General features: G+C 40.8%; 55 protein-coding genes (2 of these 55 running past the window's edge). 26 read left to right on the forward strand and 29 right to left on the reverse strand.

Going from position 1 to position 57,671, the window contains the following annotated elements:
* Window positions 1–1,226: the 5' portion of a pre-peptidase C-terminal domain-containing protein gene (locus L3Q70_RS18515; RefSeq protein WP_237115693.1), read on the reverse strand. It extends 964 nt beyond the left edge of the window; 1,226 of the gene's 2,190 nt are visible here — the first part of the coding sequence; the start codon lies at window positions 1,224–1,226; its stop codon lies off the left edge, out of view.
* 382 nt (window positions 1,227–1,608) lie between these two features.
* Between L3Q70_RS18515 and L3Q70_RS18520 the strand changes: the two genes are divergently transcribed.
* Together L3Q70_RS18520 and L3Q70_RS18525 are read left to right on the forward strand one after the other, a co-directional pair.
* Complete coding sequence (locus L3Q70_RS18520; RefSeq protein WP_237115694.1) at window positions 1,609–2,688, forward strand: mechanosensitive ion channel family protein; 1,080 nt, start codon at window positions 1,609–1,611, stop codon at window positions 2,686–2,688.
* 226 nt (window positions 2,689–2,914) lie between these two features.
* On the forward strand, window positions 2,915–4,198 hold the full coding sequence (locus L3Q70_RS18525; RefSeq protein WP_062568087.1) for a sodium:proton antiporter: 1,284 nt from the start codon (window positions 2,915–2,917) through the stop codon (window positions 4,196–4,198).
* A 118-nt stretch (window positions 4,199–4,316) separates the two neighbouring features.
* On the opposite strand, the gene L3Q70_RS18530 is transcribed toward L3Q70_RS18525, so the two are convergent.
* Entirely contained in the window at window positions 4,317–4,550 is a 234-nt protein-coding gene (locus L3Q70_RS18530) for a hypothetical protein (RefSeq protein ID WP_062568088.1), read from the reverse strand.
* A gap of 356 nt (window positions 4,551–4,906) precedes the next feature.
* Here L3Q70_RS18530 and hisG point away from each other — a divergent pair, with 356 nt between their 5' ends.
* The 8 genes from hisG to hisIE are packed head-to-tail and all read left to right on the forward strand — an operon-like array spanning window position 4,907 to window position 11,974.
* Window positions 4,907–5,806 carry an ATP phosphoribosyltransferase gene (hisG, locus tag L3Q70_RS18535; protein WP_237115695.1) on the forward strand — a complete coding sequence of 300 codons (900 nt, stop codon included), beginning with the start codon at window positions 4,907–4,909 and terminating at the stop codon, window positions 5,804–5,806.
* A gap of 6 nt (window positions 5,807–5,812) precedes the next feature.
* Window positions 5,813–7,114, forward strand: a complete 1,302-nt coding sequence (gene hisD, locus L3Q70_RS18540; RefSeq protein ID WP_237115696.1) for a histidinol dehydrogenase — start codon at window positions 5,813–5,815, stop codon at window positions 7,112–7,114.
* Complete coding sequence (hisC, locus tag L3Q70_RS18545; protein WP_062568090.1) at window positions 7,104–8,201, forward strand: histidinol-phosphate transaminase; 1,098 nt, start codon at window positions 7,104–7,106, stop codon at window positions 8,199–8,201. Before hisD ends, hisC begins: the two co-directional genes overlap by 11 nt.
* Window positions 8,198–9,259 (forward strand): bifunctional histidinol-phosphatase/imidazoleglycerol-phosphate dehydratase HisB, encoded by a 1,062-nt coding sequence (gene hisB, locus L3Q70_RS18550; protein WP_062568091.1) that lies wholly within the window; start codon window positions 8,198–8,200, stop codon window positions 9,257–9,259. Before hisC ends, hisB begins: the two co-directional genes overlap by 4 nt.
* Window positions 9,256–9,846 (forward strand): imidazole glycerol phosphate synthase subunit HisH, encoded by a 591-nt coding sequence (hisH, locus tag L3Q70_RS18555; RefSeq protein ID WP_237115697.1) that lies wholly within the window; start codon window positions 9,256–9,258, stop codon window positions 9,844–9,846. Before hisB ends, hisH begins: the two co-directional genes overlap by 4 nt.
* Before the next feature lie 27 nt (window positions 9,847–9,873).
* Window positions 9,874–10,608 (forward strand): 1-(5-phosphoribosyl)-5-[(5-phosphoribosylamino)methylideneamino] imidazole-4-carboxamide isomerase, encoded by a 735-nt coding sequence (locus L3Q70_RS18560; RefSeq protein WP_237115287.1) that lies wholly within the window; start codon window positions 9,874–9,876, stop codon window positions 10,606–10,608.
* Window positions 10,590–11,369: an imidazole glycerol phosphate synthase subunit HisF gene (gene hisF / locus L3Q70_RS18565; protein ID WP_237115288.1), complete on the forward strand. Its 780-nt coding sequence runs from the start codon at window positions 10,590–10,592 to the stop codon at window positions 11,367–11,369. The genes L3Q70_RS18560 and hisF overlap by 19 nt, the downstream gene beginning before the upstream one ends.
* Window positions 11,360–11,974 carry a bifunctional phosphoribosyl-AMP cyclohydrolase/phosphoribosyl-ATP diphosphatase HisIE gene (hisIE, locus tag L3Q70_RS18570; protein WP_237115289.1) on the forward strand — a complete coding sequence of 205 codons (615 nt, stop codon included), beginning with the start codon at window positions 11,360–11,362 and terminating at the stop codon, window positions 11,972–11,974. The genes hisF and hisIE overlap by 10 nt, the downstream gene beginning before the upstream one ends.
* 43 nt (window positions 11,975–12,017) lie before the next feature.
* On the opposite strand, the gene L3Q70_RS18575 is transcribed toward hisIE, so the two are convergent.
* A complete protein-coding gene (locus tag L3Q70_RS18575; protein ID WP_237115290.1) occupies window positions 12,018–13,397 on the reverse strand; it encodes a serine hydrolase in 1,380 nt (459 codons plus the stop codon).
* Window positions 13,398–13,613: 216 nt separating this feature from the next.
* Here L3Q70_RS18575 and L3Q70_RS18580 point away from each other — a divergent pair, with 216 nt between their 5' ends.
* Window positions 13,614–14,351 carry a hypothetical protein gene (locus L3Q70_RS18580; RefSeq protein ID WP_237115291.1) on the forward strand — a complete coding sequence of 246 codons (738 nt, stop codon included), beginning with the start codon at window positions 13,614–13,616 and terminating at the stop codon, window positions 14,349–14,351.
* Window positions 14,352–14,413: 62 nt separating this feature from the next.
* Here L3Q70_RS18580 and L3Q70_RS18585 read toward each other — a convergent pair whose 3' ends face one another.
* Both L3Q70_RS18585 and L3Q70_RS18590 read right to left on the reverse strand, forming a co-directional pair.
* Window positions 14,414–14,818, reverse strand: coding sequence for a hypothetical protein (locus L3Q70_RS18585; RefSeq protein ID WP_062568098.1), 405 nt, complete (start codon window positions 14,816–14,818; stop codon window positions 14,414–14,416).
* Window positions 14,811–15,095, reverse strand: a complete 285-nt coding sequence (locus tag L3Q70_RS18590; RefSeq protein WP_062568099.1) for a hypothetical protein — start codon at window positions 15,093–15,095, stop codon at window positions 14,811–14,813. Before L3Q70_RS18590 ends, L3Q70_RS18585 begins: the two co-directional genes overlap by 8 nt.
* A 202-nt stretch (window positions 15,096–15,297) precedes the next feature.
* Here L3Q70_RS18590 and L3Q70_RS18595 point away from each other — a divergent pair, with 202 nt between their 5' ends.
* From L3Q70_RS18595 to L3Q70_RS18605, 3 genes are all read left to right on the forward strand, one after another.
* Window positions 15,298–15,810 (forward strand): hypothetical protein, encoded by a 513-nt coding sequence (locus L3Q70_RS18595; protein ID WP_062568100.1) that lies wholly within the window; start codon window positions 15,298–15,300, stop codon window positions 15,808–15,810.
* Window positions 15,811–15,893: 83 nt separating this feature from the next.
* Entirely contained in the window at window positions 15,894–16,079 is a 186-nt protein-coding gene (locus tag L3Q70_RS18600) for a DUF1289 domain-containing protein (RefSeq protein ID WP_062568101.1), read from the forward strand.
* Window positions 16,080–16,143: 64 nt separating this feature from the next.
* The gene (locus L3Q70_RS18605) at window positions 16,144–16,938 is read left to right on the forward strand and encodes a glycosyltransferase family 25 protein (RefSeq protein WP_237115292.1); all 795 of its coding nucleotides are present in this window, start codon (window positions 16,144–16,146) and stop codon (window positions 16,936–16,938) included.
* 15 nt (window positions 16,939–16,953) lie between these two features.
* On the opposite strand, the gene L3Q70_RS18610 is transcribed toward L3Q70_RS18605, so the two are convergent.
* The gene (locus tag L3Q70_RS18610; RefSeq protein WP_062568103.1) at window positions 16,954–18,735 is read right to left on the reverse strand and encodes a PDZ domain-containing protein; all 1,782 of its coding nucleotides are present in this window, start codon (window positions 18,733–18,735) and stop codon (window positions 16,954–16,956) included.
* A 202-nt stretch (window positions 18,736–18,937) separates the two neighbouring features.
* On the opposite strand from L3Q70_RS18610, the gene L3Q70_RS18615 reads away from it, so the two are divergent.
* The 8 genes from L3Q70_RS18615 to ilvN all read left to right on the forward strand — a co-directional run bounded on the left by L3Q70_RS18615 (window position 18,938) and on the right by ilvN (window position 28,833).
* Complete coding sequence (locus L3Q70_RS18615; RefSeq protein ID WP_338053560.1) at window positions 18,938–20,473, forward strand: diguanylate cyclase; 1,536 nt, start codon at window positions 18,938–18,940, stop codon at window positions 20,471–20,473.
* Window positions 20,474–20,608: 135 nt separating this feature from the next.
* Window positions 20,609–21,952: a nucleotide 5'-monophosphate nucleosidase PpnN gene (gene ppnN, locus L3Q70_RS18620; RefSeq protein ID WP_237115293.1), complete on the forward strand. Its 1,344-nt coding sequence runs from the start codon at window positions 20,609–20,611 to the stop codon at window positions 21,950–21,952.
* A 12-nt stretch (window positions 21,953–21,964) separates the two neighbouring features.
* Entirely contained in the window at window positions 21,965–22,738 is a 774-nt protein-coding gene (gene xni, locus L3Q70_RS18625; RefSeq protein ID WP_237115294.1) for a flap endonuclease Xni, read from the forward strand.
* Between the two features lie 70 nt (window positions 22,739–22,808).
* A complete protein-coding gene (locus L3Q70_RS18630) occupies window positions 22,809–23,192 on the forward strand; it encodes a DUF3192 domain-containing protein (RefSeq protein WP_062568106.1) in 384 nt (127 codons plus the stop codon).
* A gap of 6 nt (window positions 23,193–23,198) precedes the next feature.
* On the forward strand, window positions 23,199–24,896 hold the full coding sequence (locus L3Q70_RS18635; RefSeq protein WP_237115295.1) for a hypothetical protein: 1,698 nt from the start codon (window positions 23,199–23,201) through the stop codon (window positions 24,894–24,896).
* Between the two features lie 215 nt (window positions 24,897–25,111).
* Window positions 25,112–26,119, forward strand: a complete 1,008-nt coding sequence (locus tag L3Q70_RS18640) for an isocitrate dehydrogenase (protein ID WP_062568108.1) — start codon at window positions 25,112–25,114, stop codon at window positions 26,117–26,119.
* Between the two features lie 492 nt (window positions 26,120–26,611).
* On the forward strand, window positions 26,612–28,336 hold the full coding sequence (locus tag L3Q70_RS18645) for an acetolactate synthase 3 large subunit (protein WP_062568109.1): 1,725 nt from the start codon (window positions 26,612–26,614) through the stop codon (window positions 28,334–28,336).
* Complete coding sequence (gene ilvN, locus L3Q70_RS18650; RefSeq protein ID WP_036972002.1) at window positions 28,336–28,833, forward strand: acetolactate synthase small subunit; 498 nt, start codon at window positions 28,336–28,338, stop codon at window positions 28,831–28,833. The genes L3Q70_RS18645 and ilvN overlap by 1 nt, the downstream gene beginning before the upstream one ends.
* Window positions 28,834–28,909: 76 nt before the next feature.
* Here ilvN and L3Q70_RS18655 read toward each other — a convergent pair whose 3' ends face one another.
* The 15 genes from L3Q70_RS18655 to L3Q70_RS18725 all read right to left on the reverse strand — a co-directional run bounded on the left by L3Q70_RS18655 (window position 28,910) and on the right by L3Q70_RS18725 (window position 40,101).
* Complete coding sequence (locus L3Q70_RS18655; RefSeq protein WP_036972004.1) at window positions 28,910–29,185, reverse strand: HU family DNA-binding protein; 276 nt, start codon at window positions 29,183–29,185, stop codon at window positions 28,910–28,912.
* A gap of 202 nt (window positions 29,186–29,387) precedes the next feature.
* Window positions 29,388–29,924 carry a DUF3833 domain-containing protein gene (locus tag L3Q70_RS18660; RefSeq protein ID WP_062568110.1) on the reverse strand — a complete coding sequence of 179 codons (537 nt, stop codon included), beginning with the start codon at window positions 29,922–29,924 and terminating at the stop codon, window positions 29,388–29,390.
* Entirely contained in the window at window positions 29,917–30,414 is a 498-nt protein-coding gene (locus L3Q70_RS18665; protein WP_237115296.1) for a chalcone isomerase family protein, read from the reverse strand. Before L3Q70_RS18665 ends, L3Q70_RS18660 begins: the two co-directional genes overlap by 8 nt.
* A 54-nt stretch (window positions 30,415–30,468) precedes the next feature.
* Complete coding sequence (locus L3Q70_RS18670) at window positions 30,469–30,963, reverse strand: DUF2878 domain-containing protein (RefSeq protein ID WP_062568112.1); 495 nt, start codon at window positions 30,961–30,963, stop codon at window positions 30,469–30,471.
* Window positions 30,941–32,203: a cyclopropane-fatty-acyl-phospholipid synthase family protein gene (locus tag L3Q70_RS18675; protein WP_062568113.1), complete on the reverse strand. Its 1,263-nt coding sequence runs from the start codon at window positions 32,201–32,203 to the stop codon at window positions 30,941–30,943. The genes L3Q70_RS18670 and L3Q70_RS18675 overlap by 23 nt, the downstream gene beginning before the upstream one ends.
* A gap of 4 nt (window positions 32,204–32,207) precedes the next feature.
* Window positions 32,208–32,957 (reverse strand): DUF1365 domain-containing protein, encoded by a 750-nt coding sequence (locus tag L3Q70_RS18680; protein WP_237115710.1) that lies wholly within the window; start codon window positions 32,955–32,957, stop codon window positions 32,208–32,210.
* Window positions 32,950–34,206: an FAD-dependent oxidoreductase gene (locus L3Q70_RS18685; RefSeq protein ID WP_062568115.1), complete on the reverse strand. Its 1,257-nt coding sequence runs from the start codon at window positions 34,204–34,206 to the stop codon at window positions 32,950–32,952. Before L3Q70_RS18685 ends, L3Q70_RS18680 begins: the two co-directional genes overlap by 8 nt.
* Window positions 34,203–34,913, reverse strand: a complete 711-nt coding sequence (locus tag L3Q70_RS18690; RefSeq protein ID WP_062568116.1) for an SDR family NAD(P)-dependent oxidoreductase — start codon at window positions 34,911–34,913, stop codon at window positions 34,203–34,205. Before L3Q70_RS18690 ends, L3Q70_RS18685 begins: the two co-directional genes overlap by 4 nt.
* On the reverse strand, window positions 34,913–35,341 hold the full coding sequence (locus tag L3Q70_RS18695) for a nuclear transport factor 2 family protein (RefSeq protein WP_237115297.1): 429 nt from the start codon (window positions 35,339–35,341) through the stop codon (window positions 34,913–34,915). The genes L3Q70_RS18690 and L3Q70_RS18695 overlap by 1 nt, the downstream gene beginning before the upstream one ends.
* 1 nt (window position 35,342) lies before the next feature.
* Complete coding sequence (gene phrB / locus L3Q70_RS18700; protein WP_237115298.1) at window positions 35,343–36,734, reverse strand: deoxyribodipyrimidine photo-lyase; 1,392 nt, start codon at window positions 36,732–36,734, stop codon at window positions 35,343–35,345.
* The gene (locus tag L3Q70_RS18705) at window positions 36,734–37,687 is read right to left on the reverse strand and encodes a DUF523 and DUF1722 domain-containing protein (RefSeq protein ID WP_062568119.1); all 954 of its coding nucleotides are present in this window, start codon (window positions 37,685–37,687) and stop codon (window positions 36,734–36,736) included. Before L3Q70_RS18705 ends, phrB begins: the two co-directional genes overlap by 1 nt.
* A 7-nt stretch (window positions 37,688–37,694) precedes the next feature.
* Entirely contained in the window at window positions 37,695–38,345 is a 651-nt protein-coding gene (locus L3Q70_RS18710; RefSeq protein WP_237115299.1) for a ChrR family anti-sigma-E factor, read from the reverse strand.
* The gene (locus L3Q70_RS18715; RefSeq protein ID WP_062568121.1) at window positions 38,338–38,961 is read right to left on the reverse strand and encodes a sigma-70 family RNA polymerase sigma factor; all 624 of its coding nucleotides are present in this window, start codon (window positions 38,959–38,961) and stop codon (window positions 38,338–38,340) included. Before L3Q70_RS18715 ends, L3Q70_RS18710 begins: the two co-directional genes overlap by 8 nt.
* A gap of 62 nt (window positions 38,962–39,023) precedes the next feature.
* Window positions 39,024–39,602: an LON peptidase substrate-binding domain-containing protein gene (locus tag L3Q70_RS18720; protein WP_062568122.1), complete on the reverse strand. Its 579-nt coding sequence runs from the start codon at window positions 39,600–39,602 to the stop codon at window positions 39,024–39,026.
* Window positions 39,603–39,822: 220 nt separating this feature from the next.
* Entirely contained in the window at window positions 39,823–40,101 is a 279-nt protein-coding gene (locus L3Q70_RS18725) for a hypothetical protein (protein ID WP_237115300.1), read from the reverse strand.
* Window positions 40,102–40,356: 255 nt separating this feature from the next.
* Here L3Q70_RS18725 and L3Q70_RS18730 point away from each other — a divergent pair, with 255 nt between their 5' ends.
* On the forward strand, window positions 40,357–40,986 hold the full coding sequence (locus L3Q70_RS18730; protein WP_237115301.1) for a hemolysin III family protein: 630 nt from the start codon (window positions 40,357–40,359) through the stop codon (window positions 40,984–40,986).
* On the opposite strand, the gene L3Q70_RS18735 is transcribed toward L3Q70_RS18730, so the two are convergent.
* Both L3Q70_RS18735 and L3Q70_RS18740 read right to left on the reverse strand, forming a co-directional pair.
* The gene (locus L3Q70_RS18735) at window positions 40,983–41,291 is read right to left on the reverse strand and encodes an MGMT family protein (protein WP_062568125.1); all 309 of its coding nucleotides are present in this window, start codon (window positions 41,289–41,291) and stop codon (window positions 40,983–40,985) included. The genes L3Q70_RS18730 and L3Q70_RS18735 overlap by 4 nt on opposite strands.
* Window positions 41,275–42,186: a LysR family transcriptional regulator gene (locus L3Q70_RS18740; protein ID WP_062568126.1), complete on the reverse strand. Its 912-nt coding sequence runs from the start codon at window positions 42,184–42,186 to the stop codon at window positions 41,275–41,277. The genes L3Q70_RS18735 and L3Q70_RS18740 overlap by 17 nt, the downstream gene beginning before the upstream one ends.
* Before the next feature lie 117 nt (window positions 42,187–42,303).
* Between L3Q70_RS18740 and L3Q70_RS18745 the strand changes: the two genes are divergently transcribed.
* Both L3Q70_RS18745 and L3Q70_RS18750 read left to right on the forward strand, forming a co-directional pair.
* Window positions 42,304–43,389, forward strand: a complete 1,086-nt coding sequence (locus tag L3Q70_RS18745) for an efflux RND transporter periplasmic adaptor subunit (protein WP_062568127.1) — start codon at window positions 42,304–42,306, stop codon at window positions 43,387–43,389.
* Window positions 43,389–46,460, forward strand: a complete 3,072-nt coding sequence (locus tag L3Q70_RS18750; protein WP_237115302.1) for an efflux RND transporter permease subunit — start codon at window positions 43,389–43,391, stop codon at window positions 46,458–46,460. Before L3Q70_RS18745 ends, L3Q70_RS18750 begins: the two co-directional genes overlap by 1 nt.
* 55 nt (window positions 46,461–46,515) lie before the next feature.
* On the opposite strand, the gene L3Q70_RS18755 is transcribed toward L3Q70_RS18750, so the two are convergent.
* Window positions 46,516–48,117, reverse strand: coding sequence for an amidase (locus L3Q70_RS18755; protein WP_237115303.1), 1,602 nt, complete (start codon window positions 48,115–48,117; stop codon window positions 46,516–46,518).
* Between the two features lie 311 nt (window positions 48,118–48,428).
* Window positions 48,429–50,339, reverse strand: coding sequence for a methyl-accepting chemotaxis protein (locus tag L3Q70_RS18760; RefSeq protein ID WP_062568130.1), 1,911 nt, complete (start codon window positions 50,337–50,339; stop codon window positions 48,429–48,431).
* 452 nt (window positions 50,340–50,791) lie between these two features.
* On the opposite strand from L3Q70_RS18760, the gene L3Q70_RS18765 reads away from it, so the two are divergent.
* Window positions 50,792–54,007: a TonB-dependent receptor gene (locus L3Q70_RS18765; protein ID WP_237115304.1), complete on the forward strand. Its 3,216-nt coding sequence runs from the start codon at window positions 50,792–50,794 to the stop codon at window positions 54,005–54,007.
* Window positions 54,008–54,145: 138 nt separating this feature from the next.
* On the opposite strand, the gene rluF is transcribed toward L3Q70_RS18765, so the two are convergent.
* From rluF to L3Q70_RS18785, 4 genes are all read right to left on the reverse strand, one after another.
* Complete coding sequence (gene rluF / locus L3Q70_RS18770) at window positions 54,146–55,063, reverse strand: 23S rRNA pseudouridine(2604) synthase RluF (RefSeq protein WP_237115305.1); 918 nt, start codon at window positions 55,061–55,063, stop codon at window positions 54,146–54,148.
* A gap of 77 nt (window positions 55,064–55,140) precedes the next feature.
* On the reverse strand, window positions 55,141–56,244 hold the full coding sequence (locus tag L3Q70_RS18775; protein ID WP_237115306.1) for an ABC transporter substrate-binding protein: 1,104 nt from the start codon (window positions 56,242–56,244) through the stop codon (window positions 55,141–55,143).
* A 51-nt stretch (window positions 56,245–56,295) separates the two neighbouring features.
* Window positions 56,296–57,378, reverse strand: a complete 1,083-nt coding sequence (locus L3Q70_RS18780; protein ID WP_237115307.1) for a DUF418 domain-containing protein — start codon at window positions 57,376–57,378, stop codon at window positions 56,296–56,298.
* Between the two features lie 7 nt (window positions 57,379–57,385).
* Window positions 57,386–57,671, reverse strand: partial view of an HDOD domain-containing protein gene (locus tag L3Q70_RS18785; RefSeq protein WP_237115308.1) — the 3' portion only. The gene runs 929 nt beyond the window's last position; the window shows 286 of its 1,215 coding nt (coding positions 930–1,215); its start codon lies beyond the right edge, outside the window; its stop codon occupies window positions 57,386–57,388.

Here is a 57,671-nt window from a genome sequence, read left to right on the forward strand (position 1 = left end):
TTATTCATGTAGCGAAGTGCGCCATTACCTTTGAAGATTTCCTGACCAACTAACCAGTCGTTTGAGCCTTTCATGTAAAACTCAGCGGCTTCACCAGCCATATCAGAGAAAGCTTCGTTTAAACCACCCGATTTACCAGAATAAACAAGTCCTGAGTTTTGCTCAGTAAAGCCGTGGCTCACCTCATGAGCTGATACGTCTAGACTTACTAGAGGGTAAAACGTATTTTGGCCATCACCAAAGGTCATAGCACTGCCATCCCAAAATGCATTTTCGTAATTATTACCATAGTGAACACGCATTTTTAATTGGAAAGTTAAAGGTGCAGTACCTAACCAATCGTTATACATATTAAAGATAACGTTACCAAAATAATGTGCATCATTGAGTGGCGAATATGCACCATTAATTTCTTTAAAGGTATTTTCAGGGCAAGTAAACGAATAAGCCGTAGAACCACTCGTACCGCCATTGAGGTTAATCGTTCTTACGTTGGCGTTATTCATCGTACATGTGTTGCCCGACTGAGAAACATCAAGACTACTGAAGTCACTGCCATAGATGTACTTACCCGTTTTTAAATTGCCGCCAGGGCCTGTTGCACTTGCATGCTGGAGGTTATCCATACTAAAAAGTACTTCACCAGTATTGGCATCAATAATTTGATAAGGGCGAGACGGGTTTTCACCATAAGTAACGTATGACACTTCGTAAACCAAATGCGCAACGCTATTCTCATCAAGCCAAATAGCTAAACGAGACTGCTCATTATGTCTCTCTAGGCCTGACGATTTTTTTGCAGCGGCTGAATTAGCAAGGCCATGCGCTAACGCTTTTTGCTTTGGTAAAGCAGGTGAAACAGAACCGATATCTGAAGCAATATCATAGACCGCAGCACCATGTGCTGTTTTTAACTGTCCCGCATCATCAAAGGTAAGAATAACCGTATCGCCAATAACTGGAATATTCTTATACATTTGCTGGTAACGGCGGGTTGTCGTACCGTTATTGCTTTTTATTTCTTTTAAAACAGTTAGTTCATTTCCAGCTTCCAAACCAATTAAATGTTTCGGATTAGACATTAATACTGATGCAGCATTCGTCTGTAATGCTTTATTAATACCTGTTTGCTTGTTTAGGTATTTTTTATTTGCAGCTTCTGCATTTGTTGCTTGAGCTAATGCCAAAGCAGCAAGAGTAGCTATTGTGAGTTTTGATAAATTCACGTTTACGCTCCGTTAGATTGTTATTTAATATTTTCCTAATAATCGGGTTACACACCTTCCCGATTGCTGATCAGCCTAGCGCGATCAAAAAGAAAACAAAAATTAAACAATAAATTAACATTTAAAGTGGCGAGATTTTCCTAAAGCGCTTATTTTTTAGTAGGTTAAGAAAATAGCATGATAGATAAAGCTTAAAAATGGCGTGAAATTGTAAAAAAATAATTACAGATCATTAACAAATTTACTACATTAGTCCCTTTTTTATTGATTATTTCTTAGCGTTGTTTAATTAGCTCCCCATTCATCTCCTGTCCGTTGAGCACTTTAAAGCTGGGTACATAAATTGCAACGCCGACAAAGACTTTAGCTTATAGGATTAACTATGTTTAGCGAGCTGTCGCAGAGCGAATGGGTAAACAAACCATGGTTGCTAATAATTGGTGGCACAACCCTAGCTGCTATTATCTTGTATATAATAAGGTTTTTAATTGTTTACTGTTTAAAGAAGTGGACTAGACGAACAGACTTTGTATTCGACTCACTACTTGTTGACTCACTTATTACTCCGCTTACCTTGTGCACAATGATGGTGCTTGTGATCATATTTGGGCAGTTATTAAGCATCACCGGATTTATGACAGAACACCCCCTGCCTATTTCAGCCACTGCTAAAACAATATGCATTATTGCGTTTGTACTGTTTCTAGATCATTTTTTATTTGGCACAGTTGATTATTATAGTGCGCGTTCAGCAATGATATCGAATAGCCATAGCATTATTAAAGGACTCATACGCTGTGTGATTGTATGTGTTGGCCTGCTGGTTTTAATGGGTACTTTGGGTATATCAATCACACCTATAATTGCATCACTCGGTATTACGTCTCTTGCTGTTGCACTCGCTTTGCAGCCTACACTTGAAAACTTCTTCTCTGGCGTTCAATTGGTGATTGATAAACCGATTCGGGTGGGTGACTTTATAGAGCTTGAAAGTGGCGACCAAGGCTTTGTCGAGAAAATTGGTTGGCGCTCAACTTGGGTAAAAATGTTGCCAAATAACATGATAATCATCCCCAACAGTCAGCTGTCTAAATCACGCATCATTAATTACTTTTACCCCGAAAAAGAGCTCAGTGTAGCTGTTGAAGTGGGTGTTCATTATGGCTCAGATCTAGAAAAAGTTGAACAAGTGACACTGGATGTAGCAAGGCAGGTTTTAAAAAGTCACAAATGGGGCGTAGCTGACTATGATACATTTGTGGTATTTCATACCTTCGATCAATCAAGCATCAATTTTACCGTGATGCTAAGAGCAAAAGAATACTTCAATCGATTTTGGGTAAAATCTGCGTTTATTAAGGCACTGCACACGCGTTACGCTGAAGAAGGAATTGTAATCCCTTATCCGATAAGGGCTATTAATAAGAGTCAGGAATCGGCACAATTAAAAAAAGCGGATTGACCTAACTAAACTAATCCTCAGCGCACTTCTAGTCAGGTTTATTTTGTCTCTTTTGAGACATTTTTAACAGCAATTATACAATTGCAATCAGCCACCTGAATTTTTACTCTAAAATATCATAAAAATCGCATAAACACTGTGACATACATGAGATAGAGGCGTACCATATGCGGCCAGAAAGTGACAACTTTCTGCGTCTTGTTATACAAATATTTAAGGTCAAACAATGAATGCTTGGTACCTCATTTGTTTTCTTTCAGCATTAGCTATTTTTATTGCTTTTGCTAACCAATATATCCTCAAAATGCAAACCACAATTGCTATAACAACAGGCTCTGTTGTTATTTCTTTACTGCTTATACTTGCCGTTAAAATGCTCGGTGATAGCACCGCCCTCGAAATGACCCAAATAGTCTCTAGTATCAACTTTAATCAGTTGCTATTAAAAGGCATGCTCGGGTTTTTACTGTTCGCAGGTGCACTTGAAATCAACTTAGCAGCCCTTCGTAAACAACGTTGGGAAATAACCGCATTAGTGCTATTTTCAACCATTACCTCCACGGTCATTGTTGGCTACTTAAGTTACTACTTATTTGCTTTTGTTGGCTGGCCAGTGCCATTTATTTACTGCTTATTATTTGGTGCATTAATCAGCCCAACCGACCCAATTGCTGTATTAGCCATTATTAAACAAATGCGAGCCCCAGAAGGTATTTCTGTGCAAGTTGAAGGTGAGTCTTTGTTTAATGATGGTATTGGCTTGGTGATTTTCACTACCATATTTTCAGTTGCATTTTATGGTACCGAAGCTAATTTTACCGACATTGCTGAGCTATTCTTAGTCGATGCTATAGGTGGCATTGCATTTGGTTTAGTGATTGCTTTAGTTGGACATTTTTTAATTATTAATAGCCGCGATGTGAATATTCGCTTGTTATTAACGCTCACCATTCCAACCGCTGGCTTTGCTGCTGCAAATATTTGGGAAATCTCGGGCGCACTGGCGATGGTAACCAGTGGTATTTTACTTGGTAATATCACTCGCTCAAAAGCCACAGAGCGCACGGGTCCTGAAGATACTCGCTACGTAAAAGACTTCTGGCATGCCACCGATAGCTTTTTAAATGCCTTGCTGTTTCTGATCATCGGTATGCTCATTGTCACCATGCCTATCACACTTGAAGAGATTGGCCTTGGTTTACTTATGGTACCTGTGGTGCTATTGGCGCGCTTTGTAAGTGTGGGTGCACCGTTTGTGTTCTTTAAAAAATACCGTCAATACGACAAGCACTCGGTGAAAATCCTCACTTGGGGGGGCTTGAGGGGTGGTTTAGCGTTGGCGATGGCCGCAGCTATTCCACGTGATCAGGTGATGATTGCTGGCTCTGACTTGCACAATTTAATTGTAATTGTCACCTATGTGGTGGTGATCTTTTCGATTATCGTACAAGGCTTAACAATTTCACCATTGATTCAAAGTAGTATTCAATCAGCACAGGCAAAGTCTTAAACATTGCTTTAAAACCATAAAGGCTCGTTTATCGAGCCTTTTTTACGTTTCTTGCACATACAACCACAAGCAGCTAACTTTTTAGTTACTAAATAAGACCGCAGACGAGAAAAATTCGCTATGCCCACGTATCAAGATGCTGATTGCCTTCTTCATCTTCTTCGGTGGTGTTTTTATTATTTTTATCCGCTTTTTGGGCTGTTTTTTTTCGTAACTCAATCTCTCTTTTTTGTCGCTTTTCAAGCTCAATTCGCTGCACGTTCGCATCTTTTACCCCAGCAATATGAAACGCGCCTTTACTTTCAAGTTGTAGGCGAGTTATACGCCCTAAAAAGGGGATCATGATATCCATATGTGCCTCCAGCTGTACCTGCTACCTATCCATTATATATCGACCGTTATAAGATATACTTTAATTTCGCAAAAAAATGCTTGCCAAAGATTAGCAAAGCATGTTTATCTATATACGTAACTTATTTAAACAGATTTACGCACTGGTTTATACAAACGAGTGCAACACAGGAAAAATTATGCGCTTCAATCTGACAACTATCCATCATCACCATCATTCATCGGAATAGCCTGTCAGGTTTTTCGCTGAGAGGTTATTCCTAAAAGGAACCTCTGGCGAGCAATCAACCAAATTATTTATTTTCGCCCTGAGGTTCCCTCGGGGTTTTTAGTTTTTGAATTAAAGGAAAATGAATAATGAGCAATACCAATCGTTTACGAATCGCCATCCAAAAAGGCGGTCGCTTATCAAAAGACTGCCAAGAGTTACTAAAGCAACTTGGTGTTAAATTAAACCTTCGTGAACAACGTTTAATCGCCCACTCTACCAACATGCCAATTGATGTGCTTCGTGTACGCGATGACGATATTCCGGGTCTTGTCATGGACGGTGTGTGTGACTTAGGTATCGTTGGTGAAAACGTACTTGTTGAAGTACAAGCCGAACGCGAACGCCAAGGCGTGGCATTCGAAGTAAATAAGCTTTCTAAACTTGATTTTGGTTACTGCCGCTTGGCACTTGCATGGCCACAAGAACTTGGCCCTCAGGAAAAAAGCTGGTTCGAAGGTAAACGCATTGCCACTACTTACCCTGAAATCTTAAGCCAATACCTAAAACGCGAAGGTATTAACGCAAGCACGGTAATGTTAACGGGCTCTGTTGAAGTCGCACCGCGTGCAGGTCTTGCTGATGCTATTTGTGATTTAGTGTCTACTGGTGCAACGTTAGAAGCAAACGGCTTAATGCAAGGCGACACCATCTTAGAATCAAATGCATGTTTAATTCAGAATAAAGACCTCACTGATCAAAGTAAGCTTGATTTAATCAATACGCTAATGCCGCGTTTACGTGGTGTTCGTCAAGCTAAAGAAAGTAAATACATCATGCTACACGCACCAAAAGCAAAGCTTGATGAAGTGTGTGACTTACTACCGGGTACTGGCCAACCAACTTTACTATCGCTTGCAGGTAGCGACGATTATGTTGCATTGCACATGGTTAGCAGCGAAACCCTATTCTGGGAAACAATGGAACAGTTAAAAGCACTGGGTGCCAACTCAATTCTTGTTATGCCAATTGAAAAAATGATGGAGTAATTATCCATGTTTCGCTGGAATGAGGAAAATCAACAAGCACAGCAGGCGGTACTTACCCGCCCTGCTGTTACTGCCAGTAAAGAGGTTGAAGCAATTTGCATCGACATCTTAAATGCAGTCAAAACAGACGGTGACGCAGCGTTATTAAAGATGGCAAAAGAGTTTGATAAGCGCGAAACACCTCGCTTATTAGTGCCAATTGAAGAAATTAATCAAGCTGAGCAGTTATTATCAAACGAGTTAAAAGCCGCCATCGAAACGGCCTATGCCAATGTAAAACGCTTTCACCAAGCACAATTACCTAAAGACATTAAGTTAACCACGCAACCTGGCGTATTGTGTGAACTTAAATATCAAGTCATTGAAGCGGTGGGTATTTACGTGCCAGGTGGCAGTGCACCATTGCCATCGTCAGTGATCATGCAAGGGGTGCTTGCACAGTTAAGCGGTGCACAAACCGTTGTGCTTACTACACCTGTAAAAGCAGACGAAACAATCAACCCTGCCATTTTATATGCAGCAAAACTATGTGGTATTAAAACTATTGTAGAAAGCGGCGGCGCAGGTGCTATTGCAGCAATGGCATACGGCACAGAGTCAGTGCCTAAAGTGAACAAGATTTTTGGCCCAGGAAATAGTTTTGTCACCATGGCAAAACAACTCGTTGCGCAAACTATTCCGGGCATGGCGATTGATATGCCTGCTGGCCCCTCTGAAGTGTTAGTGATTGCTGATGAGCGTGCAAATCCAGAGTTTATTGCGGCAGATTTATTATCGCAAGCAGAGCACGGTGCAGATTCACAGGTTATTTTACTGTGTAATAGCGAACGCATCATTGAAAAAACACAGCAAGCATTAACTGAGCAGCTAGCAAAGTTAAGTCGTAAAGACACTGCCGAGCAAGCGCTTGCAAACTCAAGCTTGATATTAGTGGACTCGGTTGAGCAAGCCTTTGCAGTGTCTGCACAATATGGTCCTGAGCACCTTATTCTACAACTTGCTGATGCGCAACCTTATTTGAGCTTAGTAAAAAATGCCGGCTCAGTATTTGTCGGTGATTACACTCCGGAGTCTGCCGGTGACTATGCATCTGGCACGAACCACGTACTACCAACGTATGGTTACAGTGCGACCTATTCGAGCTTAAACTTACTGGACTTCTTTAGAACTTACACAGTACAAACCATCAGCAAAAATGGCTTACGTGAATTATCTAAAGCAATTTTACCTTTAGCTGCAGCAGAAGGGCTTGATGCTCACGCGAATGCTGTTTCAATTCGTCTTGAGGCTATGAACAATGAGCGATAATTCAAAAATAACGACACTGTTGCCAGATAACATTGCAGCGCTTACAGCCTACAGTTCGGCGAAAAGTGAAAAGCTGACAGGCACAACGTGGTTAAATGCCAATGAAAGCCCGTATTCACGTACGCCAAATATCAATTTAGCAGATTTAAATCGCTACCCAGATCCGCAGCCTCAGCAAGTGATCACTCGTTACGCTTGCTATGCTAATTTAGAGCCTGAGCAAGTACTAATGACTCGCGGCGCTGACGAAGGTATCGAACTATTAGTACGTACTTTTTGTAGCCCTGCTAAAGATAGCATTGCACTCTTTTTGCCAACTTACGGCATGTACAAAGTGACCGCTGATACCCACAACATTGCAATTAACGGTTTAACTCAAGAGCTGTTATTAAAAGGCACGGTTGATGAGATTGTCACTGCGGTTGCTGACTCAAAACTGGTATTTATTTGTAATCCAAATAACCCAACCGGCAGCATGACAAGCCAAGACAAAATCAGAAAAGTCACCCAACAACTTGCGGGTAAAGCGATTGTCGTGGTTGATGAGGCTTATATAGAATTTTGCCCAGAGCAAACTGCGGCAAGCCTGATCAACGAGTTTAGTAACCTTGTGGTACTAAGAACCTTATCAAAAGCATTTGCACTTGCAGGCTTAAGAACAGGCTTCACCTTAGCCAACAGTGAGCTGCTTGCGCCTATTCGTAAAGTGATTGCGCCTTATCCTGTATCAACGGTGGTTGCGAGCATTGCCGCAGATGCATTAAGTAGTGACAACATCGCTTCAATGCGCCGTCAGGTAACTATTTTAAATAGCTTAAAAGCCAAACTGAAAAGCTGGCTTGAGCAATCACCTGCTGTTATCAAAGTCCTGAGCGGTGAAGGTAACTTCGTCACCTTAAAACTAAAAGACAAACAATCATTTAATATCGCACTTGAGCAAGGACTCGTGATGCGTGCCTTCACTTTATATGGCGAAAATGATTGGTTACGAATTTCTATCGGTAACGAGCAAGAACTAGAACAAGTAAAAGTATGGTTAGATGGTTTATCACTGACCAGCAAAACAGTAGAACAGGAATTATCATGAGTAACCCGTATTTATTTATTGACCGCGATGGCACGATTATCGAAGAGCCTATCACCGACAAACAGGTTGATAGCCTCGAGAAATTAGTATTTTTGCCGAATGTGATCCCTGCTCTATTACAACTTCAAGCGGCAGGTTACCGCCTGGTGATGGTTTCAAACCAAGATGGTTTAGGCACAGATAGCTTCCCTACCGCTGATTTTGATATTGCTCAAGACAAGATGATGGATATCTTAAACAGCCAAGGGATTAAATTTGATGAAGTTCTGATTTGCCCTCACTTTGATGAGCAAAATTGTGACTGCCGTAAACCAAAAACCGGCTTACTTACAGAGCTTATGCGGTCAGGTAAAGTCGATTTAGCACGCTCATTTGTGATTGGCGACCGCCAAACAGATATTGGACTTGCCAATAACTTATGTTGTGAAGGTATTTTGTATGACGGCAGCTGGGATGCCATTGTCACTAAACTGACAACCGCGAACCGTGAAGGCCGTGTCACTCGCAACACCAAAGAAACACAAATCGATGTGCAAGTTAATTTAGACCAAACAAAAAATGGCGAAATTAGCACTGGCCTTGGCTTTTTCGATCACATGCTTGACCAAATTCGCACACACGCCAATATCGGACTTAATATTCAAGCCACTGGCGACTTACACATTGACGAACACCACCTAGTTGAAGATATCGGCATTGCGCTTGGCCTAGCCCTTAAACAAGCACTAGGTACAAAAACGCAAATTGGTCGCTATGGTTTTGCACTCCCTATGGATGAATGTAAAGCAGAAGCGCAAATTGATTTATCAGGCCGCGCCTCGTTTGTATTAAATGCCGATTTTAGCCGTGAACAAGTGGGCGACTTAGACGTACAAATGGTTGAGCACTTCTTTAAAAGTTTGAGTGATAATGCCGCCATGAGCCTAATTTTGTCGGTTAGCGATGGTAACTGTCATCACCAAGTTGAAGGCCTATTTAAAGCGTTTGCAAGAGCACTTCGCGCTGCGATTGCAAAAGATGCTTCGCAACAAACGGCTAGCTCTAAGGGGTGTTTATGATTGCTATAATTAATACCGGTTGTGCGAATATTAACTCTGTTCGTTTTGCCTTTGAACGCTTAGGTGAAACACCAGAGGTGATCACCTCACCTGAGCAACTAAAAGGCTTTGAACGTGCGATTTTACCCGGCGTAGGTCATGCTTCTGTTGCCATGAAACGCCTAAAAGACGGTGGCTGGCAGCAAGCAATTGATGAATATCAGCGCCCGCTGATGGGCATTTGTTTAGGCATGCAATTACTTTGCGACAGCACAGAAGAAGGCAACGTTGATTGCCTTGGCAAAATACCAGGTATTGTTAAGCACTTAGAAGTGGGCGCATTAACCTCACCACACATGGGCTGGAATGACCTAAGCGTGTTAAAAGAGCATGCCCTTACTAAGGGGTTATCAGCGCAAGATCAAGTGTACTTTGTGCATAGCTTTGCTCATACAGTGAACGATGCCACCCTTGTTAGCGGTGAATACGGACAGGCTTTTTCAGCAATTGTTGCCAAAGATAACTACGCAGGCATGCAGTTCCACCCAGAACGAAGCGCCAAAGTAGGCACCCGACTTTTACAAAACTTTTTAGATTGGCAGCTGTAAGCGCAGCAAAAAATAAGAGAAATAAACGTGATTATTCCAGCACTCGATGTATTACAAAACCAAATTGTGCGCTTATACCAAGGTAAGTATGATACCGCACAATTTTACCCTTACGAACTTGGCGCACGCTTACAAGAGTACGCAAACAGCGGCGCAGGCAAACTGCACCTAGTTGATTTAGAAGGCGCGCGCAATCCAAATAAAAAACAGTGGCAGCATATTCAAGCCGCAACTAAAGCGCTTAATGTCCCTTATCAAGTGGGCGGCGGTATTCGCTCAGAGCAAGATGTTGCTGACTGGCTTGAAGCCGGTGCTAACCAAGTCGTGATTGGCTCAATGGCCGTTGAAAAGCGTGAGCAAGTACAAGCATGGATTGAAAAATTTGGTGCAAAGCACTTCGTTATCGCACTGGATGTGAATAAAACTAACAACGGCTGGGCGCCAGCAACACATGGTTGGTTAAGTGAATCTGAGTTTGGTTTGTTCGAACTTGTTGATTTTTACGTGGCACTGGGTGTGGTTGATTTTCTGTGTACTGATATCAGTAAAGACGGCACCATGACCGGCCCTTCGTTTGCACTTTATGAAGATCTAACTAACCACAACAGCGAGATTAAAGTTCAAGCATCAGGCGGTGTAAGCTCACTTGATGATATTGCTAAGCTAAAAAAACTGGGCGTTGGCGGTGTTATCTTAGGTAAATCATTACTCGATGGTGCCTTTAATGTTGAGGAGGCGTTAGCATGTTATCAAAACGCATAATCCCTTGTTTAGATGTAAAAGATGGCCAAGTCGTTAAAGGTGTTAAATTTAAAGGCCATGAAGTGGTTGGTGATATTTTAACGCTTGCCAAGGCCTACAGCGATGCCGGTGCGGATGAACTAGTTTTTTATGAAATCAGTGCCAGCGTCGAAAAACGCCTACTTGATGTCAATTGGGTAGAGAACATTGCGCGCCATATTGATATTCCATTTTGTGTGGCGGGCGGCATTAAATCTGTTGCAGATGCCGCACGTGTTTTAGAACGTGGCGCAGATAAAATCAGTATTAACAGCCCCGCAATTGCTCGCCCAGAGCTTATCAAAGAGTTACACGATGAGTTTGGTAAACAATGCGTGGTTGTGGGGATTGATAGCTTTTATGATGAAAAAACTGGTGAGTATTTGGTGTACCAATTAACTGGCGACCCAAATGCATCAAGCCGTACTCGCTACAAAACCGAAGAATGGGTTAAGCGCGTGCAAGACCTAGGTGCTGGCGAAATCGTCCTTAATTGCATGAACCAAGATGGCGTGCGTAAAGGCTACGACAATGTTCAGCTATCAAAAATGCGTGCACTGTGCGATATTCCACTGATTGCTTCAGGTGGCGCAGGGACCATGCAAGACTTTGTTGATGTATTTGGGCAAAGCCACGTTGATGGTGCGCTTGCTGCCAGCGTATTTCACAAGAACGTCATTGATATTGGCGAACTAAAACAATTTTTAACTGATAATAATATAGCGGCAAGACTATGCAATTAACCAAAGACACTCTTTCTCAAGTCGACTTTGCCAAAAGCGAATTGATCCCAGCTATCGTGCAAGACGCACGCACTGGGGTGATTTTAATGCAAGGCTTTATGAATCAAGACGCATTAGCTGCCACTTTCGACAAACAAAAAGTAACTTTTTACTCGCGTTCTAAAGAGCGTTTATGGACCAAAGGCGAAACATCAGAAAACTACCTTGAAGTAGTTTCTGTGCACACCGACTGCGATTACGACTCACTATTAGTGCTAGCAAACCCACTTGGCCCAACATGTCACTTGGGTACACAAAGCTGTTTTGGCGATGATGCAAAACCTAGTTTGTCTTTTTTAGCAGAGCTTGAACAAGTGATTGTTTCACGTAAAGACGATGATCCAAGCAAAAGCTACACTGCGTCTTTGTTTGCAAAAGACTTAAGCCGTAGTTGCCAAAAAGTGGGTGAAGAAGGTGTCGAAGTTGCCCTTGCAGCCATGAAACATGATAACGATGAATTAACCAATGAATCGGCTGACTTACTGTATCACTTAACTGTGTTATTGCACCGCCAAGGCCTATCGCTGGCTGATGTGGTGAGCTGTTTACAAGGCCGTCATAAGTAAATGAAGTACATTAAGATGCACCTTTTCAGGTGCATCTTAAATCTTATTGCCTAAGTGCTTTTAAAACATCACGGGTAAAGTCATGTTCCTTAAAGCCTTTAAGACCCGCAAGATCATACCCTCGCCTAACAATAACTAGCTGCTCACTTGGAATAATTACCAAATATTGACCACGGTTGCCTCGCGCTGCGATGGTATCGTTTGGTAGTTCTGGGAAGCGCTCGTTATAAAGCCACCACTGCGCGCCGTATCCAGGTGCAGTTTCTGGGGGCTGAGCAGGGGCTGGTTTACTAATATAACTTAACCAATCTTTTGGTAATATTTGCTCACCTTGCCAACGACCATTATTTAGATGTAATAGCCCTAAACGAGCAAGATCTCGTGAGGTCGTCCACACTTGCGATGACAAAATAAAGTCACTTTGCCAGTCAGATTCTAAAAAAGTATGCTGCATGCCAATTTTATCGAGCAAGTTTTCATACGGATAACGTAAGTAACTCGCCTCATCGTTGAACGTTTCTCGTAAGGTCCGTAGCGCTAACATGGTGTCGTTATTGGCATATTTCCAGCGGCTGCCAGGCTTTACTTCAAGCGCAGTATGCGTTGCAGTATCAGACACTAAACCGCCCCCCATATACACACGATCCGTCCGGTTACCCGCTTTATTACTGTCTAAGCCTGATGCCATATGAAGCAAGTTTTCCAAGGTAATTTCACCTCGTGGGTCAAGCGGATGAGACCAATTTTTAAGTCCTGCTGGCTTAGTAACATCAAGTCGTTTTTGCTCTACCGCCACACCAATGATGCTCGCGCCAATACTTTTTGCAACGGACCAAGTACGCTGAGCAGTTTCTGGGGTAAAACCTGCCTTATATTGCTCTGCTAAAATCGCCTGAGGGCTCGCTATTAATATTGCTGAAGTACGTGCTCCTTCGCCATAATGACGTGTAAAAGCCTGAGCAATAACCCCATCAAGCGCCTCATTGCCCGTTGCTTTATTAACACCATTTAGCGTTTGCCAAGGCTTACCCTCATCCTTTTGGTAAGCTAAGTTTTCTTTAAACGGCGCTTGCACAAGTGATGCAGATTCTAGGCTAGCCCCTACCGGCAAATCAACACAGCCTAAACGAGGACGCCACACGGATATGCGCTGCTTATCTTTATCATAATCAACAGTGACTCGCTTATGCTCGGTATCAATGTTCGCTTGCAGTGTTTTTACCGTGGCTGCGATTAAAGGATAAATCCCCGTGAGTTCATCTGTAACGATTTGCTCAGTCGTTTTGCCAGCATTAAACGTGGCACTACAGGAAAAATTGGCGACGTACCCAGCAGCGTACGCGTTTAAGGTTGTTTCTGTTTCTTCACTACAAACAAAAAAGCTGGTGCACAGCAAAGCACTTAGGAAGGTTATTTTTTTCATTATTACTCCTTGGAGGCCAAAAAGTTTAAATTAGCAAAAGAAAAAAATAATGATATGTTTTTACGGCAGTATTAACGCTTTTAACGATAAGAAGCTGGATACTAACAAAATAAACAAAGCAGAATTATTTTTTAAAAAGTTTTTAAATTGTTTAAACCTTTTATACCAGCACCTGCGACTAAGCTAATAACACCATACATATGAAAGGGAAGAACCATGTTAAGTACAGTAAAAACACTCTCGCTAATTGCTGCAGGTTTATTGTCAGCACACACATTTGCTTGGGGTGAAATGCCTTTGCAAACAACTAAAAACCTCACCCTTGATGCAGCATCATTAACCGCATTAAAAGTACAAGCTGGCTCTGGTTTTTTACACATTACCGGCACTGACGGTGATGAAGTGAGCGTTAAAGCCGAGATTTATCAAGAAAAGCCTCATGATGAATATTGCCTAACGCTTGAAGCTAAAGATAAGAGTGCTGCGCTTAGTGCAGGTCAATGTGAATATCAAACCAACAAGCAAACTCGCATTGACTTAACCGTTGCGATCCCTCGCTCATTTAATGTCGATGTGCATGATGGCTCTGGTGAGATTATTATTAGCAAAGTCGCTGATACAGTGATCAACGATGGTTCTGGTTCAATTACAGCGAATGACATTGCAGGCAGATTAGAAATCAATGACGGTTCAGGCAGCATAGATGCGCGTAATATCAGCGGTGATATTAAAATTCATGACGGCTCAGGCAATATTGATGTTGTAAAAGCTCAAGGCAATATCGAAGTACACGATGGTTCGGGTGGAATTGATTTAAATGATATTTCAGGTGATGTAGTCGTTTCAGATGGCTCTGGTAGCATCCGCGTTGATACCGCAGCAAACTTTGAGTTATTAACTGATGGTTCTGGCTCAGTAAAAGTAACCAATATTACTGGTAAAACGAAGATTTAGCGCTGTATTACTATTACTTTAAAAAGCGGTGCTAATTTGCAGCACCGCGCTTACTATTTATTCTATCCCGCCAATTTTTTATAGTGGCTAATTATCTTTTTCCGGTCATCCTCAGCAAATATTTTCAGCGGGATCTTACGCGTGATCGTTTTTTCCTTTGCCGCAACTTCTAAGTGCAAAAAATCTTTTATTATTTCAGCGGAGTTTATATCTTTGTTTTTGATAAACCACCTTGGTCTTGCAATAGCTAACTTGACCTCTGAGTAGTCTTTATAAAACCTCACTGCCTCTAACTTACTATGAAAGAAAAATATGGCTATCATAAAAATACCCATGCCGATTAAATGTGGCACAATAAGTAGTCCTATTACCAATGCGGCAATGCCCATATATAACAAAATGTTTTTATGTTTATCAGCAACGCCAAATGTTTCAAGCGGCTCGGCTGTAGCATCATATTCACTCACTACGTAAACTCCTTAAGAAATCACGTTTAATTTCATTATCCATCTCACTTCTCAAAGCAAAAACCCCGAGTGCGCCAATAGGCACAAAAACAACACAACCTAGCATTCCTGTGTAAGCTAACCATTTATTTTTAAAAATAAAATACAACCCCCCAAATAAAGATAACAGGATAGCTGGAGCAAAAATCAGTGCTAATGTCTGATAGTTCGGATCTTGATATAAAATGATAATTGCAAAGGTTTGGATCAATATCGTGAGGGTATATAAGTACTTCATCTAATTCCTTTAGTTTGAAAGTATGCGTCCAGCAATAGGCGGCAATTCTATACACGTTAGTGAAAAAGTAAATATCTGTGTATTAGATCAAGCCTAATTAATTCAAAACTAATATTTTTATGTCTTTCATAGCATTTTTACAAGGGCTTAGGTATCCTTTATAAAACGTTTAAGGAACTGCTATTTAAAAGGATAGCCTGATATGAAAAAGCCACTCGCCGCTTTACTAACCAGCCTTGTTTTAACAGGTTGTACGGGACTGACAACTGAACAACAAGCTGCCATTGATAACTTAACCCCTTGCGAGAAAATTAACGCCCTATTAGGTGCTTACGACAACCGCTTTGAAGGCTTAAAACGTAGCCGTGTAAACACTAAATACATGGAAACATGGACAGCAAAATACAACCTTATTGCTGATAACTGTCAAATTACCGCGCTTGATAAAGACAATGTCACCTACCGCTGTGTAGGCAACTATGAGCAACAGCAGCAAGCTGTGGCCGATCACACTCGTGCGGTTAATTTTACTCAAGCGTGTTTAGCTGGTAATAATTGGCATCAAACACAAAAAGAGTCAGCTGAATCGTTGCGCACGACCTTTGTGCTTGACGAAAACAACCCTGTTATCTCAATTCATTCGGGTAAAACCTTATCACGTAAACAGCCTTGGTCTACCACTCTTGAAATTGGTAAACCCGTTGAAGGCAAATAAAATACCCTTGAAGGCAAATAAAATACCCTTGAAGGCTAATAAAATACCCTTGAAGGCTAATAGACAATAGCCTTCTCATCACTATGACAAATTCAAAAAAACCAACCAGCCAATTCAAAACAGATTGCATCGGCCAATGTCATCGCCTTAATGGCTATTGTACAGGCTGTGGTCGCAGCAATGATGAAATTTTTGATTGGATCATTTTATCCGAGCAAGAAAAACAAACAATTTTAAATACCCCTCGCCCTGACATAAAAAATAAATAGTACTGACATTCAAGCGTCATTGACGATTGCTAGCCTGCTTTAAACGGCTATTTAGGTGATTATCATGACCGCTATTTTTGTAATTAACTTAGCAAGCTCTACTGAACGATTAAACCGTGTTAGCCATGAGCTAAATGCACAAAATTTGGCATTTGAACGCCTTGATGCAATTGATGGAAGAGAGCTGTCTGATACAGAGATAGCTAAGCACTATAGTGCTGATTTAAACCTAAAAAAATACCATAAGCCATTGAGTAAAGGTGAAATTGGTTGTTACCTGAGCCACCGAAAAGCATGGCAAACAATAGTCGATAGACAACTCGACTACGCTATTATTTTAGAAGATGACTTTGTTCTTGACCGCTCCATTCACAGTGCAATTGAAAACATTAATAGGTTAAAGCAGCCTTGGCAGCTAATAAAATTGGCTGCTTACAAAGACCGTCAGCGCGACATTGCTTTTACCAAACTCCTGGCTGATGAGCAGCATTTAGTCATTCATAAAAAGCTGATGTCTGGCTGCTGTGCAACAGCTGTTAGCTTGGCCGGTGCAAAAGCGCTGTTAAAAGCCACTGCCACATTTGGCCGTCCCGTTGATTGCGATTTACAGTACGTTTGGGAAACAGGCGTTTATGGTTACTCTTTGCTGCCCTACCCGGTATCGCAACCTGAAAATTCACAAAGCGATATTAGGGATAGATCAGACAAAGTTAAAAAGTCATTTTGGCGACGTAAAAAGCAGCAACTCCACAGTGCATTATTAAACACAAAGTACACTAAGCAGTTTGTGAAAGCGCAGCAAACACCAAACAAAAAGAAAGGAGCCGCAGCTCCTCTCTTACCAGTCAAAAATCATTAAACATTAAATTGGCTGTTATTTTTCTTGGTTTGGGTGATCAACACCCATCCATGCTTTAAACAATGCCATTTGAGCGGGTGTTGCATCTTTTAATGCTTTTACCTTTTTCTCTTTATCAAAGTCTTCGCTCAGTGTCAGCGTCGTGCTTTGCAGGGCATCACGTCTAATGAAATCAACAGTCACGGTGTCGCCTGCTTTAAATGTTTCAAGGCTAGCTGTTAAATCTTTACCAACATGCTTTTTGTTGAATGCAACAATTTTGTCATCTGTCGTTAAACCCGCTTGCCAAGCAGCACCACCACGGCGAACGTGAGTCAAGGTAAGTAACTCACCACTGTTTTTAGCGAACGAATCAATACTCGGTACTGATTTTGCCCCTTCAGGGCGAATTAAACCTAAACCGACTTTTTCAAGTAATGCATCGAAGTCGATAGCTGCTGGTTCATCCACATTCGCTTGCCACCAAGCGCTGTAATCGCGACCTGTAAGCTCTTTTAAAATCGCTTTAACATCATCTGGCGTAAAACCATCTGGTAAACGGTGCTTGTTGTAAAGTGCACGGTGAACATCACGGTAGCTAATTTTGCCATCGCTTTTTTCAAGTAAATCAATATCAAGCGCCATTGAAATCAATGACCCTTCTAGATAGATATTAGTGCTGTAGTTGCGAGCGTGGTCGCCGCCTTGGTTGATCCACTTATCAAAACTGGTTTCGGTTGCGCTTTGTACTTCGCGACCCGGTGTTTGTAAGTGACGATTAATCGTTTTAGTTAGGGTGTCAAAAAACTCATCGGTTGTTTCAATACCCGAGCGCACCATTAAGTGATCTTCAAAGTAGCTGGTTGAGCCTTCTGCTATCCACAATGTTTTCGTGTAGTTAATATTTGTGTAATCATAAGGGGCAATCCCCTTTGGACGATACGCTTTAACATTCCACGTATGAATAAATTCGTGGGCAGCAGTGCTAATAAACGCGAGGTAATCTTTACGAGAACCAAAACGGTCACGTGGACGCTGGATAATGGTTGAGTTTAAATGCTCTGTTGCACCGCCTGCACCTGATGTGGCATGTACCATAAATACATAACGTTCATACGGGTAGCTATCCCAAATAACATTGCCAGTTGCCACTAGCTTTTTAAGATCGGTTAGCATTTGGTCTACGTCGTAGTTGCCATCACCCCAAATAACGAGTTCGTATTCACGACCATCAACAGTGAACTTGTGTAGCTCATTGATACCACTTTCAATTGGCGAATCTACTAAAATGTCGTAATCAGCGGCTTTGAAGCTATGTTTAGAACCCGCATTTTCCATACCTGACACTGAACGCCACGCTTTTGGTACGTTTAGATTTACAGTAACAGGGTCTTGGCGAAATGATTCACTGAACATGAAGAAGCCCGAGGCATCAATAAATGCATGGCTATCATCAATGTGACGAGCACGCTTACCAAGCTCATTGGCATAGACTTGGTAATCAACATTTACTTGCGTTGGCTCATTTAGGTGAACACGCCAAGTGCTGTGGTCAATTTTTTCCCACTTTAACGCTTTACCATCATCATCTTTTGCATCGAAAAAGCGTACGCCATTGGCAAGATTTAAAATTTCGTAACGACCTGTGCGCCAAGCGGGAAGTTTAATATCCAAATGTGCTTGTGCAGTTTCAGGAAACTCAACACGCACATTACCTAAATGGTGTTCAGGTTCAGTAATAGACAGTGAATAATTAACATCAGCAAATGCACTGCTTGAGCACGCCGCTAATATTGACATGGCCAACAACTTTTTCATAATAACTCTTTTTTCTTAGTATCAAAATTACAAGCTAGCCTACCAACTGAGTAAAAAAATGTGAATTAAAAACCGATAAAGTCCCAATGCAATAAGCTTGATAAACAAATTCGCTAAGTTTTTGACTTCGCGCCTACATTTCGCATTAATTTGTTGTAAACTTAGGGTATTGAAATTTGAATCTAAATGGCGGTATTACTCGGTGCAACAGCAGCATGATGTTCTTAATAAAAAGTTAAAACAAGCGATCGACGCACGCATGGTCGTCGAAGACGCTCGTAAGCATCAAGTTGAATTGCTCTCACAGTTTGCGGCAAAATTATCGCTCAGCTGTAAAGGGCTAGACATTGAACTAGACAACCGTCTTGCCAAATACCGTAATGCATTAAGAAAAGGGGTAGACTTTCAGCTACTCGAACCCTTCATCAACGATATTCTTGGGCTGTTAAAAAATCAAGAAACGAAACAAATGGCGCTACAACGCGAGTTGAACGACACTGTCCTTGATGCCGGTAAGCAACTTCAAAAAGTAAAAGGTTTACCAGACGATGCGCGCAGAACACTTCGTCATTTACTCGATCATGAATTAAATAATATCCAGTCAAATCATGACTTTGTTCCATTACTTTCAAAGTTGATTGTAATCTACCATCAAGCATTGCAAGCGAAACTCTCCACAGCAAATGAAGCTGAGGCACTCATAAAGCCAGAACTTGCCAAGCAATTAATGCTACTTGCTAATGACCTTGTGCTAGAAGATGAAAGCGCTGAACAAATAAAGAGTATAAAAAACAAAATTACCTACAATGACAGTGTTGATGATCTGCTAGATACAGCAATCGATATTATCACTATCATTACACGTAATATGAGCAAAGAGCGCCAATCTGCGCAAAGCTTTTTAATCTCATTAAACCAAACAATCGAAGACCTACATCACTCGATTGTATCAACCAGCAAGCACTCAGAATCACTCAGTGCTGAATATGAAACGCTCAATAAGCAAATAGAAAGTAAAATTAAAAACTTACATAAAAAAACACAAGATGCGACATCTATTTCAGTGCTTAAAGAGTTGGTAGAAGAAGAGCTAAAATCACTAAGTGATGACTTAATTGCAAAAGAAAAGCTTGAACACTCTGAACGTGAAAACTTATTAGCTAGTTTCAACGATATAAATAGTCGAATTGGTCATTTAGAATCTAAACTGACCACTTACAAGCAGCGTTTGAATGAACAAAGGTTCAAAAGCTTGCTTGATGGGTTGACTAAGTTACCTAACCGCGCTGCATTTGATGAGCGCTTTAATCATGAATTTCATTTATTTGATGCCCATGAATCCGACCTGACTTTGGTTGTGATTGATGTCGACCATTTTAAATCAATTAATGATAAATATGGTCATAGTGCAGGCGATAAAACCTTGCAAGTTATTGCTAAAGCTTTGCAAAAATCAATTCGTAAATCTGACTTTATTGCCCGTTATGGCGGTGAAGAGTTTGTCATGTTAATGACAGGAGTGTCTCTTGAAAATGCATCATTACCGCTTGAAAAACTGCGTAAAACGATTCAAGCCATTCCATTTAAATTTAAAGATACTCAAGTTGAAATAACCATTTCAATTGGTGCTACACAACTTAAAAAAGGTGACACACCTATTATCGCATTCGACCGTGCTGACGATGCACTCTATAGTGCCAAGAACGAAGGGCGTAATAGAGTGTGCGTCAGTCGATAAATGAATTATACCAATTTACTTAATTAATTGGGGAACCTACCCCTCAAAACGATTAAGTATTATTGCGAAAGGTATTAGTTTAAGTCTTGTACATACACAATGATATAGGCTCATAGATGAGCTAGGAGAGTGCTTATGTTAAAACAATTGAATCCTACAGGCGTACTGGATTTATTATCACAACTAGAAGTAGACTTACTCGAACAATCATCCACCAGCGAGCGTTATAAACTTTTTAGAAACTGTGTGCTTGCCGTCCTAAATGTGGGCAGTCATACCGACTCAAGCTCTGAGATATACGATAAATTTGAAGATTTTGATATTCGCCTTTTAAGCCGTGAACGTGGTATTAAAATAGAGCTTGAAAACCCTCCTGAATCGGCTTTTGTCGATGGTGAAATCATCTCAGGTATTCATGAACATATTTTCTCAGTTATCCGCGATATTTTGTTTATCTGTCAAAAATATGAGAAAAATTTAACCGAACAAAAAGCCATCACGCATATGGTGTTTGACATGCTAAGAAATGCGGGTGCGCTTCGTGTCAACAGTGATCCAAGTATGATCGTATGCTGGGGCGGCCATTCAATTAACGAAGTTGAGTATAAATACACTAAGCAGGTGGGTTATGAGCTTGGCCTACGTGGTTTAAACATTTGTACTGGTTGTGGCCCTGGCGCAATGAAAGGGCCAATGAAAGGGGCAACTATCGGGCATGCTAAACAACGTATTTCAGATAACCGTTATTTAGGGTTAACAGAACCTAGCATTATTGCTGCTGAGCCACCGAACCCGATTGTAAATGAATTAGTTATTTTACCCGATATCGAAAAGCGCCTAGAAGCTTTTGTAAGAACGGCACATGGCATTATTATTTTCCCAGGCGGTGCAGGCACAGCTGAAGAGCTATTGTATTTGCTGGGTATTTTGCTCCATCCTGATAACGAAAAACAACGTTTACCTGTGATACTCACGGGCCCTAAAGAGAGTGAAAATTACTTTATCGAGCTTTGCAAGTTTGTTGAGAAAACACTCGGTAAAGTCGCTCTTGAAAAGTTCGAAGTCATTATTGATGACCCTGCCCGTGTCGGTAAATCGCTAAAAACCCAAATGGCCGAAGTTCGCGATTACCGTAAGAGCCAAGGTGATGCCTACTACTTCAATTGGACATTGAAAATTGATAATGATTTCCAGCAGCCTTTTGTTCCAACACACGAAAACATGGCCAGTTTAGACTTACATTTAAATCAACCTACACAACAATTAGCAGCAAACTTACGCCGTGCCTTTTCGGGTATTGTGGCAGGTAACGTTAAAGATGAAGGTATCCAAGCTATAAAACAACATGGTCGATTTATACTCAGCGGTGAGCCTACATTAATGACCGACATGGATAAGTTGCTTGCAGCCTTTGTTGCACAAGGTCGAATGAAACTCCCTGGCAGCAAGTATATTCCTTGTTATGAGATTAAAGCGTAACAAGGAGACTGTGTGAGCACCCAGTTACTTTTAATCGATGCGCTTAATCTAATCAGGCGCATCTATGCTGTTGATAGTAATCAAAGTCACCATAGTGAAGAGCATATGATCAAAGCAAGTTGTGCCCGTGTGGCTCATGCTTGCAAAAAGTTACGTGCGCAATGTAACGCCACCCATGGCGTTGCTGTGTTTGATGGTGACAGAAGCTGGCGCTATCACTACTTTAAAGATTACAAATCTTCTCGGGCTCCAATGCCTGATTTACTTAAGAAGAACCTTGCATTATTTAAGCAAGCGATAGAACACACTGGCATTGTTGTTTTCTCCCCTGATAACGATGAAGCAGATGACATTATTGCGACTCTCGCCTACAAGGCCGCCTCAAATAAAGTGCCCTCAACCATCGTTTCAACTGATAAAGGGTTTTTACCATTTTTATCTGAATACATAAGCGTTTTTGACTACTTTAAAAAACACTTTATCAGCCAAGATGATATTTATAAGCGTTTTTCAGTGCCACAGCACAGGCTAATTGATTTTTGGGCTTTAGCAGGTGATAAAACCAATGATATCCCAGGCGTTAAAGGTATTGGCAACAAATCAGCACAACAATTGATAAATCAATATAATGTGATTGATGATGCCATAGACGATGAAACGCTTAACGCGACTTTAAAGCGAAAGCTCATTGCCGAGATGGATTTGTTTGTCATTTCCAAAAACTTGGTTACCTTGCGAACAGATATAAACTTAGGCTTTAGTTTAAAGCAGTTAAGGCTCAATTAGTCGCAATCCATTAGCACTGTAAAGCAACTGATCGTATACTGAAAGCAGCGTTCGTATTGAAGAGTGACACATGTTTAAAAAGGTTTTCCAATATCTGATACTAGGATTGGGTGTTTACGCACTTATAGCGGCCCTAGTTATCACTTTTTATAAAGATGATCCTCAAGCAATGATTTGGCAAGATCGTGAAGCGTTCAATAAACGTTATATTGCCAAGCTTTCAATCGATAAACCTGAAAACCTTAATGCCGTACTTGATTATTTAGGTAGTCCAGACCTAACCTATGCGAAACGAGCAGAAGATGTTGTATGGCAAATTGTTTTTTATCGCACGCAACATGTTAAATCTGATGGCATTACAACAATTGATGAGTGTACAGGTCTATTATTTAAAAACGGTCAACTTGTTTTATGGGGCCCCAGTGCCTATGAAAGCTATCAACAAGAAGGCTAACACGCTATGATGGATCCAGTCACGCCACGAGAATTAGCGCGTTTGTTTGATAGCACTCACCAATTATTAAAGCTTTATCATCACAAAAACAAATGGCCACAGATATACCCTCTATTAACTAACCTTGCTGAACGTTACTACCTCATTTATCAAGCTTGTCCTAAAGGCCTGCAAGCGCAACTAAGTTTATATGTTCCAGATCATGGTTATACAACTAATTTAGTCGTTAACCAATGTGTACTCGCCTGTGTGTTATGTCGAGCCCTTAACTACAACCAAGCAATCAGCGAACAAATTATTGCAACCTGCTTGGCTAATTATTTATGTGTGCAATCACAAAGTAATAAGTTAGCGTGTGCACAGACTCTCACCACACAAGATAAAAAACTGTGGCAATGTCGCCATCAGCTCGCAGTAAAATTATTGCATGCCTCTGGGCCTATGACATTAAGTGTGCAGCATATACTTGCACGCCTTAATAAATACAAACAAGCCTTACTGAGTGCGCCAAAAACAATGATTTACGATGGTGCGACGACCCTTGTTGCCCTCGCTAATATCATTGCGATGAATATAACTTATCGTCAAACAGGCGAGCACATTAGTTTACACAAAGCACTGGCTGACATTTACTTACGAACCCCAAATGAATTTGCTCAAAAAGCGATTAAAAGCTTTATTGCTCACACCGGCTCATACCTACCTGCCAGTGAAGTAAATTATGCCGAGCAGTCACTCATTTATTTAGCAACGGATGATCGTGCACGGCATATACTTGTCGATGTTTCTCGCCCTGAAAAGGTGCGTTGGCATAGAGTGAAAGCAACGCTTAGCACGTTTGAGAAACAGCGAGCATGTGATGATAACCGCTTACTCTATACAGTTTGGTTCAGCGACAATATAAATTTTGCGCACCCTGAAGACATTGCTAAATCTCAGCGACAAAAATACCTCAATCTCATTAGCCAATTAAAAATATCGAAAGAATACAGTTTTAGCGCTCTTAATAAGTTACTGAGTCCATTTCCAGAGCTCATTTTGCAATTAACTTTAGCCGTTAAACCCTATAACAAAGAGCATCAACGTGCTAAAGACTTACGCCATTGTTTATCAATGGTGGGCTACGACAATGCCCCTGCTATTATTCAAAAAGTACTTTTTCAGCGTTTAGTCGCAACTATTTCACACCCATTAGAACAGCATCTAGTTAAGCGACTAGAAAATATTGCTGTTATTATTCAAGCTTTTTTTAAGCACTCAACTATTCAACAATTTGAACAAGTTACCCTGCCCTTATACGCGTACTGTGTATTTTTGTGTGAAAAGCATGCTACGGCTTTATCCCGAAAAACATTATTTGCACCAGCAGAATTAAACAATGTTAGTGCCCCTTTAGCTTGTTTATTTGGCGTAAAAGCAATTGACCAAATACCACTTAGTGAATACCTTATGCAATTACTCGGTGATAACCCATGGACTGGATACTTACTTAACAGTGAGCAAAAGGAAAAGCAACAATTAGGTAGTGAGGAAAAACACTGGATTGCGATAAAATTATTCGCTTACTATGTTTTTCAACCCAACGCGGTTTTCAGCAGTTGGCAAGAACAAATCATGGCACAAAGCCTCAATCTAGTTGGCTGGCAATCAAAAGCGGATTTTTATTCATATCTAGAAACCTGTGAGTTTGCCGATAATTTTTAGATTGTGTTGTTAAAACGTGCAAAATCGTTAAATAATTATGAACTTTCGCCTATTTATAGTCAGTATTCACAGGATAAACTGGCAAAAAGCTGAATAAATTGCTATAAAAGCCGCTTAAATTTTCAAACACATCCACGTAAGTTTCTAACAAGTAAAGTCGTGCTCAATTTCGCGATATATTTACGTGTATATCTACTCATAAATAGGAAAAGTAAATGGCTAAACAAACCATCACAGTGATCAAAGGCGACGGCATTGGTCCTAGCATTATTGATTCAGCACTTGAGATCCTTAAAGCTGCAGGTTGCGATTTTGATTATGAATTCGTTGATGCTGGCCTTGCTGCCCTAGAAAAAACTGGTGAGTTACTTCCGCAAGAAACCATTGATACGATTGCGCGTAACAAGATCACTTTAAAAGGTCCTTTAACTACACCAGTGGGTGAAGGTTTCACATCTATCAACGTTACATTACGTAAAAAGTTTGGCCTATACGCAAACGTACGTCCAGTTAAATCTTTTGCAGGTACGAAAGCTCGTTACGATGATATCGATATCATCACTGTTCGCGAAAACACACAAGGTATGTACTCAGGTCTTGGTCAAGTTGTATCTGAAGACGGTAACGAAGCTGAAGCGATGTCGAAAATCACACGTGAAGGTGCAGAAAAAATCGTTACTTTTGCATACGAATTAGCAGTACGCGAAGGCCGTAAAAAAGTAACAGCAGTACACAAAGCTAACATCCTTAAATCAACGTCTGGTTTATTCTTAAAAGTTGCACGTGAAGTCGCTGAGCGTTACCCGCAAATCGAATCAACTGAGATGATCGTTGATGCAACATGTATGAAGCTAGTAATGACGCCAGACGAGTTTGATGTAATTGTTACAACGAACTTGTTCGGTGACATTCTATCTGACCTATGTGCTGGTCTTGTTGGTGGTTTAGGTATGGCACCAGGTGCAAACATCGGTGAAGATGCAGCTATCTTTGAAGCTGTTCACGGTAGTGCTCCTGATATCGCAGGTAAGAACCTTGCTAACCCAACTTCAGTTATCTTAGCGTCAATTCAAATGCTAGAGCACCTTGAAATGGGTGAAACAGCTGAGCGTATTCGTAACGCTGTAGCAGACGTTATTAAGACAGGTGACCGTACTACACGCGACCTAGGTGGTAGCCATGGTACAACTGATTTCACTCAAGCAGTAATCGACCGCCTATAATTTTAGTCTCAAACTAATTTTTAAGAAGCCAGTCATTCGACTGGCTTTTTTTATGGCTAGATTATGCATAGCTAAGCAATAGTTATATTATTTATTACTGTTAAGCCATAAACCAACACAATCAAATTAATGCATAGTTATTCCTAAAAAACCGCCAATAAAAACAAACAAAAGAACAAAAACAACTATAAAAACAAAAATAAGGAAAAATAATGCAAAAAAAAACCTTTTACAGTTGACATCCCCTGCTAAAAAGCTTAAAAATAAGTCAATCATTTTTTAGGCAGCAACTCTATTTAGGAGTTGTCCTTTTATAAGAATTTAAAAACTATGAATATTCGCAGTCACCTTTTAGTCGTCAACGTTCTCGTACTGGTCTTTTTAACAAGCCCAGCGGGGAGCTATTAAAAGGTGAAAGCATGCTTTTAAAAAACCCCCGCCCTATGCGGGGGTTTTTTTATGCTCTCGCAGCTAGCACACAGAGGAATGAGGATGAGTAAAACACAATACAATGGGTCAGAACTAGTCGTTCGGGCGTTAAAAGAATTAAAGGTTAAATATATTTTTGGCTACCCAGGTGGGTCTGTACTAGACCTATATGATGCACTTTTTCAACAAGATGATATTGAGCATATCTTAGTGCGTCATGAACAAGCTGCTACACATATGGCAGATGGTTATGCCCGCGCCACGGGTGAGGTCGGTGTTGTGCTTGCAACTTCAGGCCCAGGGGCTACAAACTGCATTACCGGTATTGCTACCGCTTATATGGATTCTATTCCTATGGTGGTTCTATCTGGCCAAGTGCCTACAGGCCTAATTGGTGACGACGCTTTCCAAGAAACGGATATCGTTGGCTGCTCAAGGCCCATAGTAAAGCACAGCTTTAACTGTCGTAGCGCTAAAGACATCCCAGCCATTCTTGCAAAAGCTTTCTATATAGCTAGCACAGGTCGCCCTGGTCCTGTTGTTGTTGAACTACCAAAGGATATGCTAAACCCAGCACTTACTTTCGAATTTGAGTTTCCTAAATCAACTGAGCTAAGAACCTATAACCCCAATACTAAAGGGCATTCAAAACAAATAAGAAAAGCCGTTACTGCGATTCTAGAAGCAAAGAAATTAGTTATCTACTCTGGTGGTGGTATTGTGCTATCTAATACCTCTGAGCAGTTAACCCGACTTGTTGAGTCACTCAATGCGCCTATCACGAATACACTAATGGGTTTAGGTGGCATTAGTGGTACACACCCGAACTTTATTGGAATGCTTGGTATGCATGGCAGCTTAGAAGCCAATAAAGCAATGGCCAACGCAGATGTTATTTTAGCGCTTGGCGCCCGTTTCGATGATCGGGTAACTAATAACGTTAAAAAGTTTTGCCCAAATGCAACTATTGTCCATGTAGACGTAGATCCAACATCAATCTCTAAAACCATTAAAGCCCACATCCCAGTTGTTGGTTGCTTAAACACGGTTCTTGAACAACTTCAAACAGCGATTGATAAAAGTGCTATTGCGATAGACCGCTCAGCACAAGAAGATTGGTGGCGACAAATCATTAGCTGGCGCGAACAAAAGTGTTTAAGCTACAGCACAGATGGCGATAAAATTAAGCCGCAAGCTGTAATAGAAGCCATTTATAAAGCAACCAATGGTGATGCTTATGTTAGCTCTGATGTAGGCCAACACCAAATGTTTGCAGCTCAGTATTACCCGTTCAAACACCCACGCCAATGGATTAATTCAGGTGGCTTAGGCACCATGGGCTTTGGGTTGCCAGCTGCTATGGGCGTTAAACTTGCTTTCCCTGATAAAGAATCTATCTGTGTGACAGGTGATGGTTCAATTCAAATGAACATTCAAGAGCTATCAACCTGTTTACAATACAACTTAGCTGTAAAAGTAGTCTCACTTAATAACCGTTCACTTGGCATGGTGCGCCAATGGCAAGATATGATGTATTCAGGACGTCACTCATCTTCTTATATGGAATCATTACCTGACTTTGTAAAACTAGTAGAAAGCTACGGCCATGTGGGTATTCGCGTCGACCATATCGATGAACTAGAACCAGCAATCGAGAAGGCTATGTCAATCAATGACAGGCTCGTTTTTTTAGATATTTGTGTTGACGAGAAAGAACATGTTTACCCTATGCAAATCAAGCTAGGAGCTGTAGACGACATGTGGTTACGTAAAGGAGTAAAAGCATAATGCGCCGTATTTTATCAATTTTATTAGAAAATGAACCAGGCTCGTTATCACGCATTGTTGGCTTGTTTTCACAACGAGCTTACAACATTGACAGCCTAACCGTTGGCACAACGGATGATCATTCATTATCAAGAATTACCATCACAACCATGGGTGATGACCGTATCGTTGAGCAAATCACGAAGCAAGTTAATAAACTTGTTGATGTACTTAAGATCATTGATCTAACTGAGATGGCACATATTGAGCGCGAATTGTTACTTGTGAAAGTGTTTGCCCAAGACGAAAACACCCGCGCAGCGGTCACTCGTGTGGTTGATGTATTTCAAGGCGCGATTCTTGATATGGGTCGCCATAGCTACACGTTACAACTAGTGGCTAGTACTGAAAAAATAGAATCTTTCCTTGATACACTACGTCACGAGACAGATCTTATTGAAGTTGTACGTTCTGGTGCGGTTGGCATTGGTCGAGGAGACAAGGCGCTAAAAGCGTAACCATTTTTTGAGCTAAAGCAAAGAAACAAAAAAAGGGCTAGTAAGCCCTTTTTTTAATAATAAGCAATCAGTCTTATTAAGGATTAACTTGATCTTTAAGACCTTTACCCGCTTTAAAGCTTGGGATAGTTGCTGCTGCGATTTGAATTTCTGCACCAGTTTGTGGGTTACGGCCAGTACGCGCTGCACGTTCTTTTACTGAGAATGTACCGAAACCAACTAATGCTACTGAGTTACCTTCTTTAAGAGAGTTAGTAACCGCGCCAGTGAACGCATCAAGTGCACGTGTTGCTGCCGCTTTTGAGATTTCTGCATCAGTAGCAATTTTTTCAACTAATTGAGCTTTATTCATTGTTAGATTCCTATTCGTTATTATTTTGCCTTCGCAAAACCTATCTTTATGTATTTTTGAAAAGTTAGCAACAGCAAATTGCTATTTTTACGTAAATTCTTCAAAAATGACTACATTTTAACTATCTGTCACTAATCTAGTGACTTCAGGGTTAATAAAGACTGAATTTAACCATCTTTCAAATGGTTTAGAGACAATTAAACTATCGTTCGATTTTCTCGATAACCAAGGTCACTTCCCCGACCTCGATGCCAAACTTATCAATAGCAGTACGGTTAATCAAGCGTGATTGTGTTACCAAATACATCCAATCATCAAAATTCACTACTAAAGTACTACCATCATAAGGTAATTCTACCGAGTAGGTCCAATGAAAAACACTGCCATTGCTGTCACCGTAGGCTGTACCAACAACATCTGATGCCGTTCCCTCAATGCTGCCATCCTCTTTTAGGGTGATATTCCAAGTGCGAGTTTGCGTTTCACCGTCATCATAGACGAACTGTTCATCAATAATGCCCTGATTACCTTGCCAGCTCGCTTGCATATCCACCACTAACTTACGTGTTAGCTCGCCTTTATGGTCTTGGACAACACCATAGGCTTTCAATTCGCCATTAAAGAAGCGTTTAAAATCAAACTGTGGCTCTGTTCCTTGGTAATAATCAACATCAGGCGCAGAACAACTGGTGACTAACATTACCATGGCAAAAATAAAGATTACTTTGAGCTTAATCATGTTTCCCTCCAATAAGCTGTTTTCGAAGTGAAGGCTCTGAGGTATCGCTACTGAGCCAAATTGCTAAAAAATGGTCTGCAAACTGCTTATCTTCAACAACACCAAGCTTGTCGTTATTGAAGTAAAAAGTACCTATCCCTTGTGTATTCGTTTCGAATGACAAAGAGTCGTTTTTTTTGATATTTGGCCAAAGCGCTAACAATTGTTCGTCATACGCATTAACCATATCCACCAAACCTAGATGCTGCCATTGCTCATTGGTCGCTTTTACGATGTCTTTGGCGTCAAAATTACGCAAATAAGTAAGTGTTAATTTCACCGGATGTTCACCAAACTCATAGCTTCCTGTTGGAGTTTCTAGTTTCGCGTTGTAAACATCCCAGAATAAATATTCCATTTTTGCTTCGCCAACGGTCTTAAATCCGTTAGCACTGGCATATGCTGACAAAGTCAACGAGATGGAAAAAAGTATCAAATGTATTAACTTCATAATTCTTGCCTAAAAGTCAGTTTGTAGACACTACGATTTAAGCGTAAAAGTTGATCATTTCTTGGCAAGCATTCTGTTATTTAAGATCAGAATAGCTAGAAACATTGACGCCCAACCTGCGCCATACATAATCCAAAACTGCCACAAGGGTAACTCGATGTTTAATACTTCAAAACGTGCCCCTGCAAAGTAACTAGCAGGTGCAAATACAGCGCAAAGTAACCATGCTAAGTACCAAGGAAGCTTTTGCAAAAATTGCATTGAAGTATTGACGGTAAGCAGTAACGCAGACCAAAGTACCACCAGCCAAAAAGGAAATGGAGCCTCTTTAAAACTCAGCAAATTAAGTGCTGTAGCCAGCCATTCAAAAGTCAGCGCAATAGGTAGAGCAAAAACCAGTAAAAAAACATCTTGTCTTCGTTGCAATGACAGATACATCATCAACGCAACACAAACGAGGGCCGGTAAAATAGACTTTTGTTCAAGGAGTAAGGCCATAAACCAAACCCCTTGGAACAAGGCAAAATTAATAATTGAGCGCAATGTCATCGCCAGAATGCACAAATCGCGGTCTGCGGGCAACAAGATGAACCGTGCTTATTGCACGCGTTCTAAAAGCCCCCTCGCAATAAGCAAGATAAAATAACCACAAACGATAGAAGCGTTGATCGAACTTTACTTTATCGATTTCAGGCCAACTAGCAATAAAACGTTCACGCCAATCGGCAAGGGTTCTAGCATAATGCACACCTATATCTTTTACACTGTGTACGACCATGTCCGTTTTCAGTTTTATTTGTTTGTTCATCTCGTCTAAACACGGCAAACAGCCACCTGGGAAGATGTACTGCTGAATGAAGTCAGAATTTTTTAGGTAATGTTTATAACGCTGGTCGGCAATGGTAATCGCTTGAATTAACATAGCGCCATTTTCTTTTAACAGCGACTGACACTTAGCAAAAAAGCCAGGTAAATACTCATGACCCACTGCTTCAATCATTTCTATGGAGACAAGCTTATCGTAACGCCCTTCAAGCAAACGGTAATCTTGTTTGAGTAAGGTTATTTTACTTTCTAAGTTTAGCTGTCGAATTTTCTCAGCTACATAAGCGTGTTGTTCATCAGAAATCGTCGTAGTTGTAACATGGCAATCATAATGAGTGGCAGCGTATATTGCGAAAGCCCCCCACCCTGTACCAATTTCAATTACCTTGTCGCCCGCCTGCAAATCAACTTGCTCGCAAATAAGCGCTAGCTTGTGCGACTGAGCTTGCTCTAGTGTTGCTGTTTGCGATGGATAGACTGCACAAGAATATAGCATTTCGTCACTAAGAAAAGAGCTATACAAATCATTGCCTAAGTCATAATGAGCAGCAATGTTCTTTTTAGAACCTCGTGACGAGTTTTTATTTTTTAAATGATTAATGCGATGCGCTAAGCCACTTAAAAAGGCAAATTTTTTCTCAAACGCGTCAAGCTGATCTTGATTTAATGCAAATATTTCAATCAGCTGCGTTAGATTATCGCACTCCCAATAACCTAGAATATACGCTTCTCCGGCCCCCACACTACCAGATAATGCAAACAGCTTATACATTGCAGGGTCTTTGACAGTCACTGTCACGTTTAAAGAGCTACTTGGGTTGCCGAATTGAATACGTTCATTTTCTTCAACAAGTGTGATGCAACCAATATTGATGCTATTAAAAGCACCGGTTACAAGCTTTTTGTAGATTTTTGTTAACCAACTCGTTGTATGAGTCTGTGTTAAGTTTGATACCTTTTCCATCACATCACCTAGTTTGTTTCTCTTGCTTGCCCGAGTGACCAATAAAAGGCACACGTTTACAGAACAACTTCAGCGCATGAAAATAAATCCCCTTGAAAATACTAAGGGTCATCGCTGGGAAACGTTTAAGTACAGCACTTACTTGTTGTTTAGTAAGCGGCTGCCTTTGCAGTCTCAATGTTGCATCAAACAAGAGTTTTTCGTCTTTTTTATTTTCAATATGAATCATAGTGTTATCAGAATTTTGTCTGACACTCCAATGATAGTTCATATCTAAGTTCATGAAAGGTGATACGGAGAAAACCTTTTTAAAGTTCACTTTTTTTTGCAGGGGTACGACATAATAATGACGTTCATTCCAAGGGGTATTACTCACCTCAGCAAGCATGTGGCTAAATTCGCCATTCGGTGTCTGATAAAAGAAAAAGTTTACAGGGCTAAAATAAATGCCGAAACAGCGCATTTGCCCAAGCATGAAAACATGACTGAATGTTTGCGTGACGCCGAGCTGTGCGATTTTATCGAGTGCGCGCTGTTTTACAGGTAATTGCATGTCAGTTTGATAATTAAAATAGTCGCTTTGATTGAACTTCAGCGCTTTAAAACCATCACAGCCAAGCCAAGGATGAATACCGTTCAATTCCTCAGGCCGTGATAAATCAACCCACATCATATAAAGTGGGTATTTGAAGTGGTGCTCCTTCACCGCAAATCGTCGGTGGCGAATATCACCGACATAAATTGCGCTATTCAAACTCAACCCCGAGTTGCTGTGCGACATTAACAGCACTTCTAACACCATCTTCATGGAAGCCGTTATACCAATAAGCACCACAAAAATAACTGTTATTTTTTCCGTCTATGAGTGACTTTTGCTTTTGAGCCGCAATAGATTGTTTATTAAAAACAGGGTGATGATATGTAAACTCTCTGAGAATTTTATCTTTACTGATCCCTTCCCGGTGGTTCAACGTGACACAAAATTGCGTATCACTTTTGATACCCTGTAAAATATTCATTTGATATGTTACTACAGCCGCTTTATCCGTGTTGTCATTCAGTAAGTAATTCCAACTGGCCCAAGCAGCTTTACGTTTAGGTAAGAGCGCAGTGTCGGTATGTAGCACCACTGAATTGGCTGTGTATGGCATTGCAGCTAGCACTGCTTTTTCGTCTTCACTTGGGTCTAGTAATAATTTGAGGGCTTGATCTGAATGACAGGCAAACACCACTTTATCAAAGGTTTCAGTATGACCATCGTCAAAATGAATATGAGCACAGTCTTCAGTACGTGAAACCGAGCTAATGTTGCTATTCAGACGAATTTTATCCGCAAAACCTTGTATCATAGGTTTAATGTACTCGCGCGATCCACCTGGTATTACGTACCACTGTGGGCGATTAGTAATGTCCAATAAACCATGGTTATAGAAGAACTTAACAAAAAACTCAACGCCGACTTGGGTCATCTCTTTTATGCTAGTCGACCAAATAGCCGCGCCCATCGGTAAAATATAATGGAAGCGGAAAAACTCATTAAAATTGTGCTCGTCTAACAGCTCGCCCAGCGTTTGATTTTCTGTATACGTTTGTTTTGCATGCAGCGCTTTACAGACATCATTGAAGCGCACAATATCTTTCAATAACTTCCAAAATTTAGGGCGGAAAATATTGCGCTTTTGAGCAAATAAACTGAAAAAGGTATGACCATTATATTCAAAACCTGTGCCTTCATTATGTACACTAAAGCTCATTTGCGTTTTTTGGCGGTCGACACCTAAACGGTCTAATAACTTCTCAAAATACGGGTATGTTCTATCGTTAAATACAATAAACCCCGTATCAACAGCATATTCAACGCCACCAAGATTAACGTCAATGGTTGCAGTATGGCCGCCTATGTAATCGTTTTTTTCAAATACAGTTACATCATAATGTTTGTGCAGTAGGTGTGCGCAGCTTAATCCTGCTATGCCAGACCCAATTACAGCCACTTTTTTCAACGTGATAATCCTTTTGCAAGCTTCAACCATAATGGCATAGGAAGCATTCTTAAAAATTTTAAAATGAAGGTAAAACGATGGGGGAAGTGCACTTCTTTGCGCCTTTTCTTAACCCCTTTGTAAATATAGTTCGCAGCCTGTTCAGCCGTTACAGCCATAGGCATCGGGAAGTCGTTTTTATCTGTTAATGGTGTTTTCACAAACCCAGGGTGAACAAGAGTGACATCCACATCAGTTAAATCCACCGCGAGGCTATTTGCCAGATAACTCACTCCGGCTTTAGAAGCTCCATATGCTTGACTTCGTGGCAAAGGAAGATATGTCACACTGGAACTTACAATAACAAGCTGACCACCAGATTTAATTCTTGGCAGCAATGCCTCTAAACAATACCCCATGCTAAGTAAGTTGGTGGTAACAACACGCTCAAACAAGCTGCTGTCGAAGTTACGTGCATCATCAATATATTCACAATTACCTGCGTTTAAAATAACGCGGTCAAACTCATTGTAAGCAACTGTACTGGAACGTATATCCTGTAAGTTTGTGGCATCAAATTGACAGCTTTCGATGTGGCTATGTTTACTCAGCTCAGCAAGCTTCTCTGTATTTCTACCACAGGCAATAACGTTTTCACCCTGCTCTGCATATAGCCTAGCAAGTGCTTCACCAATCCCTGAGGTTGCTCCTGTAATTAAAGTAGTCATTATGCACTTGTCCTTTTATCAATATAACGTATTGCCGTACCAAGAAGCGGAATATGCCTATACAGAAGTGCGCCTACATCAAAGTAGTCCTGATGATGAACTATTTTATCTCCCTCAAAAACTAAACGGCTGTGCCCCTCAACGGCAATGCTTTTGCCATTATTTAGTTTTGGGTGGCGATAATACATCGTCCAATAGATAAAGGCTTTGTTGTTGCTACTTTCAGTGTCTTTTATCGAAAACTGGCAAGACAACACATTAGCGTATAAGTTTTCAAAGTAATGATGAAGTGACTCAAGACCGTTCACGGTATGCAGTGGATCAATAAATTGGATACTTGGGTGATAAATATCATCAAGTAGCTGCAAGTTGTTTTTGTTCAGTGATTGGTAAATTTCAATAAACCTATCGAGAGTCACCTTGTCCATATCACCCCTTAAATGCGTTTAGTGCACGTTCTCGTGCTGCTTTATGATCAACAATTGCTGGCCAATAACTGCTAGACTTTCCTTGCTTAGCTAAATAATCATGAGGAAAGTGGATTTGTTTCGCAGGTATTTTTTCCAGCTCTGGTAAATATTTACGGATAAATTCACCATCTGGATCAAAACGCTCACTTTGAGTAATGGGATTAAAAATACGGAAATAAGGTTGTGCGTCACACCCTGTGCTTGCTGCCCACTGCCAGCCGCCATTATTTGAAGCCAAATCACCATCAATCAAGTGCTTCATGAAAAAGCGCTCACCCTTTCGCCAATCAATAAGTAGGTGCTTTGTTAAAAAGCTTGCAACCACCATACGTAAGCGGTTATGCATCCAACCTGTTTGCACTAACTGGCGCATTGCAGCATCAACAAGAGGATAACCCGTTTTCCCCTCGCACCATGCTTTAAAGTCACTGTCGTCGTTACGCCACTTAACCGCATTATATTTGTCGTTAAAGTTTGCGTACTTGCTTAGGCGTGGAAAAACCGATATTAGGTGTCGGTAAAATTCTCGCCAAATTAACTCATTGACCCAGCAAAACAAATTGCTTTTCGCACTTTTTAATATATCAGGGTGACGCTGTTGAATCAGCGCAAGAAGCTGATGAACACTAATAATACCTAACGCTAAATAAGGACTCAGACCTGATGTACCTTTAATGCTTGGGATATCTCGCTGCTCTTGATAAGAGGCAAGCTTTTCATCTATGAAGCGGGCACAGACATGACTTAAGGTCTCATCATCAACGGGCCACTTTTGTGAGCTTCCATCTGATGTGAGTAATTTACTTTCTTGCCACTCGATTTTGTCATGCATCTTAGGCGGCTCAGCAAAGTAGAAGTGTCTGTCTTGATACTCTTTGAGCCATGCATTTTTAAATGGAGTAAAGACCTTAAACATCTCACCACTTTGATTTTCGATACTACCTGGGGGGGCAATAACATCACCATCGTAAGTATAAAATGAAACTCCTAGGCTGTCGGCTTTATCTACAAAGGCACGATCGCGCTCAACTTCATTTAGCTCATACTCGTTATTAACGTAAACATTTTTTACTGCATTTTCTTCGCAAAAATCGGCTAGTTTGTCAACGCAACCGGTATAGTCTCCAGCATCAATGAGATGCAACTTTATACCTTTACTTGCTAATAACTGGCCTAAAAAAGCAAGCCTGCGTTTTAATAAATCTAGCTGAATATCTGCGACATCATGAGCCTGCCACTGCTTTTCAGTTATAAAAAATACAGCATGTTGGCAGCCATTCTCGATCGCTTGATACAGAGCGTCGTTATTAAAAAGGCGCAAATCGCGCCTAAACCAGAATAGTGTGTTCATTAAATTCCGTAGCGTAGTTTAAGTTCGTTCGGATAAGGGTCTAAGTACACTTGTTGACTTAGGTATTCATTTGGATGAACTTTGAGGTGATGCTTTATCAGCGTTAATGGCACATACAGTGGCACCAACCCTTGCCGATATTCGTCTATCGCATCGCGTAACTCTTGCTTTTCAATCTTAGAGAGTGACTTTTTAAAATAACCTTGCAAGTGCATAAGCGTGTTCGCATTATTTTTGCGAGAAGCAGGCTTTTTCAAAGCAGTCATCAAACCAAAAATATAATCACTTGCTAATGCTTGAATATCATGACCATCAAATGTGCCCAGTAAATTGCCTAAATTACGGTATGCTTCGTAGTTGTGAGCCATCAAAAGATACTTATACTGAGCATGAAATTGGGTCAAACGATGCACGGTTAAAGGTTGTTCATTAAGGGTTTGCCAATGTTTGTAAGTGTATACACGCATAACGAAATTCTCTCGTAAATGCATGTCGTTCAAGCGCCCGTTCTCTTCACATGGCAATAGTGGATTATGGGCCATTATTTGCTCAGCAAAAAAGCCCACACCTTCAGAGGTGTTACCTGTGCCTTGTTCGTTGTAAATTTTGATACGCTCCATACCACAGCTGGGGCTTTTGGCGCAAAAAACAAAACCGCTTAACTCAGCTGTTTGCTCCGTAGCAACTCGCTTTCCGTATTCTGTAAGTTTTGGTCCTACATCCCCCGTGCCGTCAGGGCGACAAACTTTAATTGTGTCACCCACTCTCACTTGGCGGATGGTTGGTCGTGGGATTGGTAATCCCACAGCAACTTCAGGACAAAACTTCTTATACTCAACATGGTTAGCGAGCTCGTCCATACAGAAGTTAGATTTTTTATGACCACTATCAAAACGAACTTTATCGCCAGCAAGACAGGCACTAATACCTATTTTAATTGTTGATTGCAGCATAGGATCCCTAATAAATTAAATTACCAATTGGGTTAAGTAATTTGCTAATACCTTTGTTAAAATGCAGCGCACTACTAACCACTGTAAAACACAAACACCCTTCAGTTGTTTTTGGTGTATGGTTATGGCGTCCATCCAGCATCATAAAATCCCCTGGGACATAACTGCCATCTTCATCACTAAACTCACCATCAAGTAATAAGGTTAGCTCAAAACCTGTGTGAGTGTGGTCCGGAATTTCACCACCGGCATCGATATGTAAAAGACTGGCTCTGAGCGCCCCATCATCCAATACAATTCGTGAACGTGCTAGTTTACCTATTTGCATAAAGCTACTGTGCCCAATGCGAGTTAGCGCCCTTGGTAAGGTGTACTCTTTTCCCTTAACCTCTACTTTGATAGCCGGTTGATCATATACTTCATCAATACTCTCATCCGAGGTGATGTTGTCGAACATAAGCTGGTCAAAGCAAATATCATCGTCGTTAACTACGTCTTCAAATGCAGTGTTTGCATTTTTAGCTTCAAGTGTAGCGAGTTGCTTTTGACATACAGGACACATCTCAACATGAATAGCAACCGCGACACTTAGCGTAGCCGGCAAATTGCCCTCACTAAATTGCACTAATAATTCGTTGCTCGGGTGATGCTTAATCATGTTGCTCTCCCATTTCGTTGCGTAACTTCTGCAAGGCTAGACGAAGTCGAGACTTCACTGTACCTACGGGAATGTTTAAATGCTCTGCAAGTTGCTCTTGTGACATATCTTGAAAATAAACGCCGCGTACCACTTCACGTTGGGCTTGTGGTAAACGGTCTAGATATTGTTTAATTTGCTTATCTTCAAGATGATCGCTGAACTCGTGCTGCCCAGGCTCAGCTTCATCAATGAGCGGCCAGATATCTTCACTTATACACTCTTCTTTGCTGCTTTTCATTTTTCTGAGCATATCGAAAGATGCATTTCGCATCACAGTGTATACCCACGTTGTCGCAGCACCTTTTTCAGGATGGTATAAGTGTGCCTTTCTCCAAACCGAAGTGAGCGTTTCCTGTACCAATTCCATTGCTTGAGCCTCAGAACCAAACTGTTTGATTCCAAAACGCTTTATTTTGGGCGAAAAATATTGGAAAAGAAAAGCAAATGCACGCTTGTCACGGGAAGTGGCAACAGCGAATAGCGAATTAGCAAGCTCTTTGCTCGGTGTCTCTGGCATGGCAGTAAATTGACCTGTTTTAGGTTTACAACCTGTTTGAAGTTGTTGACTTACCATTTTAATGTCATCCAATTATTGTCGTAAGATGCAATACGCATTCAGACATGGTTCGGATCATATTAATCAGTAAATTCTGTGTTAATTAGAGTATGGAGGAAAGTGAGTAAGTTTTCAAAGTTAGATTCAAAGGCAAGTTGTTGTTTTTTAACTAGTGAAATAGGTAGAATTTCGAGCCAACGCGCAGCAACCCACGCCAAATCATCGTATTGCGGTGTTGGATAAAGTGCAGACAAGTCAGGCTGACTAGCAAACACTGAACGAAGCGTCTCGCTTAATAAAGCATTGTTCTGATCCAAAGGTATTTTTTTATACCAAACAGGCTCAATTACTGCTTCTACATCAGCGTAACGCAGCATATTTTTGTCTTGAAATGGATTGTGGATTGTGACAGCAGCTTGTGCATAAACATCTATCAAGAGCTGACCGCTGTCGTCTTGATTAAAGTCATTTATTTGCATCAAGCAACCTAGATTAGGCAAGTTGAACTCAGTGTCGTGCTGGTAAGTACATAGCACAAATCCCGTATTATCTTTCGCGGCTTCTTTAACCATATCAAGATAACGTTGCTCAAATATTCTAAGTTTAGTCGCCCCTTCTGGAAGAATAAAAACCGGTAGGGGAAAAATCGCACGCTTCATAAAGTCTACTATTTAAAATACCACATGCCTCTAATTACGTGCGCTTTTCATTTGCCGATCAATATTTCATGAAATCTTCATTTATGCCCAGTAAATTAAAAGTTGAACCAATGTGCAACGTTTCTAAATAATTCGATTGACGCGTACGCACTCAGTAAACTCAAAACGGGTGCAACCATAAGTAAAAATAAACTGATTTCACTACTCATTAGATGTTTCCTTACTGCTTATTTTCTACAACAGGTGCTTTAGCAATAACGGTTGATTTGTCATTTTCCTTATCAACCTCTTCGCTCATGTATTCATTAAGTAATTGCTGAGCATCAAATTCAATACTGTTTGTCACATTTTGTTTAAGCTCATTACTCGCTTGTTGAACATAACTTTTTAGCGATTGAGTAATTGTGTTGCTAATATCTAGTTCAAAGTCAGTCGCACTTGCTTGAGTAGACCCTAATACAAGTAACGCAGCTGTTGTAAGTTTAAGTGAGTTATTCATAATGATATTCCTTGTCTCTTTAAGTAATTAGTCGTAACTACTTAATCAAAGGTTGTGCCAGCATGAAAATATTTTTCAACCCATTAATTTTTAATGATTTTTTGTAAATTTTAATTTTTCATCCTATTCAGCAATGGTTAATAAAACCAATCAATTTAATATTTTTGACTAACTATTAGCGAAAAAATAAACGTTGATATTTTCAGCGTACACTTGTACACTGAAACTGTTTTTACAATCACTTTTAGAGAGTTTATGACTGCTCAGTTACCTTACTCGCGTCAAGAAGAACAACTCAATGTACTCACTCATAGCATGGGCGTGTTATTTGCTTTTTACGTACTGTGGGATTTGATTTCGCAATCAAAAGCTGTGTCAGCAACAGTCAGTGCGATTGTTTATGGTTCGAGTTTACTGGTGCTTTTTATGGCATCAACACTTTACCATGCAAGTACCAAAGCGCGTTTGCGTGCCATCTATAAAAAATGTGATCATTGCGCTATTTATTTGCTAATTGCTGGTACTTACACGCCATATCTCGTCATATCATTATCGGGAATGTGGGCAATTGCAGCGCTGGTATTTATTTGGAGCTTAGCAATAGGCGGGGTCATTTATAAATTAGCGGTAAAAAATGGCAATAAAAAAGTATCACTTGCAACCTACTTATTAATGGGCTGGTTTGCCCTTGCCCTTGTCTACCCTCTGTACTTAAATTTAGATCACAGTGCTTTGTGGTGGTTATTAGCAGGAGGCGTTGCTTACAGTCTTGGTACTTTTTTCTACAGTGCTAAAACACGCCACTATAGTCATGCTATTTGGCACGTATTTGTACTTGTTGGGTGTGTATGTCACTACTTATCAATCAGTTTATATGTTTTTTAATGCCATTGGTGTAAACGCATATTGATTTTAGCTTTATTAAAGCTCACCCCTTCACTGATTAATTTTTGCCGTTGTTCAAGGTGTTTACTTGTCCCTTCTGGAAAAGAGATTTTACCTTGGCTATTTACAACACGATGCCATGGAATAATTGAATCACTGGGCATTTCTTTTAATAAGCGGCCAACCAATCTGGCATTTTGCGGGTAACCCGCAAGCGTAGCAACTTGCCCATAACTTGCTACTTTACCTGAAGGGATAGAGGCTATTATTGTAAAAATTAACTCTTCTTTAGTTGCCTGTTGCATGGGCTTGCTCCGTATATTCTTTACTTACCTCACTAAAGGCTTGCCAAATTGATCTTGCAACTGGACCATGATGCACTGAATGTTGCCTAAACACGCGAATTTCTGCGCCAAACTGGTGCTCTCTATCCGTAATTTTTATTTGCTGTAACAAACCTGATTCTATTTCAGCCTGACAGTGTTGCAGACTTATCATTGCCCAACCAGCACCCGAGAGTAAAAACGACTTAACACTGGTAATATCATCTATTTTCATTAAGGCCGAGCCAAGGTTGTAAGATAGCCTGTCAGAGTCAAAACTCAGATCACTTTCAAACATAGCCAGACATGGGTAATTTTGTATCTCGGCAAAACTAATCTCTCTTGGCACGACATGAGGAGCACTCACTATACCAATATCAAACTTACCTATCGGTAAACTTTCGAGGTCCCCTGTTGCATGAAACAAATCAAACCATGGCCCAATGCCTAAATCTGCCTGCAAGCTATTAACTTGTTCTAAAGACACAAATCGTTTTCCTGAAGAAATACTAAACTCAGTACTTGCAAAGCACTTAAAGGTTTCGCTTATCACTTGATTATAACTATGCTGATGACACAGTTGCTCGTAGCAAATTCTGTAACTGGCTTCATTACCCAGCGCAAGTTCTTTTGCTAAAGAAGCCAATTCACTGTTTGCATTGAGTAATTGACGTGCTTCACGATAAAAAATGCGCCCTTTCTCTGTTAAACATAAGCGATACTGATTTCGGTCTAACAATTCAAAACCAAGCTCTGACTCAAGCTTCTTTATAGCAAGCGTCAATGCAGGTTGTGTTTTGTGTAATGTCACAGCTGCTTGGCTTAAACTAGAGCTTTGCACGATTGCATCTAAAATTGTTAATTGATTTAAATTCATTAATCACCAAAACCATTAAAAAAACTAATGATGTTTCTAAAATTTAATAATTTTTATTTTATATCTTTGCAGCGTATCCTGCATCAAATTTATGCTTTCATATCTATGGAGAAGACAATGAGATTGGCATCCGCCGTATTAATGAGCAGCGTGTTTTTGTTACTTACGGCATGTACAGAGCAAGCAGCACAAAGTGACGTTGAACAAGTTGTTCGCCCTGTTAAACTTTTCAATATAAACAGTAACTCAGATCAAGCAATCCGCAGCTTCCCCGCTGAAGTTGTGGCTAACCAAGGCTCTTATCTTGCTTTTAGAGTTAACGGAGAGTTACTTGAGTTCCCAGCACTTGCAGGTCAACATGTTGAAAAAGGAGAGCTTTTAGCCAAACTCGATCCAGAAGATTTCGAACTTCAGTATGAAGAGCGTAAAGCACGTTTTGAACTTGCTGAATCGCAACTTGAACGTGTACAGAAATTATTTGACCGCTCCATTGCCAGCCAGTCAGAGTTAGATCAAGCCACTGCCAATAAACAAGTGGCAGAATCTGCAATGAAAATTGCCAAAACCAACCTAGATAACAGTGAATTACGCGCTCCGTTTGCAGGCACTGTCGCAAAAGTATTTGTGAAAAACTTTGAGAATATCCAAGCTAAACAAAATATTCTACGACTTGAAACCCGCGACTTAATGGATGTGGTCATTCAAATACCTGAAAAGCTCATCGCTCGTATAGATAAAGACGTGCAATACCAGCCAGAAGTCGTCTTTGATGGTTATCCAGATAAATCTTATCAGCTGACAATAAAAGAGTTTGATACCCAAGCCGACCCGACTACGCTAACCTATAAAGTAGTATTTTCGTTACCTGTGCCAGAAGATTTTAACCTACTTGCGGGTATGACAGGTCGTGTAGATATTGATTTAAGCAAAATCACTAGCTCACAATCAGCCTACACATTACTGCCAGTTGAAGCGGTATTCTCTGAGCCTACAGAGCCTGAAGGAAAGAATAGTTATGTATGGGTTTTTGATGAAAATAGCGGCCAAGTACATAAACGAGCTGTAAAAGTCGGGCAATTACACCGCGATGGAATTGAAGTACTTTCAGGCATTGAAAAAGGCCAAACAGTTGTCGCGGCAGGCGTTCACTTTTTAGAAGAAGGTATGAAAGTTCGTCCATGGCAAAAAGAGCGAGGCTTATAATGAGTTTTGCAGCACTGGCCATTGAACGTAAAGTCGTAAGCTGGATGTTTGCCCTGTTTCTGCTAATTGGTGGCACAGTGGCCTATTTTGGCTTAGGACAGCTTGAAGACCCTGAGTTCACTTTAAAAAAAGCGATGGTGATCACCGCATACCCGGGCGCCTCTCCCCAGCAAGTTGAAGAAGAGGTCACCTTCCCTATAGAAAATGCCATTCAACAACTCCCCTATGTTGATTATGTAACAAGTATTTCATCTCCTGGTAAGTCGCAAATAACCGTTGAGATGAAAAGTAGTTATCGCAAACAAGACCTACGTCAAATTTGGGATGAACTGCGCCGAAAAATTAATGATCAAGCATCGTCAATGCCTTCTGGGGTATACCCTAGCAAGATCATGGATGATTTTGGGGATGTATACGGTGTAATGTACGCCGTAACCGGTGACGGCTATTCTTATGATGAACTCAAAGATTACGTTGATTATTTAAAGCGCGAACTGGTACTGGTCGAGGGTGTGAGCAAAGTCACCATAGGCGGTGAGCAACAAGCCCAAGTAATGGTTGAAATCTCTACGCGTAAACTTGCCCAGCTGGGTATTTCACCAAACCGTATTTACCAACTGTTACAGACTCAAAATAGCGTCTCTAATGCGGGTAAAGTACGTGTGGGTGATGAATCAATTCGTTTACACCCGACGGGTGAATTCAAGGATGTTAAAGAGCTTGAAAGCCTGCTTATTTCAAAGCCAGGTGAAAACGAACTTATTTACCTAGGTGATGTAGCAACCGTGTTTCGTGAATATGCCGAAGTCCCCACCAACATCATTCGCTACAATCAACAACAGGCTTTATTGGTAGGCGTGTCTTTCAGCTCAGGCGTTAACGTTGTTGATGTAGGCATGAACATTGATGAGCACTTAGCTTCTCTAGAATACCAACGCCCCCATGGTATGGAAATTAACAGTGTATATAATCAACCTGCTGAAGTTGAAAAGTCTGTCAGTGGCTTTATTATCAGCTTACTTGAAGCTGTTGCCATTGTAATTGTCGTGCTGCTGCTCTTTATGGGCTTTAAAAGTGGTGTGTTAATTGGCGTTATTTTGCTTTTGACCGTACTGGGTACTTTCATATTCATGAAGTTATTTGCCATCGATTTGCAGCGTATTTCACTGGGTGCGTTAATCATTGCGCTCGGTATGTTGGTTGATAATGCAATTGTTGTCACCGAAGGCATACTCATCAACCTAAAGCGCGGGCAAACAAAACTACAAGCCGCAACCAATATTGTTAATCAAACAAAATGGCCTTTGTTAGGTGCAACGGTTATTGCGATTACTGCATTTGCTCCGATTGGTTTAAGCTCAGATGCAAGTGGTGAATTTGCCGGAAGCCTTTTCTGGGTACTCTTTATTTCATTATTACTTAGTTGGATTACCGCAATTACACTTACTCCTTTCTTTGCTGATTTAATGTTTAAACAAGCGAAAGAGAAAGAACCGCACCATGACGAAGACCCCTACCAAGGCGTGATTTTTAATGTGTATAAAAGTGTTCTTCACACCTCTATGCGTTATCGGAAAACCACCCTTCTGGTTATGGTTGTGATGTTAGTCAGTGCGGTGTTTGGTTTTAAGTTTATAAAGCAATCATTCTTCCCAGCATCAAACACACCGATGTTTTATGTTGATTACTGGCAAACACAAGGTACTGATATACGCAGTACGATAGACGGTGTTGCTAAGCTTGAAAAATTCTTACAAGCAGACCCGCTAGTTGAGGAAATCACCACCACGGTGGGCCAAGGTGCGCCGCGCTTTATGTTGACCTACGCACCTGAAAAATCATACCCAGCCTATGGGCAATTGATTATTCGCGTAACAGATCGAGAAGCCGTTACAACCATGATCGAGAAGGTGCGAGATTATCAACACAAACATGTGCTTGACGCTCAACTAAAGGTTAAGCGCATGGAAATTGGCCCGTCGACTGATGCTAAAATTGAAGCGCGTTTTTCGGGTGCTGATCCTGTCATACTTCGTCAATTGGCTAAGCAGGCTAAAGATATACTGCATCAAGATGCAGGTGCATTTAATATTCGTGATGATTGGCGAGCACGTTCGAAACTTATCCGCCCACAGTTTAACGAGCAAAAAGCGCGTCGCTTGGGTATTGCCAAATCTGATCTAGACCAGCTACTACTCACCAGCTTATCAGGCAAGCAAGTTGGTGTTTATAAAGATGGCACACAAATGCTACCTATCATTGCTCGCTCACCTGCGGAAGAGCGTTTAAACGTTGAGAGCTTACGTGACTTACAAATTTACAGCCCTGTACTAGGTGTATTTGTGCCAGTGACACAGGTGGTTGATGACTTTGTGGTTGAGTGGGAAGACAGCCTCATCATGCGTCGCGATCGCAAACGAACTATTACAGTCATGGCTGATCATGATGTTATTGGCGATGAAACCCCAGCCAAGCTGTTCGCCCGTGTCCGTAAAGATATAGAAGCTATTGATTTACTACGTGGTTATGAGCTGCAATGGGGTGGTGAATATGAATCATCAACAGACGCCCAAAAAGCAATCTTTGGCTCATTGCCGCTTGGCTATCTAGCTATGTTTGCCATTACTGTATTGTTATTCAACTCAGTGAAGCAGCCTCTCGTCATTTGGGCAACCGTGCCGCTTGCCATTGTTGGTGTGAGCGCAGGCTTATTGCTAATGAATGCGGCTTTTAGCTTTATGGCTCTACTGGGCTTACTCAGCTTAAGCGGTATGTTAATTAAAAATGGTATCGTCTTGGTTGATCAAATAAATATTGAACTAGATAGTGGCAAAGAACCATACAAAGCGGTATTCGATTCAGGCGTGAGTCGTGTTCGTCCTGTTGCTATGGCTGCAATCACCACCATTTTAGGGATGATCCCACTGTTATTTGATGTGTTCTTCCAATCAATGGCTGTAACCATTATGTTTGGTCTAGGTTTTGCGACAATACTCACGCTTATCGTCGTGCCTGTTCTGTACACTATGTTGTTCAAAATCAAGGTGCCTAAACAGCGTCATAGCAGCTAAATACGCTCGCTTTAAGTATCCCTTGAAAAATCGTTTTCAAGGGATACTCTACAAACTAATAGTATTTATAACCAATTAACTGCTCTATACGATAAGCAATCGCTATTAATTCTTTCTCACTTAATGAGCCACCTGTAACTGATAGCCCAACAGGCATATGATGCACTTTCCCCATGGGCAGAGTTAAGTGAGGGTACCCCGAAACAGCAGGATAACTAGAAAAGCTGCCAGTAAAGTGATCGCCATTAATGCGATCTATTGACCAAGCGGGCGTTAAAGTAACGGTAATAATGGCATCAAGGTCATGCTCCTTGAGCATTTTATCTAGACCGTCTTCTCTGGTCGCTTGGTGAACATTTTGCAATGCCTTTATGTAACTTGGGTCAGTTAACTTGGCTTTTTTCTGAGACTTCTCAAAGATCTCTTGTTGGAAATAAGGCATTTCGTGGGCTGCGTGTGTTTGATTAAATTCGATTAATTTTTTCAGTGTCAGTGTATTGTACTCATTTGGTAATTGAGCGAGGTAGTCGTTTAACGTCGCTTTGAATTCATACAGCAATACATCATAGCTATCTTGATAAAAATTAGCATAAGGCTCTGTCGATAAGCCTTCGACTAATACCGCTCCCTCTTTTTCAAGTACCTTTTTAGTCTTATTGAAAAGTAACTCAACGTGCTCATGAGCGAGTGGCGCAGCATAAAGCACGCCTAAGCGTTTTCCTTTTAGAGAATGTTTTGAAGTTTCAGGCATATAGTCATCGTTTATGCGCTCTTTGGCTATTTTTGTTGCAGCGTCTTTATCATCAACACCTTGCATCACTGAAAGTAAAATAGCTGCATCAATAACCGAACGCGTCATAGGGCCTGCGGTATCTTGCGTATGTGAAATTGGCACAATACCAGTGCGACTTAACAAACCCACTGTGGGCTTGATGCCAACAATCCCATTTGCAGAAGACGGACAAGTAATTGAGCCATTGGTTTCAGTGCCAATCGCTGCCACGCTTAAAAATGCTGCAACAGCTGCACCAGAGCCAGAACTAGAGCCACATGTAGAGCGATTTAAATCATGAGGATTACGTGTTTGGCCACCAATCGCACTCCACCCAGACGATGAACGCTCAGAACGCATATTAGCCCATTCGCTTAAGTTTGTTTTACCTAAAATAATGGCACCTGCATTTCTAAGCTTGGCGATAATCGGCGCATCTCTATGTGTAAAGTTATCTTTTAATGCCAACGAGCCTGCCGTTGTCGCCATCTCTTTAGTTTCAATGTTATCTTTTATTAACAGAGGTATGCCGTGTAGAGGACCACGTGTTTTCCCTTTGCTTAACTCTTCATCCAGTTGCTTTGCAATAGCTAAAGCGTTTGGATTCATTGCAATCACTGCATTGAGTTGCGGATTAAGTGTCTCTACTTGCTGAATAAAAAACTGTGTTAATTCAGTTGAAGTTAGCTGATTAGCTTTCATCGCTTGAATGAGTTGTGGAATAGTACTTTGTTGAACAATTTCTTTTATCGCTTGAGACTTTTGCTCTGTAACGGATGTGTTTTCGTTTGCTGATAATTTAAAACTCAAACACATTGTCATTAAAGATACGCCCAATGTTAACTTTACGAGCATGCGCCTAAACGTATTTTTTCCTGTGTACATTTTTTGCCCCTTTTTTATAATTTTTATAGGGTTGTTCTGGCAATTACTGCTGCATTGTTCTACTTCTACGCAAGAGCAATCTACAACTTTTAACGCAGTGAGCGTCAAATTAACCCTCTAAAATGATTAAGTATTTTTGCAGATTAGTATCAGTACCGATTTATAGTCTACCCTGATTAGAATGAAGGGCGCTAGTTTTAAGGCTTTAAATATCGAAAAGTAAATAACGAATGGGTGTGGGCTGTTATGCTAAAATATGCTGAATTGGGGCAATGCTAGAGACACCCAGCATTGCTCCATTTTTAGTAGGCTTAAACCTTAAAGAAACTTATAAGTTTAACCATAGCTTGTGTTTGATTTTCAAGTAGTCGCGTTTGTTTGCTGATATCACTTAAGCTCGATGCGTTATCATCCGCAAGCGCCTTTATTTTCACAACATTCGCATCGACTTCTGCGGCAACAGATGACTGCTCTTCAGCCCCCACGGCAACTTGATTATTGGCCTCGACGATATCGTTAATCGAATACACAATTTTCTCAAGTGATGCGGTCGAATCATTTGTTAAAGCTGCAACCATTTGCCCTTTTTCATTTGATGTTTTCATAACATCAACGACATTGTCAGCACCAAGCTTGATTGCTTCGATAATGTTGGTGATCTCGCTAATAGAGTCTTGGGTGCGCTGTGCCAGCGTGCGTACCTCATCAGCAACCACGGCAAAACCACGCCCCTGCTCACCGGCACGAGCCGCTTCAATGGCGGCATTCAAGGCAAGTAGATTGGTTTGATCTGCTATATTGCGGATCACATCTAATATCCCTTCAATGTTTGCTGTATTTGAGCTTAAACTTGTGACTACTTCCATCGCATTTAATAACGCATCCGCAAGCTCACTCATTGCAACATCGGTTTGACCCACCACTGCTTTAGACTGTTCTACGCCCTCTTCTGCATTGTGGCTTGTTTGTGAGGCGCCACTTGCACTTTGTGCAATTTGTAACGCAGCGGCAGCCATTTCGTTTATAGCAGTTGCGACCATGTCTGTTTCGAGTTGCTGTTGAGAAACAGAATCTGTTGCGCCCGATACTGAATTCGTTATTTGGCAACTTGATGCTTCTATTTCTTTGGTGACTTGAACAACTTGATCTACAACATTACGTAACGCATTCGCCGATTCGCTTAACGCGCTATTTAACTGGCTAAACTCATCGCTGCCTGTAACCTGAATAGTTTGGCTCAAATCACCCTTCGCTATATGAGATGCAAAATCAATAGACAGATTTAACGGCCCCATAATACTGCGAATAATCCACCAGCCAACGGAAATCGCAATGGCAAACGCAATCATCACAACTATAGCCATTATTAACTGCACGGCGTTTTCTCGCTCACTGGCAATCACTTGTTCTTCTTCAACAAGTTTTGATGCTGCCTCTGAAGCGCTGTTAGCAACACGTAACATCTCAGCTTGAATAGCATTTAATTCATCGTAAGTAGCAACCGTCGATTTAAACACTTGATAATAGTGAGTTATATCATCTAATAAGTCATTGAGTAAGGCTTGTGTACTGGCAGCAAGCATTATTTTCTTTAAACTATTAACATTACTTTTAAGTTGGCTAATTTGATTAGAAATATCACTCTCTAGTTGCTGAGTAGGCGCAGTATTATAACGCCACACATTGACACGAATTTCCGCAAAATCGTCCCGTACTTGCTTGGCTTTTAAAAAACGACCAAACTCCGAAAAATCGGATTGATTGGTTGAAAAGTATTGCTCAATGCTGTTTAGCGTCTCGTCTATGCCATTGATGACAGAATGAGCTGCTTGATTAACCTCATCGCGCGCATTAATTTGTTTTTTCTTAGCAGATACGAAACGTTCAAACAATTGCGTGAAATCGTTAATTCCCTGTTTTATTGTATTGACTTGAGTCACACTCTGCTCAACTGCCATTTGGCTTTTAGCCGCATTCAATGTACTAATTGCTTCTTGCGCTTCGCTCAATACTTTTTTGGTGAAATCAGGGTTTTCCTGAATCATATAATCAGCTTGAGCCAATCGTGATGTATATAAACTTGCATCAGCAAATGTGAGATTTAACATGATGTCTGTTTGTGTTGCTTGAGATTTTAATGAAAATGAAGCGTACACCCCCAACCCCAACATCAAAAACAACACAGCGGCAAACATTGCATAAAGTTTTTGTTTAATAGTCAATTTTTCGTATCCATCAATAAATTCAGTACGAAAATATTATAAACAAAGATTGATAAAAAAATGACAAAAATTTCAATAAAACTATGTTTTCATTAGAAAATAGCCCAAAAAAGGAACTCGCATATTAACCAGCAGCAGACCCTTTATTTATAAAAACCATATAATCATTTCCAGCTATATTCATCCCATAAAACTAAGCAACTGATAATAATGCTCTTTTAAATGATCTCGCTCTGAGAAGTTTATTTTTTATTCGAAAATCGAGTGCCTAATAAGAAATTACGACCACAACATTTACTTTTTTGAAATTTATGTTAAAAATTAACAGGTGAATATAAAAACAATGTTACTTAGTATCGCATTTTTTTCACAGACAGGCATAGTCTGTAGTTATGCCTAAAATCGTTACCGTGCAACAAAGTAAATATAATAAAAATCAAAGGACTATAAACATGTCGGCATTTCAGAACAACATAACTACTTACTGTAATAAACGCACCAAGCTTAGCCTTGCCGTTTCTACCGCTCTATTGAGCCTGAGCTCATTGTCTGTTTTTGCGCAAAACGCGCCACAAAATGACAGCGATGTCATTAATGAAAAAGATGAGCAAATGGAAGTAATAGAGGTTTCTGGTATCAAGGGAAGCATTTTTAGTGCGCAAAACCTTAAACGTTACGCAGACACGGTTAAAGATGTCATAACCGCGTCGGATATTGGTGCGCTACCTGACAAATCGGTTACAGAAGCATTACAACGTGTTCCTGGGGTAACCATCGAACGATTTGCGTCTTCAGACGATCCTAAACATTATGCTGATGAAGGAACTGGCGTACTTGTTCGTGGCCTAGACCGTGTTCGTTCTGAGGTCAATGGCAGAGATGCATTTAGCGCGAACTCTTCTGGCGGGCTAAGCTATGAAGACTTTCCTGCGGAGTTATTAGGCGCAGTGGAAGTTGTAAAAAACCAAACCGCCGACCTAACAGCAGGTGGCGTTGCGGGTACCGTAAACCTCATTACCAGAAAACCTTTTGATTCAACTGAGCAGTTAATATCATTTAATGCCAAAGCAAATTATGGCGATTTTAGAGAAGAAACCACACCCTCTTTCTCTGCGCTATTTTCAGATAACTGGGAAACACAAGCAGGTAAATTTGGTTTCTTAATCGCGGCTTCATCGAGTGAATATAAAACCCGTGGTGACGGTGTTGGCTTAGGAAACTACCACTCTCGTGGTGACTCATTTGTGCCGACTCTTGACCAATGGGGTGGTATTACGGGGGTTGATCCAAATTCACCCGTAGATGGCCCTGCACTGCCAGGACAACCTGCTGGTAGCACGTGGCATGTACCGGTAGCTATTCATATGAGCACAGCAGAAAATGATCGCAAAAGAAAAGGCTTAACAACCTCTTTTCAATGGGCAAATAGTGATGACACAATTATTGCAACCGCTGAGCATATTCGTTCAAAAGCTTCTTTAGAATGGAATGAAAGACAATTGGGTCAGGCCGCACAAGGTTTTAAAGGCTTCATGGGATCTTCTCAAAACTGGCAAGATGATAGCGAGAATGGCTACCCGCTCACAGTAGACGATAACTTTGTTACGTCGGGAATTGTACTTGGTGTTAGCCCTGAAACCCCATTCTTTTACCGTAGTCGCTGGAACCATAATGAAAATACCGTTGAAGACACTTCATTTAATTTAAAGCTCAAACCGACAGACAGATTAAGCATGGAGTTTGACTATCAGCACGTCGATTCTGAAAAAGTAGTTCATAACTACAGTATGTCGGCACAAACTCGCGGTAATCATGTTCATGCGGTACTTCCTTATTACCTTGATACACGAGGCTCAAGACCAAGCGTTGAATTTTTAAGTAATAATATTTTAACTGCGGGCTGGTCACCCAATGAAGATTGGGACGGACCCGTTCCGAATACTTTTCTAGGAAGTGGTATGGAGCAAGAAGAGCACAATACCGCTAAAGCAAACAGCTATAAATTAGATTTTAAATACGAACTTGATGGCAGCTTTACCAGTGTGCAAGCTGGTGCCTATTACTCAGATAAAGACCTAACGGTACGCGATACTGCTTATGAAGGCTGGTCGGCAATCGGCACGCCATGGATACAAGCAGACCGAAATGCTGCAGCAGCTATTAACCGCCCCGAACTGTTCGAGCGTGTTGATTTCTCAGACTACTATCATGGCCAAGTACTGCAAGGCGATGTGAATAGCTTCCTTTTCCCTAGTATGGATCTGGTAAAAAATTACGCTGACTCACTTCGTCAAGGCTGCCAAGATGGTTGGCATAATGCTACCAATAGCGCAGCTAATAACGGTGTTTGCAGTGGTACCTATGTGCCTTATGAAGACAAACCTAACCGTGTTGAAGGTCCGTTTGCAGCTCATAATATTAGCTCAACCAATGAAAAACGTAGCGAGTTTTATGTGCGTGCAGACTTTGATTTTCTCGTTCAAGACCTACCAGTTGTGGGTAATGTAGGCCTGCGTTACGTGAACTACCAATTAGAGTCAACCGGTGCATTTGTACAACCCATGGAAATAAAGCGTGGCGAGCCTGGCACCTCACTAAATGAAGTGATGCAACAACCTGAATATAAACGCTACTACGATATTGCAACTGGGGAGTCTACTTTAAGTACTGTCGAAGGCACTGATTACAGTACTGTTCTACCAAGTTTTAACTTTAGCGTGGCATTAACAGATGATGTGGTTATTCGTTTTGGTGCCTCTAAAGCACTTTACTTTCCCAACCTGATTGATACCCGAAATATAAACATCGTAAACCTTGATTATACTCGCCGCTTACAAACCCCTGGCGCTGATTATGACGAAGTTAATAATCCTGTTGTAGCTTTAGATGATATTGAACTGACAGCCCTATCTGGCAACCCCAATTTAAAACCTGAAAAGTCAATCAATACAGACCTTTCTGCTGAGTGGTATTTTGCCCCTGCCGGTTACGTTACTGTTGGTTTATTCCATAAACGACTCGACGACATAATTCGCAGCCGTGCATTTGATTTAAATGCAAACTTCAATGGCGAAGACTATGCAATTTCGGCTTACGGACCAGCCAATACAGGTTCTGGTACTATTCGTGGTGCTGAATTCGCTTACTCTCAATTTTACGATATGCTGCCAGGTGCATGGAGCGGACTTGGTTTACAATTTAACTACACCTACATCGACCAAAACGGCTTAGAAGATCCCAATGAAGTATCAACCGGCACACTCGGGTTTGATGAAAACGGTAACCCAATCACTGACAACCGAAATACATTCCGTGTATTTAGTGGTTTGCCACTTCAAGGCTATTCAGACCAAAACATGAATATTGTCGGTATGTACGAGTACGAAAACATTTCGTTTCGTTTAGCTTATACTTGGCGCTCAGAATACCTGTTGACCTTAAGAGAGTCAGAAGAGTACGTGCCAGCCTATGTAAAACCAGCAGGCATGATGGATGCGAGTGTTTACTACACGTTGAATGAACATTGGAAAATTGGTTTCGAAGCAAGTAATTTACTCGACACAGAAACTAAAACAGAATATCAAATGGACCAAGCAGGCACCCGCACAGATGCCCTAAGCTTTACGACCGACCGTATTTACGCACTTAGCGTACGAGCTACTTTTTAATTAATGTTAGCCCATCTGGTATTGATTAGATGGGCTTTAAATTGTAAATGTCCACCTAACTTTATTTGCCGCTAAAAAATAGTTAGAAATTTTTTAGTTAGTTCTGAATTCGAAGCTAAATACGCTTTATGTTATTAGCTATTTTTTAAGACTCAATGTGCCTGCTCGTTTAGTACTACTTCGCTTTGTTTGCGTGTTTTTTGCAGAATGAGTTTTCGTTTGTTTTGAGTCTGTACGCGCTTTTTTTACGTATTTCGAAAAGTCGCGCTTTTTATCGTTTTCTGCACGAGGTTTTGGCGAAGGTTTGGTTTGCTGTTTGTTTTCATCTATGGAACGTTCTTCAGTTTTACCTGAATTTGCAATGGAGTTATTAATTTCAGCCATTTCTTGTTCTGTCAGGTGACGCCATTGGCCTACTTTCAAGCCTTTTAACGTCACATTCATGATGCGCGTGCGTTTTAGAGTCACAACTTCATAGCCTAGGTATTCACACATGCGGCGAATTTGGCGGTTGAGCCCTTGTGTCAATACAATCGTAAATTGCTGAGGGCCAGTTTGTTTGACTTTACATTTCTTTGTCACCGTATCGAGGATGGGAATACCATTTGCCATTTTATTTACAAATTGGCGGTTTAACGGTTTATCAACGGTGACGACGTATTCTTTTTCGTGATTATTACCCGCGCGCAAAATCTTGTTAACGATGTCACCTTCGTTAGTTAGAAATATTAACCCTTCGGATGGACGATCTAAACGACCAATAGGAAAAATTCGCTCAGGATAGTTTACTGCTTTTACAATATTACTTTGAATTTTACGTTCTGTGGTACAAGTTATCCCCACGGGTTTGTTGTAAGCGATATAAACAAGTTTAGGCTTTGCTTTGAGTGCTTTGCCATCGATAAGTACGTCGTCGGAGTCACTGACTTTAACGCCCATTTCAGGTAAATTGCCGTTAACCGTTACGCGACCTTCTTCAATATATTTATCGGCCTCGCGACGTGAACAGAACCCTGTTTCACTGATAAATTTATTTAACCGCTTTAACTGTGTCATAACGTACTTCTATTGGAATGGTAAAGCCGCTAGTTTATACCAGAACGCTTAGGCAAACCAGACGCAATAAAGGCCGGTTAAAAAGCGGATTCCTTAAAAGCCACATTGGCGTTTTTTTGCAACAATAAGGAATGCAGCCGCTCAAAATCGAGCTGATAGGCAGTTTTATTTGAACCGCTGAGCAAAAATGCGTCAAAGGGAACCGCAGACCAATCTTCGATGTCTCTTATCCAATTATAATCGTTTACGTTTTGATTGGTGATCACACCTAATAAAAACTTTATAGAATTATTATTTGTCCAATATGAGTGACCATTGTGATGATCGACCAGACTTATTAATGCCCATGCACCCATCATAAAATGCCCACCGGCACTTGCGGTTAATCGTCCTTGTTCAATCAGTCTTAAGTTATCATCAAGCCAGTCCATACCACCAATAAAGTACTGTTTATTATTTTTCTCTTTAACAGCATCCAGTGCACCAAGCGCCATTAAGTCAGAGGCACACCAAATAACGTTTGTCTGGGGGTAGCGATGTAATAGCCTACGCACTTTATCGGTAGCTTCAGTTTTGTTCCAATTAGCATACACCACCTGCTCTAGCTCAACTTGCTGATTTTTTAAAAAGTGCTTTAAGCCGTTACTACGCGTGTCAGATTCAGTGCCATAGTGGCCATTAATAGCAACAAAATGCGCTGTTTGACCTGCATTTTCAGCACTGTCTAGCAGGGCTTTGCCAAGTTGTTCACCGGCTTTAAAGTTGTCGTGATACACTTCGCCTAACCAATATTTAAAATGCTGTTTTGGCTCACCGACTTGCTCTCTCTCAGCCCCTAGAATAGTTTCTTCTAGGGTAATAAACTTAACTTTGTGTTTTTCTAACAAGCTCATCGACTGCTCAGCGCCACCTGGATAGTTAATTAAGACAACATAATCAGGTGTCGCATTGTATTTGAGGTATTGCTTGAGTTCTTCCAGTTGAATATGGCGATTCGCCCCGCCATAGATAATATCCAAATCGACATTAGTTTGCTTTGCAGCCGCCTGCATTACGTCGGTCACTTTTTGCCAAAATGGTTCTTCTTTAATGGATGGATTTACAAATAACACATTAAATTGCTCGACTGCGCAAAGTGGCATTGTGCATAACATTAGTAAGCTAATTATCCAAAACCGCATAACATCCCCGAACAATTTTCTTTAAGTTAAGTGTAGTACACACAGTGGCGACTATGACGATAATTTACGCCATACATATTCACATGGACCATGCTTAAATAAACGTAAATATAAGGCACAAAAGCTCAGTTGAAGCAGGGCAATAAAAACGCTCAGTAGCCAATAATCAATCCGATTAAAGGTAAGTACCCACGAAGGAAATACAATTCGAAAGCACAACAAAAAGATCACTGTTTGCATTAAATATAAGGTCAATGACATACGACCTGCATTTTGTAAGGCCGTAAATTTATTTTTATTATTTCCGACAAGCTTCACAATTAAATGAATATAGAGTAAAGCAGTACTAAGGGCTGCAAACCAGTTAAATGGCTCAGCTAAAGCATATGTTAAAACGCTTGTGCTAGGCTCAACTATTAACCTCAAAAGCGTAAATCCAACGGCAGCTGGTAAAATAAAGTTAAGCTGTTTTGTCGTTAAACCGTTTACAAAAATGCCTTGTTTATAGAGTGCAACACCAATAAGCATAATACCCGCTGCCATCCATAATGTTATAAGCGGGAGCGCTATTAGCATCACAACAAACATGAGTATGTTACTCATAAACCCAGAAAAAAATGATGAATGCCAGTCTTGGTAAGCCTCTACAAAAGTATCTGATTCACGAGTTAAGGGGCTCATATCAGGTTCAATAAAAGCCAGTAAAAATGAAATGACTGCACCAAGCGCTAAAAATCCAATGCCTTGCTTTAGTTGTTGATTATAGGGTTGGTCAATAAACTTTAATGTTAACCAACCTGCACACGCATAAATTAATAGAATATCGCCAGCCCAAAGTAAAAGACCATGTGCTAGACCAATAAAGGCAAGTATTTTTAAACGATTATATTGTTTATCACGTAACTGAGGATGCTGCCGTTGAATAACTAAGCCTGCGCCAAATAACAGGCAAAAGAGTGTTCTGAATCGCCCATCAATAAAAATGAGATCGGCTGTATGAATTATATTATCAGATAAAGGTGGTTGTGGACTTGGCACATATCCATATTCAAAAACACCGAAAAAATAGGCATTCATAAACATCAGGCCAAGTACCGCGATACCCCGTAAAACATCCATATTTATATTGCGCATAAATCACTTATAAGTTTTGCCGACAGCTATCGCTCCAATTTACCGCATTTTCATAGATTTTGGGAAGATCTGCACTATCAATATTAATATAGACAACAGCTTGCTCTAATGCCCACCAACTGCCTGATTCGTAAGCTTTAACAGTCTCAAGTATATAGTAGAGAATGTTCTTTTCCTGCATCAATGCCGCATGGATATCATCAGGAAAAGGTAGTCTATCAAGCAGCTTTTCCATCGGTTGGTCAAGTATAGCATCCAGCAAAGAAAACAAACCTGTTAGAAACGCTTCGCCA

This window comes from Pseudoalteromonas sp. CF6-2 (genome assembly GCF_021729425.1).
Taxonomy (GTDB): Bacteria; Pseudomonadota; Gammaproteobacteria; order Enterobacterales; family Alteromonadaceae; genus Pseudoalteromonas; species Pseudoalteromonas arabiensis.

What these genes read in the sequence shown, in the direction of transcription:
- L3Q70_RS18520 (WP_237115694.1), top strand. Translation starts at nt 1,609, where the DNA reads ATGTTTAGCGAGCTGTCGCAGAGCGAATGGGTAAACAAACCATGGTTG.
- L3Q70_RS18525 (WP_062568087.1), top strand. Translation starts at nt 2,915, where the DNA reads ATGAATGCTTGGTACCTCATTTGTTTTCTTTCAGCATTAGCTATTTTT.
- L3Q70_RS18530 (WP_062568088.1), bottom strand. Translation starts at nt 4,550, where the DNA reads ATGGATATCATGATCCCCTTTTTAGGGCGTATAACTCGCCTACAACTT.
- hisG (WP_237115695.1), top strand. Translation starts at nt 4,907, where the DNA reads ATGAGCAATACCAATCGTTTACGAATCGCCATCCAAAAAGGCGGTCGC.
- hisD (WP_237115696.1), top strand. Translation starts at nt 5,813, where the DNA reads ATGTTTCGCTGGAATGAGGAAAATCAACAAGCACAGCAGGCGGTACTT.
- hisC (WP_062568090.1), top strand. Translation starts at nt 7,104, where the DNA reads ATGAGCGATAATTCAAAAATAACGACACTGTTGCCAGATAACATTGCA.
- hisB (WP_062568091.1), top strand. Translation starts at nt 8,198, where the DNA reads ATGAGTAACCCGTATTTATTTATTGACCGCGATGGCACGATTATCGAA.
- hisH (WP_237115697.1), top strand. Translation starts at nt 9,256, where the DNA reads ATGATTGCTATAATTAATACCGGTTGTGCGAATATTAACTCTGTTCGT.
- hisF (WP_237115288.1), top strand. Translation starts at nt 10,590, where the DNA reads ATGTTATCAAAACGCATAATCCCTTGTTTAGATGTAAAAGATGGCCAA.
- hisIE (WP_237115289.1), top strand. Translation starts at nt 11,360, where the DNA reads ATGCAATTAACCAAAGACACTCTTTCTCAAGTCGACTTTGCCAAAAGC.
- L3Q70_RS18575 (WP_237115290.1), bottom strand. Translation starts at nt 13,397, where the DNA reads ATGAAAAAAATAACCTTCCTAAGTGCTTTGCTGTGCACCAGCTTTTTT.
- L3Q70_RS18580 (WP_237115291.1), top strand. Translation starts at nt 13,614, where the DNA reads ATGTTAAGTACAGTAAAAACACTCTCGCTAATTGCTGCAGGTTTATTG.
- L3Q70_RS18590 (WP_062568099.1), bottom strand. Translation starts at nt 15,095, where the DNA reads ATGAAGTACTTATATACCCTCACGATATTGATCCAAACCTTTGCAATT.
- L3Q70_RS18595 (WP_062568100.1), top strand. Translation starts at nt 15,298, where the DNA reads ATGAAAAAGCCACTCGCCGCTTTACTAACCAGCCTTGTTTTAACAGGT.
- L3Q70_RS18600 (WP_062568101.1), top strand. Translation starts at nt 15,894, where the DNA reads ATGACAAATTCAAAAAAACCAACCAGCCAATTCAAAACAGATTGCATC.
- L3Q70_RS18605 (WP_237115292.1), top strand. Translation starts at nt 16,144, where the DNA reads ATGACCGCTATTTTTGTAATTAACTTAGCAAGCTCTACTGAACGATTA.
- L3Q70_RS18610 (WP_062568103.1), bottom strand. Translation starts at nt 18,735, where the DNA reads ATGAAAAAGTTGTTGGCCATGTCAATATTAGCGGCGTGCTCAAGCAGT.
- ppnN (WP_237115293.1), top strand. Translation starts at nt 20,609, where the DNA reads ATGTTAAAACAATTGAATCCTACAGGCGTACTGGATTTATTATCACAA.
- L3Q70_RS18630 (WP_062568106.1), top strand. Translation starts at nt 22,809, where the DNA reads ATGTTTAAAAAGGTTTTCCAATATCTGATACTAGGATTGGGTGTTTAC.
- L3Q70_RS18635 (WP_237115295.1), top strand. Translation starts at nt 23,199, where the DNA reads ATGATGGATCCAGTCACGCCACGAGAATTAGCGCGTTTGTTTGATAGC.
- L3Q70_RS18640 (WP_062568108.1), top strand. Translation starts at nt 25,112, where the DNA reads ATGGCTAAACAAACCATCACAGTGATCAAAGGCGACGGCATTGGTCCT.
- L3Q70_RS18645 (WP_062568109.1), top strand. Translation starts at nt 26,612, where the DNA reads ATGAGTAAAACACAATACAATGGGTCAGAACTAGTCGTTCGGGCGTTA.
- ilvN (WP_036972002.1), top strand. Translation starts at nt 28,336, where the DNA reads ATGCGCCGTATTTTATCAATTTTATTAGAAAATGAACCAGGCTCGTTA.
- L3Q70_RS18655 (WP_036972004.1), bottom strand. Translation starts at nt 29,185, where the DNA reads ATGAATAAAGCTCAATTAGTTGAAAAAATTGCTACTGATGCAGAAATC.
- L3Q70_RS18660 (WP_062568110.1), bottom strand. Translation starts at nt 29,924, where the DNA reads ATGATTAAGCTCAAAGTAATCTTTATTTTTGCCATGGTAATGTTAGTC.
- L3Q70_RS18665 (WP_237115296.1), bottom strand. Translation starts at nt 30,414, where the DNA reads ATGAAGTTAATACATTTGATACTTTTTTCCATCTCGTTGACTTTGTCA.
- L3Q70_RS18670 (WP_062568112.1), bottom strand. Translation starts at nt 30,963, where the DNA reads ATGACATTGCGCTCAATTATTAATTTTGCCTTGTTCCAAGGGGTTTGG.
- L3Q70_RS18675 (WP_062568113.1), bottom strand. Translation starts at nt 32,203, where the DNA reads ATGGAAAAGGTATCAAACTTAACACAGACTCATACAACGAGTTGGTTA.
- L3Q70_RS18690 (WP_062568116.1), bottom strand. Translation starts at nt 34,913, where the DNA reads ATGACTACTTTAATTACAGGAGCAACCTCAGGGATTGGTGAAGCACTT.
- L3Q70_RS18695 (WP_237115297.1), bottom strand. Translation starts at nt 35,341, where the DNA reads ATGGACAAGGTGACTCTCGATAGGTTTATTGAAATTTACCAATCACTG.
- phrB (WP_237115298.1), bottom strand. Translation starts at nt 36,734, where the DNA reads ATGAACACACTATTCTGGTTTAGGCGCGATTTGCGCCTTTTTAATAAC.
- L3Q70_RS18705 (WP_062568119.1), bottom strand. Translation starts at nt 37,687, where the DNA reads ATGCTGCAATCAACAATTAAAATAGGTATTAGTGCCTGTCTTGCTGGC.
- L3Q70_RS18710 (WP_237115299.1), bottom strand. Translation starts at nt 38,345, where the DNA reads ATGATTAAGCATCACCCGAGCAACGAATTATTAGTGCAATTTAGTGAG.
- L3Q70_RS18715 (WP_062568121.1), bottom strand. Translation starts at nt 38,961, where the DNA reads ATGGTAAGTCAACAACTTCAAACAGGTTGTAAACCTAAAACAGGTCAA.
- L3Q70_RS18720 (WP_062568122.1), bottom strand. Translation starts at nt 39,602, where the DNA reads ATGAAGCGTGCGATTTTTCCCCTACCGGTTTTTATTCTTCCAGAAGGG.
- L3Q70_RS18725 (WP_237115300.1), bottom strand. Translation starts at nt 40,101, where the DNA reads ATGAATAACTCACTTAAACTTACAACAGCTGCGTTACTTGTATTAGGG.
- L3Q70_RS18730 (WP_237115301.1), top strand. Translation starts at nt 40,357, where the DNA reads ATGACTGCTCAGTTACCTTACTCGCGTCAAGAAGAACAACTCAATGTA.
- L3Q70_RS18735 (WP_062568125.1), bottom strand. Translation starts at nt 41,291, where the DNA reads ATGCAACAGGCAACTAAAGAAGAGTTAATTTTTACAATAATAGCCTCT.
- L3Q70_RS18740 (WP_062568126.1), bottom strand. Translation starts at nt 42,186, where the DNA reads ATGAATTTAAATCAATTAACAATTTTAGATGCAATCGTGCAAAGCTCT.
- L3Q70_RS18745 (WP_062568127.1), top strand. Translation starts at nt 42,304, where the DNA reads ATGAGATTGGCATCCGCCGTATTAATGAGCAGCGTGTTTTTGTTACTT.
- L3Q70_RS18750 (WP_237115302.1), top strand. Translation starts at nt 43,389, where the DNA reads ATGAGTTTTGCAGCACTGGCCATTGAACGTAAAGTCGTAAGCTGGATG.
- L3Q70_RS18755 (WP_237115303.1), bottom strand. Translation starts at nt 48,117, where the DNA reads ATGTACACAGGAAAAAATACGTTTAGGCGCATGCTCGTAAAGTTAACA.
- L3Q70_RS18765 (WP_237115304.1), top strand. Translation starts at nt 50,792, where the DNA reads ATGTCGGCATTTCAGAACAACATAACTACTTACTGTAATAAACGCACC.
- rluF (WP_237115305.1), bottom strand. Translation starts at nt 55,063, where the DNA reads ATGACACAGTTAAAGCGGTTAAATAAATTTATCAGTGAAACAGGGTTC.
- L3Q70_RS18775 (WP_237115306.1), bottom strand. Translation starts at nt 56,244, where the DNA reads ATGCGGTTTTGGATAATTAGCTTACTAATGTTATGCACAATGCCACTT.
- L3Q70_RS18780 (WP_237115307.1), bottom strand. Translation starts at nt 57,378, where the DNA reads ATGCGCAATATAAATATGGATGTTTTACGGGGTATCGCGGTACTTGGC.